At 73.4% G+C, this 45,224-nt stretch carries 19 protein-coding genes; 9 read left to right on the top strand and 10 right to left on the bottom strand.

Annotated elements, in window-relative coordinates; genetic code table 11:
- The 7 genes from cofH to DI005_RS23555 all read left to right on the top strand — a co-directional run.
- Positions 1–933 (top strand): 5-amino-6-(D-ribitylamino)uracil--L-tyrosine 4-hydroxyphenyl transferase CofH (cofH, locus tag DI005_RS23585; RefSeq protein ID WP_113643574.1); only part of this gene is annotated, 933 nt, incomplete at its 5' end.
- On the top strand, positions 930–1,568 hold the full coding sequence (gene cofC / locus DI005_RS23580; RefSeq protein WP_233520289.1) for a 2-phospho-L-lactate guanylyltransferase: 639 nt from the start codon (positions 930–932) through the stop codon (positions 1,566–1,568). The genes cofH and cofC, both read left to right, overlap by 4 nt.
- Entirely contained in the window at positions 1,565–2,704 is a 1,140-nt protein-coding gene (locus tag DI005_RS23575) for a CaiB/BaiF CoA-transferase family protein (RefSeq protein WP_112269724.1), read from the top strand. The genes cofC and DI005_RS23575 overlap by 4 nt, the downstream gene beginning before the upstream one ends.
- A gap of 3 nt (positions 2,705–2,707) precedes the next feature.
- Positions 2,708–3,700 (top strand): LLM class flavin-dependent oxidoreductase, encoded by a 993-nt coding sequence (locus tag DI005_RS23570; RefSeq protein WP_112269722.1) that lies wholly within the window; start codon positions 2,708–2,710, stop codon positions 3,698–3,700.
- Positions 3,700–4,575: an enoyl-CoA hydratase gene (locus DI005_RS23565; RefSeq protein WP_199543151.1), complete on the top strand. Its 876-nt coding sequence runs from the start codon at positions 3,700–3,702 to the stop codon at positions 4,573–4,575. The genes DI005_RS23570 and DI005_RS23565 overlap by 1 nt, the downstream gene beginning before the upstream one ends.
- A complete protein-coding gene (locus DI005_RS23560; protein ID WP_113643559.1) occupies positions 4,572–6,131 on the top strand; it encodes a class I adenylate-forming enzyme family protein in 1,560 nt (519 codons plus the stop codon). The genes DI005_RS23565 and DI005_RS23560 overlap by 4 nt, the downstream gene beginning before the upstream one ends.
- 26 nt (positions 6,132–6,157) lie before the next feature.
- Positions 6,158–7,297, top strand: coding sequence for an acyl-CoA dehydrogenase family protein (locus DI005_RS23555; RefSeq protein WP_113643558.1), 1,140 nt, complete (start codon positions 6,158–6,160; stop codon positions 7,295–7,297).
- Between the two features lie 21 nt (positions 7,298–7,318).
- Here the strand turns inward: DI005_RS23555 and DI005_RS23550 are convergent, their stop codons facing one another.
- From DI005_RS23550 to DI005_RS23535, 5 genes are all read right to left on the bottom strand, one after another.
- Positions 7,319–7,648, bottom strand: coding sequence for a hypothetical protein (locus tag DI005_RS23550; protein WP_113643557.1), 330 nt, complete (start codon positions 7,646–7,648; stop codon positions 7,319–7,321).
- Between the two features lie 121 nt (positions 7,649–7,769).
- On the bottom strand, positions 7,770–10,907 hold the full coding sequence (locus DI005_RS23545) for a tetratricopeptide repeat protein (protein WP_137093543.1): 3,138 nt from the start codon (positions 10,905–10,907) through the stop codon (positions 7,770–7,772).
- 317 nt (positions 10,908–11,224) lie between these two features.
- Positions 11,225–11,374: a hypothetical protein gene (locus DI005_RS38720; RefSeq protein ID WP_170200513.1), complete on the bottom strand. Its 150-nt coding sequence runs from the start codon at positions 11,372–11,374 to the stop codon at positions 11,225–11,227.
- 149 nt (positions 11,375–11,523) lie between these two features.
- Positions 11,524–13,278, bottom strand: coding sequence for a bacterial transcriptional activator domain-containing protein (locus tag DI005_RS23540; protein WP_113643555.1), 1,755 nt, complete (start codon positions 13,276–13,278; stop codon positions 11,524–11,526).
- The gene (locus DI005_RS23535; RefSeq protein ID WP_158559893.1) at positions 13,275–14,162 is read right to left on the bottom strand and encodes an SseB family protein; all 888 of its coding nucleotides are present in this window, start codon (positions 14,160–14,162) and stop codon (positions 13,275–13,277) included. Before DI005_RS23535 ends, DI005_RS23540 begins: the two co-directional genes overlap by 4 nt.
- Positions 14,163–14,230: 68 nt before the next feature.
- Here DI005_RS23535 and DI005_RS23530 point away from each other — a divergent pair, with 68 nt between their 5' ends.
- The gene (locus DI005_RS23530; protein WP_113643553.1) at positions 14,231–15,913 is read left to right on the top strand and encodes a right-handed parallel beta-helix repeat-containing protein; all 1,683 of its coding nucleotides are present in this window, start codon (positions 14,231–14,233) and stop codon (positions 15,911–15,913) included.
- Between the two features lie 10 nt (positions 15,914–15,923).
- Here the strand turns inward: DI005_RS23530 and DI005_RS23525 are convergent, their stop codons facing one another.
- The 3 genes from DI005_RS23525 to DI005_RS23515 are packed head-to-tail and all read right to left on the bottom strand — an operon-like array spanning position 15,924 to position 43,083.
- Positions 15,924–42,323: a hypothetical protein gene (locus DI005_RS23525; RefSeq protein ID WP_113643552.1), complete on the bottom strand. Its 26,400-nt coding sequence runs from the start codon at positions 42,321–42,323 to the stop codon at positions 15,924–15,926.
- A 30-nt stretch (positions 42,324–42,353) separates the two neighbouring features.
- Entirely contained in the window at positions 42,354–42,677 is a 324-nt protein-coding gene (locus tag DI005_RS23520; protein ID WP_112269700.1) for a hypothetical protein, read from the bottom strand.
- The gene (locus DI005_RS23515) at positions 42,670–43,083 is read right to left on the bottom strand and encodes a YbaB/EbfC family nucleoid-associated protein (RefSeq protein WP_113643573.1); all 414 of its coding nucleotides are present in this window, start codon (positions 43,081–43,083) and stop codon (positions 42,670–42,672) included. The genes DI005_RS23520 and DI005_RS23515 overlap by 8 nt, the downstream gene beginning before the upstream one ends.
- A gap of 42 nt (positions 43,084–43,125) precedes the next feature.
- On the opposite strand from DI005_RS23515, the gene DI005_RS23510 reads away from it, so the two are divergent.
- Positions 43,126–44,397 carry a S8 family serine peptidase gene (locus DI005_RS23510; RefSeq protein WP_158559892.1) on the top strand — a complete coding sequence of 424 codons (1,272 nt, stop codon included), beginning with the start codon at positions 43,126–43,128 and terminating at the stop codon, positions 44,395–44,397.
- An 83-nt stretch (positions 44,398–44,480) separates the two neighbouring features.
- Here DI005_RS23510 and DI005_RS23505 read toward each other — a convergent pair whose 3' ends face one another.
- Both DI005_RS23505 and DI005_RS23500 read right to left on the bottom strand, forming a co-directional pair.
- On the bottom strand, positions 44,481–44,774 hold the full coding sequence (locus DI005_RS23505; RefSeq protein ID WP_112269696.1) for a hypothetical protein: 294 nt from the start codon (positions 44,772–44,774) through the stop codon (positions 44,481–44,483).
- 27 nt (positions 44,775–44,801) lie between these two features.
- Positions 44,802–45,119, bottom strand: coding sequence for a WXG100 family type VII secretion target (locus tag DI005_RS23500; RefSeq protein ID WP_158303053.1), 318 nt, complete (start codon positions 45,117–45,119; stop codon positions 44,802–44,804).
- Positions 45,120–45,224: the final 105 nt, after the last annotated feature.

Raw genomic sequence — 45,224 nt, 5'->3', positions numbered from 1 at the left:
AACTTCTCCAACGTCTGCTACGTGGGCTGCCGGTTCTGCGCCTTCGCCCAGCGCGAGCGCGACCCGGACGCCTACCGGCTCTCACTGGACGAGGTCGCCGCGCGGGCGGTGGAGGCCGCCGAGGCCGGGGCCACGGAGGTGTGCCTGCAGGGCGGTATCGACCCCCGGCTCCCCACGTCGTTCTACCCCGATCTGGTCAGAGCGGTGAAGGCCGCGGCGCCCGTGCTGCACGTCCACGCGTTCAGCCCGATGGAGATCACCGCAGCGGCGGCCAGGGCAGGCGTGCCGGTGGCGGACTGGCTGGGCGAGCTGCACGAGGCAGGGCTCGGCTCCATTCCGGGCACGGCAGCCGAGATCCTCGACGACGACGTCCGCTGGCTCCTCACCAAGGGCAAGCTGCCCGCCGCGCAATGGGTCGACGTGGTGACGACCGCGCACCGGCTCGGCATCCCGTCCTCGTCGACGATGATGTACGGCCACGTCGACGCCCCGCGGCACTGGCTCGCCCACCTCCGCACGATCGCACGCGTGCAGGACGAGACCGGCGGGTTCACCGAGTTCGTGCTGCTGCCGTTCGTGCACCACAACGCTCCGATCTACCTCGCGGGCATCGCGCGGCCAGGGCCGACGGTGCGGGACAACCGCGCGCTGCACGCCGTCGCGCGGCTGGCCCTGCACGGCCGGATCGACCACATCCAGTGCTCGTGGGTGAAGCTCGGCGACGAGCTGTCCGCGCGGATCCTGCGCGGCGGGGCCGACGATCTCGGCGGCACGCTCATGGAGGAGACCATCAGCAGGATGGCCGGCTCGGTGCACGGCTCGCGGCGCACCGTCGCCCAGCTCGAGGCGATCGCCACCGCCGCTGGGCAGCCGTTGCGGCAGCGCGACACCGTCTACTCCGGACGCACCGTGGCCGAAGGAGCGCGACCGTGACCGCCCCGCCACTGTGGCTGCTGATGCCGGTGAAGCCACCGCATCGCGCCAAGTCCCGCCTGCGCGGCCTCACGGGCCTGCGCGGCTCGCACGAGGAGCTCGTGCTCGCCATGGCGGCCGACACGCTCGCCGCCGCGCTCGACGCACCCGGAGTCGCCGGGGTGGTCGCGGTGACCGGCGACCCGGTGGCGGCTCGGACGCTGGCCGCGCTCGGCGCGCGGACCTTCTGCACCGAGCGGCACGGATCCGGGCTCAACGCCGCCCTCGACGCCGCGGCGGCACGGTTGCGCGACCGCGACGCCGAGGTCTCGCTCGGCGTGCTCCCGGCCGACCTGCCCGCACTGCGTTCGGCCGAGCTCGGCGCCGCGATCGCCCACGCCGGGGGACGCCGCGGGTTCTGCACCGACATCGCGGGCACGGGAACCACGCTCCTGCTCGCGGGCAGGGGCCCGCTGGAACCCTCCTACGGCCCGGACTCGGCCCGCAGGCACGCCCGGTCGGCGACCGAGCTGCGTGGACCGTGGCCGAGCGTGCGAGCCGATGTGGACACCCCGGCGAGCTGGCTGCTGGCGGCCGGGCTCGGCCTCGGCCCCCGCAGCGCGGCCCTCGCACGGCACGGGCTGGTGAGCACATGAGCACGTCCTCGGGACCCCTCGCCGGCGTGAAGGTGGTGGAGCTCGCCGCGATCGGGCCAGCCCCGTTCGCCGCGATGCTCCTCGCCGACATGGGCGCGCAGGTGATCCGGCTCCAGCGCCCCGACGACGACGGCGTCGGCGCGGGCGCGTGGAACCACCTGCACCGGGGCCGTCCCTCGGTGGCATGCGACCTCACCACCCCCGCAGGGCGGGAGCTCGTCCTGCGCCTCGCGGAGAGGGCGGACATCCTCGTCGAGGGCTTCCGGCCCGGCGTGCTGGAGCGCCTCGGGCTCGGCCCCGACGAGATGCTGGCACGCAATCCGGCCCTCGTGTACGGCCGCGCCACCGGGTACGGCCAGGACGGCCCGCTGGCCACCGTCCCCGGACACGACATCAACTACATCGCGCTGGCCGGAGCACTCGGCGCCATCCGCCGCCACGGGGAACGCCCGCTGGCCCCGCTGAGCCTCGTCGGCGACTTCGGCGGTGGCGGGATGCTGCTCGCCTTCGGTGTGCTGTGCGGGTTCATCGAGGCCCGCACCTCCGGAAAGGGTCAGGTGGTGGACGCCGCGATGGTCGACGGCGCCGCGTTGCTCACCACCGTGTTCCACGCGCTGCGCAACGCGGGCGACTGGACCGACGAGCCCGGCACCAACGTCCTCGACAGCGGCGCGCACTTCTACGAGGTCTACGACACCGCCGACGGCCACGTCGCCGTCGGCGCGCTCGAACCGCGGTTCTACAGCGAGCTGCTCCGGCTGCTGGAGCTCGATCCCGCCGAGTTCCCCCAGTGGGATCGGTCTCGCTGGACGGAGCTGAAGCACCGGTTCGCGCAGATCTTCCGCTCCCGCCCGACGGCGCACTGGGCGAAGCTGTTCGAGCACGAGCAGGCCTGCGTGACCGCCGTATACGGGCTCGCCGACGCACCCGACCATCCCCACAACCGGGCCCGCGGCACGTTCGTCGAGGTCGACGGCGCGCTGCAGCCCGCACCCGCTCCCCGGTTCAGCCGGACCCCTCCCCCGGTCCCGACTCCCGCCGCCGAGCCAGGCTCGGGCGACGGGACCGCCCTCGCCGCGTGGGGACTCAGCGCGGCCGACATCGCCACCCTCACCCGATCGCACGAAAGGACCTGACACATGCGCACGCCGAAGCTCTCCTGCGCGTTCTACACCGGACCGCACACCCCCGACCACATCGCACTCGCCGAACGGCTCGGCTACCACCGCGCGTGGGTGTACGACTCCCCGGCGCTGTGCCTGGACTCGTGGAGCGCGCTCGCCCGCGCGGCCGACCGCACCGAGCGGATCGGCCTCGCCACCGGCGTTGCCGTGCCAAAGCTGCGGCACCTCGTGGTGACCGCCTCGGCCATCGCGACCATCGAGTCGATCGCTCCCGGCCGCTTCACCCTCGGCGTGGGCACCGGATTCACCGGCCTGCGCGCACTTGGGCACAAACCGATGAAATGGGCCGAGGTCGCCGAGTACGTCACCGCGCTGAAGACCCTGCTGCGCGGCGAGCCCGTGCAGTGGGAGGGCAAGACGATGCGCCTCATGCACGCGAGCGGGTACCTGCCACAGCTGCCCGTCGAGTTCGACGTCTACATGGCCACCGAGGGTCCCAAGGGCTTCGCCGTGGCGAGGGAGCACGCCGACGGCGTCCTCACCGTCAACACCGAGCCCGGCGAGGGCTGGGAGAACTCCGCCCGCTGGGCGATGGGCACCGTGCTCGACGACGGCGAGTCCCCCACCTCCGACCGCGTGTGGGCCGCCGCCGGCCACGCCGCCGTGGTGATCTACCACCTCTACTACGAGGCGGGCTTCGACCTGAACGCGCTCCCCAACGGCGCGGCCTGGGGCGAGATGATCTCTTCGCTGTCCGAGGAGGAGCGTCACCTGTCCCTCCACAAGGGACACCTGATGGAGGTTTCGGAGCACGACGACCGGCTCATCCCGCGCGAGACGGTGTCGGCGCTGACCTTCACCGGCACCGTCGACGAGCTGCGGGCCCGCCTGGAGGAGATGGTGGCCAAGGGCATCACCGAGGTCGTCTACCAGCCCGCGGGCCCGGACATCCCGCGTGAGCTGGAGGCGTTCGCGCGCCTGGTGCCCTCGGAAGCCGTGGCGCGCTGATGGCGGCGAGCACGATCCGGTACGAGCAGCCGGAGCCCGCCATCGCCCGGATCGTGCTCGCACGACCGGAGAAGCGCAACGCGCAGGACCGTGACCTGCTGTACGCGCTCGACGACGCCTACACGCGCGCGGTGCGCGACGAGCGCGTCCGGGTGGTCATCCTGGCCGCCGACGGACCCGACTTCTCCGCCGGCCATGACCTCGAGACCGACTGGGCGATGGGCGACGCGCGGCCGAGGACGCTGACCGGCGGCTTCGACGCGCCCGGCGCGGAGGGCTGGTTCGCCACCGAGGAGGAGCTGTTCACCGGACTGTGCCTGCGCTGGCGCGACCTGCCGCGGCCCACCATCGCGGAGGTCCGGGGCCGCGTGATCGGCGGCGGGCTGATGCTCGTGTGGCCGTGTGATCTCGTCGTCGCGGCCGAGTCGGCGACGTTCGTCGACCCGGTCTCCGCGTTCGACATGAACGGCATGGAGTACTTCACGCACCTGTGGGAGCTCGGTGCGCGGCGGGCGAAGGAGATGCTGTTCACCGGTGAGCCGATCGGCGCCCGCGACGCGCTGGCGATGGGCATGGTCAACCGCGTCGTCGCCGACGCGGACCTGGAGTCCGCGACACTGGAGCTGGCCACCCGGATCGCCGGCCGCCCACCGTTCGGGCTGCGCCTGGCCAAGCGCGCGGTGAACCACGGGCTCGATCTGCAGGGCCAGCGCGCCGCCGTCGAGGCCGCCTTCGGTCTGCACCAGCTCGGCCACAACCACAACCTCCGGCTGCACGGCAGCATCGTCGACCCCGAAGGCCGTGCGGTCATCCGACGGAACGCCCGGCGGAGCCATCCGGATCGCCGGGACAACCCCACCCAGGAGCCACGATGAATCCCATCAGCCTGCTCGACAAGAGCGCCCGGATCTACGGTGACCGCGTCGCGTTCGCCTGCGGCGACCGGCGGCAGACCTTCACCGGGCTGCGCGACCGCGCGGCCCGGCTCGCCAACGCCCTTCGCGCCGAGGGAATCCGGCCCGGCGAGCGCGTGGCCGTGCTGAGCGACAACGCGTTCGAGGCGCTGGAGCAGGTCGCCGGCCTCGCCGTCGGCGGCTACGTCCGGTGCGCGCTCTACGCCCACGAACCCGCCGAGAAGAACCTGTACCTGCTCCAGCTGACCGGCGCGGCCGCGCTCTTGGTGCAGGACAAGCACTACGCCGCGATCGCGCCCGTCCTCGCGCAGGCCCCCGACGTGCGGGTGGTGTTCGTCGCGGGCGAGGCGCCCGAGGGCACGCGCGGCTACGAACAGGCGCTCGCCGAGGCGTCGGCTGAGCTGCCGGACGTGGTGCTGCGACCCGAGGACCCGCACGTCATCCGGTTCTCCTCGGGCACGACGGGCAAGCCGAAGGGCATCCTGCACACGGTGCGCGGCTGGATGGACATGGGCAACGAGTTCGCGCTCGTGCTCGGCGGGTTCACCGCCGACGACCGCTACCTCGCCGCGACGCCGTTCAGCCACGCCGCGGGACTGCTGGCGTGGCCGCTGATCGCCGTCGGCGCCACGAGCGTCGTGATGCCGTCGTTCGACCCGGACGCGTGGCTCGACCTGGTGGAGCGCGAGCGCATCACGTTCGGGATGCTCGCGCCCACCATGATCCAGCTGGTGGTGAACCATCCCGGCGCGGGTGAGCGCGACGTGTCCAGCCTGCGCAAGATGCTCTACGGCAGCGCCCCGATCTCGGAGACCACGCTCGTCGCGGCGCTGCGGCTCTGGGGCGACATCATGTACCAGACCTACGGGCAGAGCGAGGCCATGCCCATCACCTGCCTCACGTCCGGCTACCACGTTCCGGACGGCACCGACGAAGAACGGGCGTGGCTGCGCTCTGCGGGCCGTCCGACCCCGAACTCGGTGGTCCGGATCGTCGACGACGAGGGCAACGACCTGCCACCCGGCGAGGTCGGCGAGGTGGTCGCGCTGTGCCCTGGCACGATGCACGGCATCTGGGGCGATCCCGAGGCCACGAAGCAGCGCCTGCTGCCCGGTGGCTGGATCCGCACGCGCGACATGGGATCGCTGTCGGCGGACGGGTTCCTGTTCCTGGCTGACCGCAAGGAGGACACGATCATCTCCGGCGGGTTCAACATCTGGCCGATGGAGCTGGAGAACGCTCTCGCCGCGCATCCCGCCGTGGCCGAGGTGTCGGTGGTGGGCGTGCCCCACCCCAAGTGGGGCGAGACACCGCACGCCGCCGTGGTCCTGCGCGAGGGCGCGAGCGTCACGGAGCAGGAGCTGATCGAGTGGAGCAGGGAGAAGGTCGGCTCCGTCAAGAAGATCACCGGCGTGACGTACACGGACTCACTGCCGCGCACGCCGATCGGCAAAGTGCTGCGCAGGGTCGTCCGGGAGCAGTACGTGGGTGACGCCCCGCGCATCGCCGGCGCGTGAGCGGGTTCGAGGGAAAGGAGACCACGGTGCCACTGGACGAAGCGGCACGCCGGGACTTCGCGGCGGCCGTCCGCGAGTTCGCCGAGCGCGAGTGCGGGACAAGGGAGAAACGCGTCGCGCTCACCGGTGGGGAGACCGAAGCCCACAGCCCCGAGCTGTACGCCAAACTGGCCGACCTCGGCTGGATCGGCGTGGCGATGCCCGAGGAGTACGGGGGCGGCGGCGGAGGTCTCACCGACGCCTGCGTGCTGCTGGAGGAACTGGCGTACGGCCAGGTTCCGGTGTTCGCGCTCGGGATCTCGATGATCGCCGCGAAGGCGGTGGAGAAGTTCGGCACGCGGCAGCAGCGCGAGAACCTGATCGGCGACTTCTGCCGAGGGGAGATCTCGTCGGTCGCGATGAGCGAGCCCGAGTCCGGTTCGGACGTGGGATCGCTGCGGTGCCGGGCCGAGCGCCACGGCGACGAGTTCGTGCTCAACGGACAGAAGACGTGGATCTCGTGCGCGCACTATGCCGACCGCATGCTGCTCGTGTGCCGCACCGACTCCTCCGGCTCCAAACACGACGGCATCACGATGCTGACCGTGCCGCTGCCCACCGAGGGCGTCACCGTCCGCGGGATCGACACGCTCGGTGGCCGCGAGGTCAACGACGTCTACTTCACCGATGCCGTGGTGCCGGCCGCCAACGTGATCGGCACCGAGGGCGGCGCGTGGGCGCAGCTGATGGCGGGGCTCAACTTCGAGCGGATCACCTGCGCGGCGATCTTCCTCGGCAAGGCAAGGCGCGCCTTCGACGACACGCTCGCCTACGTGAGGGAACGAAAGCAGTTCGGCAGGCCCATCGGCAGCTTCCAGGTGCTGCGGCACCGCCTCGCCGACCTCGCGACCGAGCTGGAGTGCTGCCGGGCACTCGTGTACGACCTCGCGGGCAGGGTCGACGCCGACCCCGGCACCCAGCGCGCCAGGGAGGCCTCGATGGCCAAGCTGAAAGTCACCGAGACCGCCAAACGCATCAGCATCGAGGGCATGCAGATGTTCGGCGGGGCCGGTTACACCACCGAGTACGACATCGAACGGCACCTGCGCGGCAACATCATCTCCACGGTCTTCGCGGGAACCAGCGAGATCCAGCGCGAGATCATCGCGGGCTCCTACGGTCTGTGACGCTCCGTCGCAGAGCCCGCCTCAGCCGCCCGGGCTCGCGGCCTCCCACTCCGCCCGCCAGTCCGGGTGGGCCGCGTACACCGAGGCGATGAGGCGGGCCGTGTCGGCGTCGGCGTGCTCGCGGATCTCTCGTCGGAGATGGGCCGCCTTCTCCGGGAACGGCACGGGCACCCGCTCCTCCGCGGCCTGCACGGGACCGGGCAGGAGCACCAGGCCCTCACCGTCGTCGCTGCGCACGATGCGCAGGCGGCCACGCCGCTCGGCTTCGTCCAGAGCAGGCAGAACGCCGTTGCCGTAGCGCCGTTCGTCGTCGTCCAGTCGGGCAAGCACGAAACTCGTCAACTCGGTCATGGGCCCGGGGTAGCCCGTGCGGCCCGGTTCAACACGCGGCCCGGTCCACGTCGTGAGCGGTGTGGCGACCGGCGTCCCCGGGTGGACCATCAGTGGCCGACCCTCGCGCACGGTCGCGCCCTCACGACGTGGCGGCCTGATCGCCTGAGTCGCCGACGAGGGCCTTCAGCACCGCGCGGACGTTCTCGACGTGGGGATGCCCGAGGTCGTCGAGGATCGCGATCGCCTCCTCGAGGCATTCGACGGCGCGACCGTGCTCCCCCGCCTTCCAGTAGGTGTCGCCCAGGGTTTCCAGCGCCTCGGCCTGCGCCGAGCGGAAGCGGTTGCGCCGGTCGATGTCGAGCGCGCGGCGCAGCGCCGGTACGGCCTCGTCGTACCGGCCCAGCCTGGCGAGGCCCGCACCGAAGCTGTGCAGCACCGTCGCGTAGTTACGCGGATCCTCGGCCTCGTCCGCGAGGTCGAGCGCCTCCCGGAAGTACCGCAGGGCCGTGTCGTGTTCGCCGAGGCGCGCGTGAGCATGGCCCAGGTTGTTCCTGACCCGCCCGCCCAGGACGCTCAGGCCGGCTCGCCGGTCGAGTTCGAGCGCCTCCCGCAAATGCGTGATCGCGGCGTGCTGGTCGCCGCGCATGGCCACTGCCACGCCGAGGTTGTTCAGGCTCCGGGCGGCAAAGAAAGGGTCGCCGACCCGCCTGCTGATCTCCAGTGACCGCGTGAGGTGGTCCACCGACTCCTCGAGGTTGCCGCACTGTCCGTGAGCGACCCCCAGGTCACTGAGCATCCACGCCTCGCCGCGGAGGTCTCCGTCCCTGCGTGCGGCCATCAAGCCCTTGTGGCTGGTGGCGATCCACAGTGGCCAGTCGCTCCTGCGCTCGAGATAGGCCCGCAGCACGGCGGTCTGCCGCCAGGCCACGCCCCACAGCTCGTGCTCGATCGCGACGTCCACAGCCGCGATGAGCGTCGCGTGTTCCGCCTCCAGCCAGCTCAGCGCGGCGCCGGTGTCCCCGAACCGCGGGATCCGGCCCGGCTCGCTCTCCTGCTCGGCCGGTACCTCGTCGAGTGGGTTGAGGACCCGGCGTGCGGCCCTGCTCGCGTGCAGGCACCACCGCAACAGCCGGGCGACCGCCTCGGCGCGTTCCCCGGGCTCGTCCTCCTCCACCAGGTCCCGGGCGTAGTCCCGGAGCAGATCGTGCAGGCGGTACCGGTCGCCCGTCACCGCGCTCACCAGATGCTCGTCGACGAGGCCTTCCAGCACCCGTTGCGCGGCCGCCTGCTCGATTCCCGCGAGAGCCGCCACCGACCACGCCGTGAAGTCGTCACCGGGATGCAGGCCCAGCAACCGGAACACGCGCTGGGATTCCGCGCTCAGCGCACGGTAGGACAGGTCGAAGGCGGCCCGCACGCGGCGCGTGCCGGCCGCGAGCTCGCTCGTGCGGTGCTCGGCGTCGCGCAGGCGCACGGCCAGGTCCTCGATGCTCCACGTCGGCCGCGCCTGCAGCCGGTGCGCCATCAACGCGACGGCGAGCGGCAACCGCCCGCACAGGTCGATCACCGTGCGCGCCGCGGTCTCCTCCTTCGCGACGCGCCGATCGCCGATGAAGTGCGCGAGCAGCGCCCTCGCCTCGTCCGGGGTGGGAACGTCGAGCGGCAGGAGCTGGGCGCCGTCAAGGGCCAGCGCGCGCCTGCTGGTCACCAGTACGAGGTGCGTCGGGCCCGCGGGGAGCAGCGGCAGCACCTGATCCTCGCTGGCGGCGTTGTCGAGCAGCACCAGTGCCCGCTTGCCGTGGAGGCGGTCACGGTAGAGCGCCGCGCGCGAGGTGGTCTCCCTCGGCACCTGCTCGCCGGGAACCCCGAGCAGGTGCAGGAACGAGGCGAGCACGGCGCCCGGATCGGCCGCGGGCTGGTCGGCGTGGCCGTTCAGGTCCACGTAGAGCTGCTGGTCGCCGTACTGCCCCGAGGCCAGCAGGCGGTGCGCGAGGTGCACGGCGAGGCGGGTCTTGCCCACCCCGGCCATGCCGACGATGCTCAGGACGGCGGTCGCCGTGCTGTTCTCGTGCGCCTCCACCAGGTTGTCGTGGAGTGTCCGCAGTTCGGCCGCGCGGCCGGTGAACTCGGCGATGTCGCGGGGCAGCTGCCTGTGCGCGCGCGTCACGGTGCCCACCTGTGCGGGCCGGTCCACCTCCTGGCGCAACACGCGCTGGTGCGCCTCCACGAGCTCAGCGCCCGGAGCCACCCCGAGCTCGTCGTCCAGTCGCTTTCGCAGCTCGGAGAAGACGGTCAGCGCCGCGGCCTGCCTGCCGCTGCCGGCCAGCGCGATCATCAGCGCGGCGTGTGCCGCCTCGTGCAACGGATCGGACTCCACCACCTCACGCAGCGCGGGCACGGCGTCCCCGTGGCGGCCCGCCTGTGCGGTGACCGCCGCGTACTCCAGCACGACGGCGTTGCGTTCGGCTCCGAGCGCCACCGCGGCGGGGTGAAGGCGCAGCACCGGAAGGTCGGCCGCGGGGTCGCCCTCCCACAGCTCGACGGCCTTGCGCAGCGCCTCGCACGCGCCGACCAGGTCTCCCCGCTGCCGCGCCTGCCGTCCCTCCGCGGCGAGGTGCCGGAACAGCAGCACGTCGAGCTGCTGCTGCGTGCACGAGAGCTGGTAGCCGGTCTGGGTGGCGGTCAGCACCCGCCCCGCCTGCGCGTCGCCCTGCCGTGAGGCCAGCCGCCTGCGCAGCCGCGACACGTTGGTCTGCAACAACTCCACGGCCGTCGGCGGCGGCTTTCCCTCCCACACGACCTCGATCAGCTCGTCCCTGCTCACCGGGGTGTTCGGGGAAAGGGCCAGCATGCCGAGCAGCAGCCGCTGCCGCACCGAGCCGAGCTCGACCGCGCGATTGTCCACCCGTACCGCCAGCGGGCCGAGCACCCGCAACCACAGGTCGTAGCCCACGCTCTCACTGTGCTGGACCACTCGTTCGAGCTCGGCCGTCTCCTCGGGAGCCAGTCCCAGCGCCAGCGCCAGCCTGCGCAGGGTCGCCAGCCGGGGCTTGGCCACCCGGCCCTGCTCGAGATCCCGCAACCAGGCGACGCTCATCCCGGCGAGGTCGGCGGCCTGCTGCTGGGTCAGCCCGGAGCGCGCGCGGTACTCACGGATCGACTGGTCGAGCCTCCGACTCTGGTGGCTGGACATCGCGGTCATGCGGGGCGCGCCGCGCACGAGAAGGGGGAACGTAACGCCGAAGTCATGTCGGAGGCCCATCCGATCCTGAATCACGGAGATGTCCTTGTACGGCCTCGGATGAAGGGAAAGCGGCGATGGTTCCCTGCGCCTCGGCCAAACCCCCAGAAATTCACCCGCCACGCCGTCTCGGGATCGATTGTCCCGGCAAGAAAGCGCCTTCCTCCTTCCCCGGACGAGGCGTGTGTTGGGCCCGACTCTACCGGCCGGGTGGGTGGCATGCCCAGTGGGCTGGGACAGCGCGGCACGACCGGTTGCGCCGGCCGGCGCAACCGGTCGTGCCGGGTGCCGTGATGGATGGGCGACGGTCAGGGCAGACCGAAGTGTGTGGACCAGCTGGTGCGGCGCGCCGGCTAGGAAGCGAACTCGCTGAGTGCGGGAACACCCCAGCACGCGCAGGGAACCTCGCGGGAGTCGACCTCCCTGGTGTACTCGTCGACGACGGTCTGCAGGATCCAGCCGCTGCCGCCACAGGTGCGGCAGGCGTTGTCGTCGGTGCTCATGTCGGCCTCCGTTCCGCATTCGGCTAGGACTACCCCAGCATCGCGGGCGGCGCTGGCAGACCACGGACACCGCGCCTGGTAAGCGGGAACCGGGAAAAACGCTGCGTACGGCGCATCCGCCGCGGTGCTACGGAGCCGCTACGACCCGACTACGGATAGGAGCGGTTCAGGATTTCGCCGTGGCCGAGCCTGGCGAGCAACCGCGTGGTGGCGGCGTCCGGCTCGGTGCGCGAGCCGTCGCCCCCGAGCGCCGCGCGCAGCTCGCCGGCCGTTCTGCCGACCCCCTCCGGCTGGTGCTCGGACTGGAAGAGCAGCAGCGTCCGCCACAGGCCCTCCATCCGGGGCAGCAGCGTCAAGCCCTTGCGCAGCGCCCATTCGACGCCCGCGAGGTCTCCCGCGGCCATCGCGAGCTCCGCCGCGCGCCGCACACAGCGAACGGTGCGGGCTCGGAAGTCTCCCGTCGCGTCCTGCAACGCGCGCCGCACCGGTTCGGCGAAGTCGGCGGGGGCGAACAGCTCGCCCCGGACCAGCCCGAGTGCGTTGGTGAGCCTCGCCCGCTCGGTGCTGGGCTCGGTACCGCTCACCAGATCGTGGAAGAGCTGCCAGTCCACCCGCACCTCCGGCGACAGCGTCCAGCCTTCCCCGGAGCCCCGCAGCCTCGGCTGCCCGGACGCGTCGACGCCGAGCCACTCGTGCAGCAGCCGCACGAACTCCGGGGCCGCCGGGCCCGCGACCTCGTTCAGCAGTGCGATGGAGACACCGCCGGGCAGGACCGCGGCGGCGGCGACCAGCTGCGCCAGCGCGGACTTGCGCTCCTGCGGAACCTGGCCCGGCGCCTCCACTTCCACGCGCCCCAGCACGCGGACCTCCGCCCTGGCAGGCGCGCGCAGCACCACGGTGCGCTCGAGCCCGCCACCGCACTGGCCTTCGCGGAACCACACGGGTTCGCCGGGGGCCGGCGAGTCCGGCCCGTACGCCGACGGCACCGCGGAACCGCCCCTGGCGAGCAGAAGCTCCCGGCGCAGCCCGGCCATGGTGGGCGCGATCGACCCGAACCGGAGGCCGAACGGGTTCAGCTGCGCGTGCCCCTCCGCGGCGACCCCCACGAGCCACCGGGCAGACGGACAGTTGCCCGCACAGAGGACGAGCACAACGCGTCTCGGATCCTCGGCGAGCCTGCGCAGCCGGTCGAGATCGGGAGCGGGCGGCGTCCGCGCGGTGATGACGACCAGCAGGCCGTGTGGCCGCTGCGCGAAGCTCTCCGCCATCGTCACCGCCTCGGCCACGGTGCGGGTGCGGCGGACCCGTCCCGGAGCCGGCAGTACGACGTCGGCGGGGAACTCGGCCAGCACCACCGTCGCCTCCCGCGACCACGGATTGGTGACCAGCTCGAACGCGATCGCCTCCAGCAGCCGCAGCGGCTGCTCGCCGGCGCCCTCCACGGCCACGAGGCCACGCGCCTGGCGCAGGTCGACGAGCACGTCGCTCTCGTCGGCCCGGCCGATCGTCACCACGGCCGGAAAGCCCGCGGGCAGCCGGCGGCCGGCGTTCAGGTCCGCCGCGGACAGGGACCACGACTCTCCCGGCGGTCCGCCGGGATGCGGACGCCAGCGGCCTGGCAGCGGCGCCGCGGCGGGCCGGACGAGGCGCAGCACCACGTGGTCGCGCCCGACGAGAAGAGCCCGCACGGCGGGTGGTTCGCCCTGACCCGCGCCCAGCTCGCCGAGCGCGGCGGCGGTCAGCGCCGCCGCGCGCACGTCGCGCATCACCCACGAGCCGGGCAGCAGCTCGGCGCGCGGACGCGGATGCCGCCACCGCCGCCACGCCTCGGGGCCCGCGGCGACGGCGAGGCCAAGTACGGCACCACCCGCCATGAGGCAGCCGAACAGCACGCCCGCGATCATGGCTCCTCCGGCCGCGACAGGCCCGCGAACAGGTCGAGCAGCACGTCGCCGGGCAGGATCAGCTCGGTCCTCGCGCCGGGGTCGAAGCACAGGGTGTGGTCGGGGCCGGGCCAGTTGGCCAGCAGCTCGACGAAAGGGACACCGATGTGGTGCTGCGCGGACCCGCCGGTGACCTCGAGCCCCGCGACCGAGCTGAACACCGGCACCAGCGGCGAGTCCTCGGGGCCCACGGTCCGCCACGGGAACCCGGTCTCGCGGATGCGCTCCGGGCCGGCGACCTGCCCCTCGGTCGGCAGGATCACCGTGGAGCCGAGCAGCCGCAACAGGAAGGCGTCGGCGTCCTGCCGGTCGGCGGCGTCCCACAGATCCGCCTGCAACGCGCCCGCCGGGACGTCGGAGCCCGGGGTTCCCCCGGCGCCGAGTTCCTCCAGACAGTCACGCCGCAGCAGCCCGACGCACCGCTGCGCCACCGCTTCCGCGAGGAGCGCCGCCGGCACGATCTCCTCCCGTCCGTCCCTCAGGGCGGTCACGGAATCCACGGGAAGCGACACGGCGATCGGCGAGCCGGGATTGACGGCGAGGTGGTACGCCGGTTCCCGCCACACCTCGCGCAGCGAAGCGAGGTCGGTCGTCCGGTGCCCGAGCGCGAGCCCGCCGAGACACCAGGACAGGCTCTCCTCGGAGGTGTAGACCACGATGTGCTCGTGGCTCAACGGGATCCGCCGCGTCAGCTCCGCCCACTCCGGGCTGTCGTGCGCGGGCAGGACGGGCAGCAGCAACGGCGCGCGCAGCAGCAGTTCCGCGTACCGCGCGCCGTCGCCGGTGTCGAGCGCGGCGGCCATCGCCCGCTCGGCGTCGTTCCCCGGCCTCCACTCGTTCTCCACCGAGCCATCACCGTCCTCTTCCATCAATACAAGCCCGGCGACGCAAGGGCGGGGTATGGTCACTGACGATGGCAAGGACATTTCTCGTCGCACCGGGACAACCCGGCGCGCACGCCTCGATCGCGGAAGCACTCGACGCCGCAGACGAAGGCGCGATCATCTCGGTGAGTGCCGGGGAGTACGCGGAGACGCTGTCGATCCGCGGCCGCGACGTGACGATCGCGGCCAGCGAACTCGGCACGGTGACGATCACGCCGTCGTCGCACGACGAGCCACTGGTGTCGGCCACCGGATCCCGGCTGCGGCTGACCGGGCTCACCCTGCGTGCGGGCGACCGGGCCGCCGTCGAGGTGCGCGGCGGCACGGTGCACGTCACCGACTGCGAGGTGTCGGCGGGCTTCGCGGCCGCGCTGAGCGTCGCGGGGGGAGCCGAGGCGGAGATCACCGGCACGCGGATCACCGGAGCGCAGGTCGGTCTCGTGATCGAGGAGTCCGACGGCCTCGTCGACCGTTGCGAGGTGCGCGACATCGTGGACGACGCGGTGATCGTGCGCCTCGGCGCGCAGGCCACCATCCGGCATTCCACAGTGGCCGGTTGCGGCTTCCGCGGCGTCTACATGTACCAGGCGGGCGGCTCGCGGATCGAGCGCTGCGACATCTCGCGGGCGGGCGACGCCGGTATCGCCGTCGCCGACCAGAGCTTCCCGACCATCGACGAGTGCTGGGTGCACGACACACAGGGGCCTGGCATCACCGTGGGCCGGGGGTGCGGCGGGGTGGTGCGCAACTGCCGGGTGGAGAACACCGCGGAGCCCGGAATCCACCTCGCCGAGGACGCGAGGACGGAGATCACGCAGGACTCCGATGGCCCGGCCACCCCGCAGGTCGGCGCGGCGAAGGCCACCGGAGGGCGGCAGGACGCCGAGCAGGTGGAGAAGCTGCTGGGCGAACTCGACGGCATGATCGGGCTCGCCGGGGTCAAGCGCGAGGTGCGCGCGCTCATCGACGAGCTGCAGGTGAACGAGTGGCGGCGCAGCGAGGGACTCAGCGTGGGCGCGGTGAGCCACCACCTCGTGTTCGCGGGCGCTCCCGGCACCGGCAAGACCACCGTGGCGCGCATCTACGGGCAGCTGCTCAAGGCGCTGGGCATCCTGCCCAACGGCAACTTCCGCGAGGTCTCCCGGCGCGACCTGGTCGGGCAGTACATCGGGCACACCGCGGAGAAGGCCGCCTCGGTGTTCGACGAGGCGCGCGGCGGCGTCCTGTTCATCGACGAGGCCTACACGCTGTCCCGCTCCGGCGGCAGCGGCGCCGACTTCGGCCAGGAGGCCATCGACACCCTCGTGAAGCTGATGGAGGACCACCGCGACGAGGTGGCCGTGATCGTGGCCGGCTACACCGGGGAGATGCGGGAGTTCCTCGACGCCAACCCCGGTCTGGCGTCGCGCTTCGCCAAGAACATCGAGTTCGAGAACTACAGCCCGGAGCAGCTGGTGCGGATCAGCGCCCGCATCGCCGGGGGCGACGACTACCGGCTGACGGAGGACCTGGATTCCGCGCTGCTCGAATGGTTCGCGCACGTGGAGCGCGACGACAACTTCGGCAACGCACGCGAGGCACGCAAGCTCCTGGAGCGGATGCGCAAGTCGCAGTCCACCCGCCTGCGCGCGCTCGGTCGCAGGCCGACGAGGGACGACCTGTTGACGCTGACCCTGGACGACCTGCTGGACGCCGTCCGGCAGAACGGCTGATCCGGCCGGGTCAGCCGTCGGCGTCGTACCGGCCGGTGGCCACGTCGGCCAGCTCCTGGTGCACCAGCACCCATTGGCCCTCCGTCCACGCCGACGGACAGAACACGTGGTCGGCGAGCAGGCCGAGCATCGCCCGCTCGTCCGGATGGCCGGCGAGCGCGTCGCGGAACCGCAGCTCGGCGTCGGCCGCGCTCGCGCCGGGAACCTTCACGCCGCGCATCGCGCCGGGCTGGAACGGGAAGAGGTCCACCAGGCCCGTGCGCATGTTCCGGCGCAGTCCCCTGGCACGGACGAACTCCGCCACCACGGGTGAGGTCTGGCGCAGGCGGGCGAGGATCTCGTCGGTCACGGTCACGACGTGGGTGTCCGCCGACGGGTCGAGGTCAGGATCCGCACCCCCACCGGGCACCGTCTCGTCCCGCAGGGCGGTGGCACCCGGTCCGGTACCGATCAGGGAGCCGAGCTCGGCATCCCATTGCTCGCGCAACCCGTCGGAGAGCGCGAGCCCGCGCGCCTCGGCACGTTCCCTGGTGAGCCGCAGTGACCGCCGCAGCAGGACCGACGTGTCGCCCGGGGCGGAGGCGGCGTAGTGACGCAGGGCCAGTAGCTGGCTTCTGGCGCGTGGATCGTCCAACTGCCGGAAGACCTGGTCGAACTCACCCGTGAGCCGGCCGGGATCGCCGCGCACTCCGTCGGCCCAGAAGGACAGCGCCTGCTGGACGATCGCGAACCGTGCCCCGCCATCGAGCAGCTCGAGGTACCGCGCCGTGGGTGGCCGCGCGTTCACCACGCTGACGGGGTACGCCCGGGTGCCGTTCGTCGCGTCGAGCACGATCGGCCGTCCCCCACCGTCCACTACACCCACGACGATCTCGTACCGCCGGCCATCCGGAGGCTTGGCCAGCGACACGAGGTCCGCGGATCTCACGATCCCGCCGCGCTGGTTGTGCAGGGTCACGAAATCGGCGCCGTCGCCGGCCGCCACGATGGCTCGCGCGCCTTCTCCGGCACGCGACAGGATCGAGCCGAGTTCCTTGTCCAGCCGGTGCAGGGACATCTCCAGCAAGCGTCCCGTTTCCGGGTCGGCGTGGCGTGTCTCGACGGTGACCGCAGCCTGGAAGCGCACGCCACTCACCTGTGCCATCCGCCCGAAGACTCCGGCCTCGACGCCGATCGGACGGTCGAGGTCGCCGTCGGCGAAGTAATCCATGGTGGGCGCCAGGCTGGTGCGCACATCCAGAATGCCGGGACCCGCCAGGAAGAGTTCGGGCTCGTACACCCATGTGCGGTCAGGATCGCTCACCGGAACGACCCCGCCCGGTTCGGCCAGCGGTGCGCCGATCGTCACGTCCACCCCGTCCGCGCCGGCAGCACCGGTACCCCACTGCCGATCCAGTACCGGGAACGAATTGGCCCGGGCCCAAGTCACCGGGCTGTTCTCCACCAGGCTCGCCCGAGCGCGTGGGCCGAGTTCGTCGAGCCGGGCGACGAGATCCTCGGTCCCGTGCCGGAAGGCGGCGATCGCCTCGTCGATTCCGCCCGCGAAGTACCGGTGATGGGGCGTGGTCGCCAGACTGGTGAACAGCGCGCTCGCGGACTCCGCGCTCAGGGTCTCCGGCCACCGCCGGAGCAACCACGGCTCCGGCTCCATCCCGTCCCGCTCGGCGGCCACCTCCACCCCGGACAGGGCGTGCTTCAATCCGTCCAGATCGCCCCGCGCCGCTTCGGCCAACGCCCGCAGCCACGAGCGGGCTGCGGGCTGGGCCAGAGCCTGCGCGAACGTGACGACCGGTTCCACGGCGGCCGCCAGTCGTGCGACGGGAGCGTTCGCCCGCCACTGGTCGGCGAGAGCCTGTTCCAGGTTGCTCCCGCGTGCCTCGGCTCTCACCTCCGTCAGCCGCAGCGCTCGCTCCAGCAGGCGCACGGGTGCCACTCCCTCGGCCTCGCCGGCCCGAACGGTGTGCTCGGCCAGTGCCACGAGCTGGCTGCGCGCGTTCTCATCGCCCAGAGAGGCGAACAGGCCGGCGAACTCCGACGGCACGCCGAAAGGCCAGCCGAGCGCGCCCGCGAGCATCGGCCCGGCGAACTGCGCCACGGCCTCCGCGGACGAGTGGTGATGCCGCGTTGGGGGTCGCGCGTTCACCGGGCTCAACGGATGGTCGGGCAGTACGAGCGGCGCGCCGTCGCCGTCCACGGCCAACGCGACGAGCTGCGACGGGTGCGGGGCGTCGTCGGGCAGGGCGGCGAGCGCGCGGGAACCGGGCTCGATGCGGGTCCCCTTCACCACGCCGCGGTCGTTGGACCACATGACGAACTCATACGGCGCGGTCCGGCCGCGGCGCAGCGCGGAGTCCGTGGCGGCCGGGCTGGTTCCCTGCGGCAGCCGCGCGATGAGCATCCTCGCTCCGTGCCCCGCCTTCGCCAGGAAGGCGGCAAGATCGTCACGTACGCGCATTCGCGCCACCACGGCGCTCCCGTACCCGGCCGCCCGGCCTTCCTCCTTGAGCAGGCTGTGGAAGCGAGCTCCGGTGAGGTCCGCGATCCTGCCGAACACGCCGATCTCCCTGCGGTAGGGCAGTTCCCGGTTCCCGGCGTGGTAGCCGTCGTCGGTGGGAACCAGGCCGAACGGCGGTTCCTGGCCGGGCTTTCCCGGTCCGCCGAGGAAACGTTCGACGACGTACTCGCCGAACCCGCCACGAACGGGCCGCAGACCGCCGGGCTCCATGACCGGGGCGCCCGCGTTGATGTCGACTCCGTCGGCTCCGGCGACGCCCGCGGACGCATGTCGCTCGTGCGGCAGCAGGTAGATCCTGGCGTTTCGCTGCCGCCACAGTTCCGGGTAGCCGGTGTCGACAGACTGCCGTTCCTCGTCGGTGAGCGACGCGATGGCGGAGGCGGCCCGGCGCTCGAGTCGCTGGTTGAGCAGGTCGACGTCCTTGGAGGTCGCCGTCAGGTCCGGCCGGAGGTGGTCGGCGGTCTCCGCCGGGACGGCCGGGTCGGCGCGTACCGCGGCGGCCGCGGCCCACGCCTGCCCCCGGCGAGCCAGCACCGCCTCCAGTGACCCACCATCGCGCTCGGCGAGCGCGCGAACGCTCTCGAGCGCCTGGCCCAGTCTGACCGGATCGCCGCCGACGGCCACCGCCATCGCACGCAGCTGCAACCTGGCGTCTCGATTGCGCAGGCCGTGATACAGGGACGTGGTCTCCGCCGCACGCAGCGCCGCCTCGCCCCGGTCCGGTGCGCGCAGGCGCTCCACCAGGTCGACCTCCGACGACTCGTCGCGCTGGACCCGGCGCAGCGCCTCCCACCAGCGAGCCCGTTCGGCCGCGGGCAGTGACTCCAGTGCCTCGGGGCTCGGCGGTCGGGCGCTGAGGTTGCTCAGGGCCGCGCTGGGCAACGGGACCGAGCGACCCGTGGGGCCGACGACCAGGACGTCGACGCCGGTCACCTCGCCGTCGGCGCCGAGTTCTCGCCGCGGAAGGGCGGTACTCGCGGTCTGGGCCACCGGGTCGACGAACATCAGACGTCGATCGGCGTGCACGGCGCCGACCACGTACGGCTCCCGGCCGTGGCGCCTCAGTGCCACCACCGCGAACGAGCGCTCTCCGCCACGTTCCAGTGCGGCGCGGATCCGCTCGGGCACGGACGCCACCGCCTCGCGGTGGCCACCGCCCGGCGGTGCCGGCTCCAGCGACTGCCAAAGCCCGTCGAACTCGTCCTCGACCCTGCCGAACCGGTCCGCGTCGACCCGCGCGACCACGGTGCCGTCGCTGCCTGGTTCGTCGAGGACCGGCGGGGGCGCCACCATCGGTTCTCCGCGCATCGTCCGCAGCAAGGCCAAGGTGGCCGGAAGGGTCAGCTCGTCCGACGTGCGAAGCGCGTCGGGCCACAAAGCGGTCACCAGCCCGAACGCCTCAGCCGCGGGCAGCGCGAACCCGCGCCTGGTGTTCCGTTGGCGCCTGGCGACGCGCTCCGCGAGAATGTCGAGAGCCAGCCGCTCAACCGCTGCCTGGTCGTCCGCAAGGCGCAGCTGTTCCAGCAGGTCCAGTTCTCGCAGGAAACCCCGCAGCGGGGAGTCGTTCCCGGCGGCCGAGCCGAACATCCCGCGCACATTCCCGCCCGTGGACTGGACCCTGGCCCGCAGCGCCCGCGTGAGAGCAGGGTTCCCGGCCCGCACCTCCCGGAACAGGGTGTCGGCTTCCGCCCGCAGCGCCGTGCCCGAATCCGTCGGAGCCAGGCGGGCGAGCTCGCGGGCGATCAACTCCAGCTGCGCCATCCTGCCCTCGACAGCGGGAGCGTTGCGCGACAGTCCGGACAACAAGCTCGTCGCGCCGAAGCCCGCGCCGGCGATACCGTGCGCCAGCGCGAGTCCCAGCCGCCTGCGCTCCAGCCCTGCCGCGATCTCGACCACGAGGGTGTCCCGGTCCGAGCGGTCCAGCGAGCCCGCCGACGGCTCGTTGTCCGGCAACGCGTTCGCGGGAACGAACGACACCCTGATCCGGTCGAAGCGGACCCGGCCGACGCGGGACCCCCGGATGTCGACGACGTAGTGCCTTGGTCCGGCGTGCCGGACCCGGAGATCATCGCGGTGGGGCCCGCGTTCAACGAGCCACAGGACCTCCCGGACGGCGTTGCTGACGTCGGCCGTGGTGATCCGATGCGTGCCGAAGCCGTTGTCCCATCGCTCGGCCGGGTCCCGTTCGGCGGAGCGCACGAGGCCCGTCTCCGGGAGGACGGCCTGTTCCGTGGACGCCGCCGGCCTCGTGGACGCCGCCGACCTTGTGGACGCACTCTCGCGGACGGGCGTCCCGGTTGCGTCCCGGGCTTCTGCCCACGTGCTCTCCCCCACGGCGTGCACGACGAACCCCGCGCGCCCGGCGATCGTCGTCCTGCGCACGTCCCGCACGATCAGCGGCTCGTCGGGGGCCAGCAGATGCTCCCGCAGCTCGGCGCTGTCGGGCCGGACGGCGGCCAGCGAGACGCCCCGGCGGGTGTCGATCCGCCACACCACCGGAACGCCCGCGCCACGTTCGCCGCCGGGAGGGTTGCGCAGAGCGAACTGCTTGGCCCAGCGAAGCTCGTAGGACGCGAAGTCCACGGGACCGCTGGCGCCGCCCGGGTGCCCCCGGGTGAGCACGGAACCGGGTCGCAACGCGTCGACATACGCCTCGTCCCGCACTGCGATCCCCCGGTAGACGGTGACCGGCCGCGGGAGCCTGCCCGCGCCGTCGACGATGCGGGCGAACGACAGCGCCGCCTCGTCGGCCTCGGCGTCGCGCACGGGCGGGTCGTCGTTCCAGTACGCGAGGTAGGCCAGGTACCGGTTGTACCGGTCGCTGGCGAACCCGGCGCCCTTGCCGCGCGCGAGAAACGCGTGGACCCGCTCCCGGTCGCTCTCCGGCAGGCCCTCCCACCAGAGCCGGGAGGCCTCCTGCGTTGCCGCGATGTCCGTCGCGGCGGGACCCCCGAAGCGGGCCAGGTCGAGCTCGCCGACGCTGGGCTCCGTCTCGTGCCATGGCGTCTCCGCCGGTGCGGCCAGCGCCTGCACCGCCTGCGCCCGTGCGTGCACCTGCTCCAGACTCGTCCGCAGATAGCCGTCGTCACCGATCAGGTCCCACAGCGAACCGGCCCCCACGAGGTCGGTCTCGGTCGCCTGTGGCCGGAAGTACCGGTAGATCGACAGCGCCGTCCAGCCGGTGTCCCCCTGGCCCGTCGGCGCGGCCGTCACCCGGCGCAGGTACGCGGGACTCAGCGGGTCGGGCAGGCGCGGGCCGTCGAAGGGCACCTCCTGCTCACGGAGCACCCGGTCGAAGGCGTTGACGTAGTCGCTCAGCCCGGTGACGAACGTGAGACCGTCGGCCAGTGCGCGCCTGCCGGAAAGCCCATGGACGGGGGCCGAGGCCCGTCCGGCCAGCATCGTCGCGTACCGGTCGACGCCGTCGAGCAGCCGGTGCAGCTCACCGGCCCGGTGGAATGCGGGCTGCTCCGCCGCGCTGTCCACAAGGGACCTCAGCCGGGCGGAGACACGGCGCAGTTCCTCCGGCAAGCGCGCGGCGGGCACGAGCCGAGGGCGTCCGCCCCAGTCGCCTCCGGTCGCGTGCGGCGTGGCCTGGTCCCGGATCATTTTCGTGAGAGACGGCCGGGCACCGGTCCCATCGAGATCATCGAGATCATCGAGTCTCGGCCGGGGACCGCCGCCCTGGCCACGCCTGCCGCCGTCACCGGCCAGCGGTGGCGGGGTGGCGGGCCGCGGCAACGGTTCCGGTTCGCCGAACGACCACGGCGTGGTGTCCGGCGAGCGCCGCAGGCCGAGCGCCTCGGTCAGCCTGGTGGTGTCGGCGTCGATCTCCCCGGCCACCTCTGTGAGCGTGCGGGCGTAGAAGAGCGCGATCTGGTCGCGCAGCGGCGACAGCGGCCCGCCATCCCAGTTGATCAGGAACCTCAACAGCTCGCCGGAGAGGAACTCGCCCCGGCCGTGCCAGGCCTGCGCGGTGACGCCGACCGCGGCGGCGCCGATCGAGATGGACAGCTGCAGGGCGGCGCCCGCCACGTCGAACGCCCCTGGCCGCATCGCCTCGTCCGACGTCCGGCGGACCATCCCGCTGGCGGCACCGGGACCCGCCTCGGAGAAGGCGAGCGTCGCCCGGCCCGGCACGCCGACCGGCCCATCGTGATAGACGTCCACTAGCCTGCGCAACTGCTCGATGACCTGCGGGTATCCATTGACGGCATCGGTGGGACTGACCAGGGCGAGCGCGTGGGTGTCCGCCCCGTTGGGCAGGAGCAGCGATGGCAGCCCCGGGATCCAGGGCAGCACCCGGACCACCATCTCCTGACGGTGCCTGCCGCGAACCTTGGAGCCGAGCTCGTAGACACCGGCATGCTTGACCTTGTCGATGAACAGCCGGAGCTCGCCGCGCCCGATCGTCCTGACCTCGGCCAGGTGCGGGATGCCGTCGGCCAGCGCACCGGTCGCGGCGAGCTCCAGGAAACCGTCGACGTACTCGCGCGGCGACGCCGCGGTCAGGTCCCTGGTCTCCCGGTACCAGGCCGACCGCGTCGGCGGCAACGCCGCGGGCGCCTGCTCCGCGAACCGGGCGGCGGCATTGATCGCACCGTGCAGCTCGCGCAGGCCTAGCTCCGCCCAGTCGTCCATGGTCGCGGGCACCGCGGTCTGCTCGCCGATGGCCTTGAGTGCGCCTTCCGCCTGGCGGGTCGCCCCGGCACGAACCGTGCGGGCGGTCGCGGCCCCGTCGATGGCCGACTGCAGCACCCCGACACCGTCGCGAACGGCCGACGCGTCGTTACCCGTCGCCGCGGAGTAGACGGCGTTGGGCCCGCCGCTGCTGATCCCGACCACACCCGTCCGCACCGCGAGCTGGCCGATGGTGCGCGCCCACAGGTGGACCTCGCGGTCGAGGATGTCGGCGACCTTGCGGTCGACCTCGTCCCGCAGTGCGCCCATGCTGGAGTACCGGGGCACCAGCATGGTCACCGTGCGCCGCGGAAGCTCGAACTTCGAGTGCACGACGCGAGGCGGAAAGTCCTGCCGCATGGTGGGCGAGGCGCCGACGACGATCCGCAGCTCCACGGTGCGCAGCCGCTCCGGCAGTCTCCCGGGCCGTACGAGGGAGACCACGACCGTCCTCGTGTCACCATCGGTCTCCTCGTCGCTCACCGAGCTCACGTTCGCGTGTCCGGCGGCCGTCGCCTTCACCCGCTGGGCGGCCCGCTCTGTCAGGCCGAACCGGTCGGAAGGCACCGGCGCGTCACGTTCCGGGTCCGCGGGTGTGCCGGGCTCGGGCGCGTGCGCCTCGAGCTCCCTGCGGAGCCTGCTGACGATCTCGGTGGCCGAGGCCAGCACGCCCTGTGCGGTGTAGGCCAGGCTGTTGATGGTCAGCGCCCCGTCCGGCTTGTCGTAGCCGAGCCGCGCCCGGCGGCCGTCCGTCCACAGTGCCGCGATGACCTTGTACGCGCGCGTCGACGCCAGCGCGGCGGCGACCGCGGCGCCGCGCTTGCCGATGCTGCCGACGAGGATCTGCGCGATCGTGTCCAGCCTGCTCATCGCCAGGCCGAAGGCGATCGAAGCCGGCGCTTCGAGCAGGAGGGTCGCGTAGTTCTGCCAGATGTAGTCTTTCAAGCTCGGCATTTTCCACAGCCTCGAGGCCTTGTAGAGGGCGCTGAGCAGTTCCCGGGAAAGGGTCTGCCACAGCAGTTCGTCGCTCGCGCCCGCGAGCCCCGTGGAGTAGATGACCTCATAGGACAGCTCCCGGGTGCGCCAGCTGCCGTCGACGAGCCGCTGGGTGGAGAAGTCCCGGCTGTGCGGGACGAACGCGATGTCGACCTTCTCGCCGGTGCCCAGCTCCACCCGCAGCCGCTCGGCGTCGGCGTCCCAGGACACCGCGCGAAGCTCGTCGAGCAGTTCCTGGTAGTCGCCCTCGGCCAGGAGGTCGGAGGGAATCCGCCTGGGTCCCTCGCCGCGCAGGGCATCCGCCAGCTGTCGCGCCGTGCCCCCGACCCTGGCCGTCAGTTGCGCCTGCGCAGAGCTGGAGCCAGCGAGATCCTGGGAGGGCGGCGCCACCTCCGGCAGTTCCACGCCGTAACGGCGGGCGAGCGGTGTCATGGACTCGACCGTCGCGCGCAGCTCGCTGGTCAGCCTGCGCAGCCCCGGCCCTCCGAGGCCGCCCCGCCAGGCCGCCATGAGCCTGCGCATCTCGTCCGCCGCGATCGCCCGCTTGCCCCCGACGGTGTAATAGAGGGGAACCTGGGTCAACCCGCCATAGACGAACCCGAACAGCGCGGACAGCAGGCCGACGCCGTCGGCGCCGAGTCCGGTGGCCGAGCCGAGGAGGTAGCCCGCGGTGTTGCCGCCGATGTTGCCACCCTGGTCGTAGACGGCGAACCGCATGTACGCCTGGATCTCGTTGATCGGCGCGACGTACTCGTTGATCTCCTCGATCAGCAACTCCCGCAGCGCGGAGTCCACTTCGGACATCGATGCGTCGCGGTCGACCAGGATCACCCTGCGCCCGCCCTCCACCCAGGCCTCGTCCCGATCCACCGGGCCGAGCACCTGGCCCTCCGGCAGGTCGGCCGCCTCCAGCTGCACGGTGAAGCCTGGGCGCAGCAGGGCCGCGCGCCCGGTGCCCGACCACCAGGTGACGAGGAACGAGTTGTGCCCGCGCGGATACTCCGGCAGCTCGTAGCCGTCGACACCGTGGTCACGGGCGGAGATGGGCAGCTCGGTGGTCGGCGAGACGACCACGCGGTGGATGTTGTCTCCCAGCACACCCTGTTCGAGTGGGTCGGCGTAGTGGTTGTGCTTGAGCACGAGCGCCATGCGCGACACCTTGTGCTTGAACAGCCACCGGGCCCTGGCAAGGCCCGGCGCCGGGTGCTCGTCGACCTGCCGGAAATGGTCGACGATCGCCAGCCCGTGCTCGGTCAGCCGCCCTTCGAGACGCGGGTGCCGCACGGCCTTCGGCAGCCACTTCCGGCGGCGGTCACTGCCGTGCACCGCCTCGCTGAGGCCCGCCCCGTTGTCCCTGCCCGCGTCGTCGCCGTTGATCAGCCGCCGCAGCAGCTCCTCGACGTGGCGCAGCTCGTCGAGCTCGGGCTCGGCCACCGCGAACTCGTCGGCGCGGGAACCGGCATGGCCCTGCTCCCGCAGCCCGGTGACCAGCTCCTCGTGCCGAGTGAGGAGCGTGAGCATGCGGTCGAGCAGCGCCAGGTCGCCCTTGCTCAGCCGCATCCGCCTTGGCGGGCGGGGGTCGCCCGTGAACGCGCTCGGGCGCTCGTCCTCGGACTCGACCCGCGTCGTGCGCGCGGGGTCGGCCAGCTCGAGGTATCGCTCGAGCACCCGGCCGGCATGCGCCCGGCCGCGCAGCAACTCGCCCGCGGTCCGGGCGAGCTCGGCGTCCAGCGTCGCGGCGAGGTACAGGCCATCCGCTCCATCCTCTTCGGACACCAGGCTCCGGTATCGCAGGGTGTCGGCGAGGCCGGACAGCACGGGCACGTGCTGGCGGTAACTCTCGGCGAGCCGCAGCTCGGCTCTGGCCAGTCCGGTACCGGACTCCGGCTCGGCGTGCCGGTCGGCCAGCTCGGCGAACTCGGCGGCCAGCACCTCGGCCCGCTCGGCGAGCGCTGCCGGATCGGCATCCTGCCGCGCCCACAGCAGCGACTCGGTGAGTGCCGCCAGCTCCTCGTCGGCACGTTCGTCGGCGGCCAGCAGCTCCGCGGCGCGCGCGGCCGCCGACGCCTGCGGGGCTGCCCCCGGTGGCTCGCCGGGCTCGGGTGTTGACTCGGCCGCCGGTGCGGCGGCGTGCAGGTCCCGCACCCGGCCGGGCAGCTCAGCCAGCGCGGCCCGCAGCGGAACGCCCAGCAGCGGCACGAGCCCGGGCCCGGCGTCCGGCAGCGGCGGCAGCACGATCGTGGCGGGGCCGTCGGGCCGGCCGCCGTCGAGCGTCATCCGCAGGCCGGGCAGTACCAGCGACGCCTCGGTGGCATCCGGATCCGCGCGCACCTGCAGCTCCACTTCCAGCCCATCCGGCCAGCGCAGTCGCCAGCGGTTCTCACCCGCGGGTTCGGCCGCGACCTCGGAGCGGTCGAGCAGGGTGGCGACCGTGTCGGCCAAACCCTCTGGGACCGTTGAACCCGCCCTGACCGGCAGGGTCGGCAGCGCCACGCGCTCCCCGGGCACCACCACGGCGGGAGCGGCCGGGGCCGCGCCCGCCGGAGACTCCGGCTGCGCCGGCGGCTCGGCCCGCTGCGCGGGAACGGCACCGGGGTCGTCGTCCGGATCGAACACGGGCATGTGCTGGCCAGCCGTGCGCAGCAGCGTGGCGGAGCCGTGCCGCACCAGCGGCCGGTGCTCGGTGGCGAGGCCGGCGGCGTCGACCTCGGTGATCGCGAGCCCGTAGCGCTCGGCGAGCAGGGCAGGCAGCCTGCCCTCGAATAGACCGTCCACAGCGGACGATCCGGTGCGCAGGGCGTCGAGCGCGGCGGCCTGGTCGCCGTCGGTCACCAGCTCCGGGGCGGACGACCACAGTGGCCTGCTGTCGACCGGCAGATCCAGCTCGACCTCCAGCGCGGCGATCAGGCCGTCCCGCAGGCCGGCGGGTGACGCCACCCCGTGCAGCTCGGCGAGCCGGGCGCGGTCCGCGGCGGGCAATGCGCGGTACAGCGCCTGGAACGTCGCTTCCGCCCCGAACTCGGTCCACTCCGTACGCGCGCCGATCCGGTCCAGATACCGGAGCTGCGCGGCCGTGAGCGCGTTCGGATCGCCCACCACGCGCGGGAAGTCCTCGGCGGTGAGGTCGCCGGTGAACCGCGAGCCCGGTGCCTGGGTCGCGACCCAGGCACCGTAGGAAACGCCCCAGCGTTCGATCGCGGCCGCCAGCTGGTCCGTGAGCGGGCCGAGCGGGTCGGGACCGCGGTGGGTCTGGCCAAGGGGCAGACCGTGGTAGTAGCGGTCGGCGACGAGCCGCACGGTCTCGTCGAACCGCGTCTGCGCGGCGGTGGTGCGGGCCGAGGCCGGCGCAGGCGGATCCAGCACCTCCAGCGGCGGTATCCGGGCGGGCCGGGTGGCGACCGCGCCGGAGAGCCAGTCCCGTTCGACGATCGCGCGTCGCTCGGCCGCGGTGAAGGCCCCGTGCCGCAGCGCCAGCTCCCCGGCGAGGCCGCGCAGCAGCAGGGCGTCGCGGCCGTCGACCGGCAGCCCGACCCCGGCCCGCCGCAGCACGTCGCGGAACGCGGCCAGCTCGTGCTCGGTGGAGTCGAAACCGAACAGCGTGGCGAGCGCGGGCTCGGTGCGCGGCGCCGGCCCGGACGGAGCACCGGCCAGCGCGGCCCGCAGGACGGGGCCGAACTCCCGCCCCTCGGCCACCGCCTGCCTGTGCAGCGCGCGCAGGTCGACGTCGTGCGCCAGCACGCGGGCGAGCTCGGCCGCTGAGAACTCCGCGGCACGCAACGCCTCGTGCAGCGCCGCACGCTCGGCGGGCCAGGCGTCGTCGGCAGGCGGGACGATCTGGGGCGCGGCCGGGCGGCCGGGTTCCTGGCCGCTCTCGCCGGGCACGGCGCCGTCGGGGGTGACCCGGTACCGGTGCCGCGTACCGTCGAGCGCGGTGACCTCCAGTGCGATCTCGGCGTCGAGCGCGGTGGCAAGATCGTGGGCGGCCCGCACCGGATCCGGAGGCACGCCGGGTGGTGGCCGCACCGCCGACGCGGGGCCGAGGACCAGCCGCCGCGCCGCCTCGGCGTCGGCGAGCATCCGCTCCGTACCGGCGGCCGCCGCCAGCCACTCCCGGTGCGCCTCGGCCGGATCGCCCTCCGCGCGGGCGCGCAGCAGCGCCTGGCCACGCTCACGCAGTAGCGCCGCGGCGGTCTCCGCGCGCCGCAGGTGGGTCAGCGCCGACACCACGGAGCGCCGCGCCGCCCCGGACTGAGGATCGACTGGGAGCGCGCGGCGGACGTCGGCGGTGACGCGGCCGGCCCATCGGGCCGCCTCGTCGTGCGCCGCGATGGCCGCCGCGGTCTCGTCGAGCGACAGCCGCAGCAGCGAGCCCGGTGGCAGCCCGCCCGGCACGGCACGGACGGCGGCGCCGGCAGGGTCGTCGTGCCGCAGCAGGTCGGCCAGGTCGAGCCGGGGCGCGTTGCGGTCCCGTGCCGCGAGCAGCACCCGCACGTCCCGCTCGTCGTAGCCGGTGAGCCCGGCCGCGGTAGCCGGGTCCCAGGGAGTGAGGCGCGCGTCGCCGAGGGACTGCGTCCTCGGCGCGGACGCGGGCGCGGGGCTCGCGGGCTCGAGCGCCGCCCGGTAGGGCTCCAGCTCGGCGGGAACCGTGCGCAGCGCGGCGTCGGCCGGGACGTACACCTCGGCGCTGCCGGGCCGGGTGACGAGGCTGCCGCCCACGGTCTGGCCGTCGTGGTCCAGCAGCTCGACGCGGACGGTGTGCGGCACCCGGAACACCGCGGTCCGGCCGCGGTAGCCGGTGGCACGCACGCCGTCCTCCCCGCGCGCGAGCTGCCCCGCGGCATGGTCGAGGTAGCCGAGGAACTCCGCCGCCCCCGGATCCTGGTCGAGCCGGACCACGAGCTTCACCTGCTCTGTCCGGCGTGGCCATGGCCTCGGCCGGTCGAGCCGCAGGCGCAGGCCCTCGGTGGCGAGCCGCTGGTAGGCGGCCTCCAGCCCGGCCTGGCTCAGCGACGCGTCGACGCGGAGCATCGTGTCGAGCTGCCGCGCGCGCACGCGCCGGTTGCGGCTGACCGGGGCGTTGTCCCCCGCCGCCGGGTCGCCGTCCGGTACGTAGCCCGCGCTGGGCACGACCCCGTGCCGGGCCAGTACGCCGTGCACCAGTTCCCGCAGTGGCCCGGCACCGTCGTCGTGCGCGGTGGAGCCGAGGGGACGCCCGGTACGCAGCTCCCGCGCGATGACGGGGACGTCGTTCTCCGCGGCCCTCGTGAGATGGTCGGCGGGATAGGACGGCGCGGGCTCGGCCGGGTCGGCGACCGGGACACCGCGTACGAGGCGGCCGTCGGCCACGGCGTCGGCGGCGACGGGCAGCCCGTAGCGGTAGGCGTCGGCCTCGGCCATGCGCGTGAGGAGCGTGCCGCCCACCTTGACGCTGTCCAGCTCCACGCCGGTCTCGGTGAAGAGGGTCAGCTCGTGCACGACGCCGGGCGTCCCGGAGGAATCGCCCCATTGGTGCACCTGCGTTGGCCCGGTGCGTGCCTCGACGGTCACCCGGCCGCCGTCGTCGAGATCCACCCGGTCGGTCCGTACGCCGGCGCTCGGCCCGCCCACCATGGTGACGTCGCCTCGACGGACGGTCGCCGTGTGCCGCACGACGAACCGGCCGCCGACCTCGGCGCGACCGGTGAACACGTGCCCCTCGGCTCCCGCCGCGGCGCTGGGCAGCACCTCCTCCAGCCTGCCGGCGTAGGCGGTGACCTGCCTGCGGACCTCGGCGTCGAGCGAGTACCCGGACTCGCTGAGCAGGCGGCGCAGCGCCTCGGCGAACTCCTCGCGTCCGCCGAGATCGAGCACCCGCAGATGGGGCAGCGGGTGTCCGGCCGCCTCGTCCCGGCGCACGCTCTCCGCGGCTTGCTCGGCGGGAGTCTCGCCCGCGGCCAGCAGCAGCGTGCCGCCCGTGCCGGGCCCGTCGGAGGTGAAGACGACGGACTCGGTGAACTCGCCGGTCGCGGGGTCCCGTTCGGACACCTCGACCGCCACCGTCACCTCGGTCGGCTCCCCCGGTTTCCCGGTTTCCACGGCGATGCCGGCGGTGCCGGGCCGCCGGTCGAGCGCGCCACGCAGTGGCGCGGAGGCGTCGGGCTGGGCCTCGATGCGCACCGGGCGGGGCTCGTCAAGCCGCAGCCGGACCCGGAAGTCGCGGGGCTGCGTGGTGCCCAGCGACCACACCTCGCCCTCGGCCGAGACAAGTCGTGAGAACCGTTCGGCCAGTCGCGCCCGCAGCCACGACGTGGTGATCCCGTCGTCCGCCGCCCGGTCGGCGAGGTGGGCGGCCAGCTCGGGCGCGAACGGCACCGGCTCCAGCGGCACCGCGGTGACCAGCGAGAGCTGCCGCGCGGGGTCACCCTCGACCCGATTCTCCACAATGGACGCCGCGGACTCCTCGGCTGTTTCCCCGGGTAGAGCGGGCAGTGCGGCGAACGGGTCCAGGTCGGGATCCCGCGCCTGGAACGCCCGGCCGAGCCAGTCGGTGTGCGTCTCGGCGAGGGCACGGCGGGAGGCCGCCGAGTAGCGTCCGTGCAGGTAGGCGTCACCGGCGAGCGCGCGAAGGCGCTCAAGCCCGCCACGGTCGAGCCCCTCCGGGACGCGGGCCGCCGCGAGCAGGCCCGTGAACCGGCTGACGTCCTCCGCGTCGGCCGGGTCGAAGCCGAAGAGCCCCGCCACGGCCGGGAGGTCCACAACGGACGGCTCCCGCTCGTCGCCGTCCCGGTCCCGCTCGGCTTCGAGCTTCACGTCGGCGGGCAGATCCAGGACCTTCGCCGTGCCGCGCTTGGCCGCCAGCTCGGCGGCGAGCCGCAGGTCGGAACCGAAGCGAGCGTGCAACGCGCGCAGGTCGACCTCGGCGGCCAGCAGCCGGTCGAGGTCGATTCCGGCCAGGTCACGCAGCGCCCGCTGGAACGGCAGGTCGTCCTCGTCCTCCCGCGCACCGCCCCCGAGCCGCCCGGCGGCCAGCTCGCGCAGCGCGTCCGGCAGCGCATTGGCCGACACCGACCGCACCGCCATGCTCGTGAGCAGCATCCGGTGCGCCGGGTCCTCGGGCAGGGGAGGGAGCACGACCTCGGCCACGTCGCCCACGACAGTGACGAGCACCCCGCCCTCGCCGGGTCCGATCCGGAACCGGACCGGCCCCGCGGCGCCTCCACCGAGGTCGAACCGCCAGCCCTCGCCGTCCCGCTCCGCGTCGACGGGCTGCCGGGCGAGCACCTGTTCCAGTGTCGCGTCGAGCAGCTCCGCGTCGGTGGTGGTGGGGCCCTCGTAGCGCACGAACGGGCCGTCCAGCCGCAGCGGCTCGGGCCCGGATGCCCCGGGCGCCCTCCCCGGACCGTTCGCAACGTCCGCAACGTCCGCCGTGTCCACGGTGTCTACCTTTTCCACCGTGTCTGCGGAGGACGGTGTTGCGGGAAAGATCGTCGCGACGTCCACGAGCGGGCCTGGCTCGCTCGGAGGAGGTCCCGGAGAAGCGGCGCGCAGTCGCTCCAGCTCCAGTGGTGGCCGGGGAATGCGGGCGGCAAGCCGCCCGGGCCGCCCCACACCCGGATCCACCGGCGACGACCCCGAAGCAGCCAGCTCCATCGGCGGCCGGGGAATCCGGCCGGCTAACCGCCCCGGCCGCCCCACACCCGGATCCACCGGCGAGCCCGGCGTCTCCGGCGGGGACGGCACGGCAGCGGAACCCAGGAACGTGTCGGAGAACGGCACACCGTCCCGCGCGATCCAGCGCCGGCGCTCCCGCCCGCCCTCGACACTGTCGAACCTGCCGGTGATCCCCAGCTCGGCCAGCACACCGCGGACCGTGTCGGCGAGGTCGTAGCGCAGGAACCCCGTCCGCGCGACGAGATCGGGCACCACGTCGAGTGTCGTGCCGGTCCGCGCACCGACCGCCGCCTGCGCGCGGACGAGCGCGTCATGGAGCCTGCCGAGCCGGGGCCGCCAGTTCGCCCAGTCCGCCGAGGCCGCGTCGTGCCGCCTGACCGCGGCGGAACGTTCCTCCGGCGTGCTCGCGGTCGACAGCTCGTCGCGGGCCGCGTGGAGCGCCAGCAGCGACTCCCGCAGCTGACCGACCAGGGATCGCGCCTGCTCCAGCTCCCCGGGGCGGAACTGCGGCGCCGTCGCGTCGCGGAGCGTGTCCAGCGCGTCGTCGGCGCGCAGCAAGAGCTCGCCGACGGTGGCGAGCTCGGCGCGGCCCCGATCGCCGGTGAACACCGCGAGCGGGTGTTCTCCGACGAGCTCCCGCACCAGGTCGGCGACCGTCGCATAAGGACGGTCGGCCGAGAAGTCCTCCCGCTGGGAAGCCTGCCGGAGGAGGTCGGCGATGTCGAACCTTGGCGCGTTCCGCACGGTGCGGCGCAACGCTCTCGGCGCCGCGCCCTGGTCGGCGAGGGGATCGGCGAGCACCGCCCGTTCCTCGGGAGACCGGGGCAGCCGCACCCGCTGCTCGAGGATGTCCGGCACGCGCGCGGACGGGGTCTTGAAGTAGACACCGCCGACCACCTCCGCCCGGCGGGTCTCCGGCGGACGCAGCCAGGGCTTCCAGGTCACCGTGAGCGCGTGCTCAGCCCGTCCCGACCAGAGCGCCGACCCCATGCGGGTCATCATGTGGTGGTCGACGCGGGTGCCACGGGTGAACGTGTTCTGCTGCCCGCCCGACACGCTGCCCCTGACCGTCCCCGCGGGGTCGGCCTCACCCCGGAGCCCGGGGGCCGCGCCATCCAGCTCGTACGGCGACTCGGCGTCTCCGCCGACGAGACCGGTCAGCGCCGAGCGCGCGCCCATCGTGCGGCCAGTCGCCTCGACCACGCGGGTCTGCGCGCTGAATCCGCGGTCCGCCTCGGGATCGTCACCGTCCTCCCAGCGCTCCACCCGCACGTCGAACAGCCGTGTCCGCAGGCTCACGGTGAGCGTGCCACCCGGGATCGAGTCGAGCAGCATCGTCGTGGCCTCGCCGCCGCCGTTCAGCGTGGCGAAGTAGGCCTGCAGCACCGCGGGCCCCAGTGCGTCGCTGATGCGGTCGCGGTACTGGTGCACCCGGTGGCCGAGCACGTCGGGCGCGGAGAGCAGGTGCAGCGCCTGCTCGACGAGCCGCTCTCGCTCGACGAAGATCGCCCGCACGTCCTGGTCGGCGAGCGCTCCGGGGCGCAGGCGGCGGAAGTCGAGGGGACCGGGCTCGGCGGGAACCCCGTCGGCGACCGAACGCGCCGGGTACTCGAGTGTCAGCTCACCCCGGACCGTGGCCTCGAACCGCGAGGCGGACTCTCCCCGGCCCAGCAGCCGTCCCGGCTGGGTGAGGAGCTGCTTCGCCGCACCGACCGGCCCGCTGAGCCCCGCGCCGTACAGGGGTTCCGCCCAGACCCCGGCTGTGATGTCGAGCCTGGCCCGGAGCCGGTTCACGGCGACCCAGTCGAACTCACCGGCGAGTGTGTGCTCCTGAGCGGAGGTGACCGCCTGGTCGGCGTGCTGGCGGCCGGCGAGTGGACCGCCGGTGGGATCGACGCCGATCTCGTCGCCGGGCCCGGTCTCGTCCTTGCCGCGGGCGGGGAGGTCGAACCCGCCTTCTCGGCGGTGCCCGCCCTGGCCGGATCTGGTCGCGTGCAGGAACCGTTCCTGGCCGACCCTCTCCTGCCGTCCCGTCACCTCTGGCGTGCCGAGCTCGGCCGTCAACCGGACCACGAGGTTCTGCGTCCACAGCCTGGTCCGCACCGGCAGCCTCAGCTCGAGCCCGGTCGAGAGCATCGTGTCTATCGCGGCGGCGGAGCCGAGGGCCGACACGTGTGTCTCGAGCGCGTCGAGCACCCTCGGCTGACGGTCGAGCAGGCCGGGCATCACCCGGTCGACCAGGTTCCGGAGGACGTCGACGGGGTCGGTGTCGTGCGTGAGCCGGACTCCCGCGTTCGCCCCGAGTCCCTTCTCCCCCGGCCTCGTCAGCTGTGGAGGCGGAGCCGCCTCGCCGATCTCCTCTGGCGGTTCCGGATGTTCGGTGACGAGCCGTTCCAGCACCACCCGGTACTCGAGTGCCGTGACGACGGGGTCCTGGGCTTGCGCGGTGCGCTCGTCGGGCAGCAGGCGCGGGTCTGCCCCGGGATAGGCGCGTGCGATGTCGGTGAGCACCGGCCAGAGGTGCTGCGCCGCCACCTCGTCGCGATGCTCGGTGACCAGCCGGAGCGCGGCCTTCGCCACGACGGCGCGGTCGAGCTGCTGCTCGCCACCGCTCCAGGCGCGGAGCACGTCCGCCACCTCGCTCGCGGGCAGCGGGACGCGGCCGTCGCCGTAGAGCTCCAGCGCGTCGACCTTCGCCAGCGCGTACACCACCGACAGCGGCGTGGTGTCGCCCGGCTCCCCCGGGGTGACGGTGACGGTTCCCTCGGCCGTGAAGAGGTAGACGTCGTTCGTGAGGACCACCCGGCCGGTCTCCGACGTCGCTCCCGTGGCGCCCGCGGTCGACGACCCTCTACCGACCAGGCCGGACTCGCCCGTCCCCGGCGATCCGCCGAGTTTGTCCGCCGTGGAGGCCAGGCCGACGCTGACCCCGGCCCCGATGTCGTGGGTGGCACCGAGCAACGTCTCCGACAGCACGGCGGTGCCCGACGCCACCCAGTCGGCCTTGCCGACCCACGTCGAGCCCTCCAGCTCCCCGCGGAGCGTGATCCTCCGCCTGCCCGTCAGGAACGGCGCGGTCGTGCCGTAGCCGGCGCCGAAGATCCTCGGCAGGTGGGAGAGCAGGTCGCCGTAGTCGCCGAACTGGCGGATCGCGCGCTCGCTGACGACGGGCAGCAACGCTCCGGCGAGAAGCGAGCCCGGCCGGGATCGCAGCCGGTCCCGCAGCGGGCGGCGGCGCTGGGGCACGGCTCCCTCGGGGCTCCTCGCGGCCTTGCCGATGGCGCGCTGGACATCGGCCGCGTTCGACACGTGCAGCGGCTTCGCCCGGTCTAGCACCTCGGTCGAGGTGGGAGTCGCGGAGCGGACCGACTCGCCGGCGGTGAACGCCCGGTGCAGGAGTACGTCGACCCGCTGGCCGTCCACCGCCCCGAGGAGCGTTTCCCGCTCGCCGTCCCGCACGGTGATCTCGTAGGACACCGGCACGCTGAACGCGGCGTCGGTGCCCCGGTCGTTCATCGACGCGACCCTGCTGCCGCTGCGGCGCGCCGTCACCCCGGGCTCCACCGTGCCGCTGGCTCCGGCCGCCGGGGCGAGCGCCAGCAAGCGCAGCAGTCCGCTGGCGCCGACCTCACCGCGGCCGCCGCCCGTGAACGAGCTCGACCGGCTCAGCGCCTCCGTGCCGAAGACCAGGTTGATCAGGTGGTACTCGTCGCTCGTTCCGCGGTACACCGCGTTCGCCGTGTCCACTTTGGCGCGCACGTTCAGTGTGACGCTGCGCCATCCGGTCACCGCGGTCCGGTCCCGCTTCCACAGGGTGAGCGGCAGCCCGGTCTGTGCCGCCTCGTTGAGCTGCGCGGCGATGATGGCGTCGGACAGCTGGTCCTCGATGTACAGCCTCGTCTCGTGCCGCGCTTCGGTGGGGCTCCGGGTGGCCAGCGGTACCAGGCTGCCGTCATGGGCAAGGACACCCCTGTTGTCGAGCTTCACCGCGCCGGTGCGCGGGTCACGCCTGGTGACGTACCCGTTGTCGACCGCCCAGTCCAGCACCGCCGACCGGATGCCCTCGCCGTCGAGTGTGCCGGGCAGCACGTGCGCGGGGCCCACACCGTCCCGGATGTAGGACGGGAAACGCACCTCGCCGTCCGCCTCGGTCGGCGGGGTGCGGAGGTTGCGGACCCGCTCGACGAGCACAGGGCCGTCGCGAGTCTCGACCTGCTCGGTCAGCCGGTTGCCGGCGGCGTCGACCAGGAACGCCTCCTCGGGCACCGGCAGACCCCAGTGCGCGGCCTGCTCCTCCGGCATCCGGAGGTAGACCTCCCCGTCGAAGCGCTTCGGTTGCGTACGCGCCGACTCCTCGATCGGGCGCACGATGACCGAGGCACGGTACGACACCTTGTGGACGATGGTGTTCCCGGTGAACCGCAGGTCGCGCATCTGCAGCGTGTCCCTGTCCACCCCGTACCGGTGCAGGCTGCTGCGGGTGCCGTACGCCGTGGCACTGGCCTCGAGCGCCGGGGTCAGCCGCGGCCCGGCGCCGAGGCCGAGCGTGCCGTTGTCGGCGACGGCCGTCGCCCCGCCGTAGCCGGAGCCGGACCGGCTGTCGAAGCTCAGGTAGGGGTCGCGCATCGGCGCGGTCAGGAGTTCCGCGGTGTCCTTGCGGATCTCGACATCGATCTCGACGACGTGACTGAGCCTGCCATTGGTGCGGACCGGGAGCTCCAGTCTGTCTCCCTGGGCGGCCGCCTTCCGGAGGCGCGACTGCAGACCGCGCACGTCGATGCGCACGGCCTCGTACTCGGCGTTGTCCGGGGTCCGCTCGCCGTCCGACAGCAACAGGTCGTCCACCACGGCCTCCGCGATGGCGTCGAGCCCGCTCATGCCGTAGGCGTGCCAGTGCGGCACCCGCGGGTCCAGCCGGTCGGCGGGGCTGCTGGCCACCGCCTCCGGCGGCGGGCGCAGGAAGCCGTTGCCGGACCACACGGTGATCTCCGCGGCATCCCCGGTGGGCGGCACGCGCCTGGGTGATTCCCATGAACCGGTGTCGTCCCGGACCGACACCTCCCACGTCACCGCGACGCCGACGAGCGTGGCCGAGTCGTGGTGGAACTGGTTGTAGTCGACGGAGCTGCCCGCCGCTGCGGCGAAGCGTCCGGTCGCCGTCCGGATCTCCGACTGCCCTCCCTGTGCCGTGAACCCGGCCGTGACCGGGATCAGCAGGCGCGAGACGGGGTCGATCAGGCGGGCCACGTCGGCCTTGAGCTGCACCTGCCTGCCGCGCTGGCGGTCCCGCCCCACCCCGGCGCCGCTCTGCACGATGCGCTTCTGGGCCAGCTCGACGACGTCGGTCTTGGTCGGGACGATCCGCGGACGGCCCTCCGGCACGGCGCGGACCCGGACGTCCCTGCCGCCGAACGCGGCGACCGCACCGTCCGGCCCCACGAGGCGGTCGAACCGCGCCAGCAGCGTGCGGTTCAGGCTCTCCGCCGTGGCGCCGTCGACTCCCAGTCCGGCGAGCTCGGCGGCGAGCTCGGCCATTCCAGGCAGCGGCCCTCGGGGAAGGCCGGTCAGCAGCACCAGCCCGGGTGGGCGGGCGGCCACCTCCTCGGCCGTGGGCGGCGTCGGTTCCGGGGGAGCCGGCGGGCCGGGTGTGCTCTCGGGCTCGTGGCCGGTGTGGAACTCCACACCGGCGTGGCCGAGCGGGCCCCTGCCCGGCCGGGAACCATGGCTGTCGTCGCCGGGAGAGAACCGTTCCCGGCGGTGCCGTTGCAGCGCGATGTCGGTCTCGACATCGGTCCGCGACGGCAACCGCACCGCACCGGCACCCTCCGGTGGCGGCAGCTTGTCCACAGTGGATTCGCCTGCTCCGTGGCGGGCGAGCAGGGACTCCGCGGTCTCCAGCCGCAGCGGGAACGTTTCCCTGCCCAGACCGACGTGCCGCCACCGCGTCGTCAGTCCCGGATCGCCGTCGGCCCACCCGTCGCGGATCGTGCCGACCGAGCCGTACCCGCGCCGCGCCAGCAGGTCCAGCACCGCCTGCGCGTCGCGCGCGTACGTCGCGTGATCCGGCAGCCCGACGGCGTACCCGTCTCCCTCCGGGAGCACGATCGCGTCACCCGCCACCTGCCTGACCGTGTCGGCGAAGTGCAGGGCGTGCGCGTCGCCGTCGGTGCCGCGACCGTCCGGAGCCGGCAGGTGCGGCGGCGCGTCACCGAGGTCGAAAAGCTTGCGAACGAACCCCTCGTAGCGCGGGGAATGGGTGACATAACCGCCCTCGCCCGCACGTTCAGGCGCGTACGTCGGGCTCTGTGCGGCGTTCTGGACCTTCGCCTGCACGTACAGATAGGACAGTGTGCCGTCCTGCCACGCCTGGTGTAGCCGGATCGCCAGCGCCGCCTCCGCCCCACCACGTCGCAGCATCGCCACGAGCACGGACTGCACGTACCGGGGATGCCCCTGCTCGTACCGGTTCGGATCGGCGCCGAGGCCGTCGCGGGCGCCCAGGCTCGCCGTCGGTCCCTTCACCTCGACGACCCGGTAGCCGACCGCGTTGCCGTCGGCGTCGCGCTCCTCGTACACGCTGTCGAACCGGCCGGCCCCGGCGAGCGGGACCGGCACGGGCACCAGGGTGTGCCCCACCGGCAGCTCCTGCCGAGCGAGGTGCATCGCGTGTGCGCCGGCGACGTTGCCGAGCTGCTCGCCGATGTCGCGCCGGACCCGGTTGAACCCGCCGCGGTCGTGCTCGTCCTGGTGGGCGTTGCCGAACGGCCGCCGCGCGGGCCGTCGCTTGCCCGACGAGAGGGCGGCCGCGTCGGCGACGGCGTCCTGGATGCGGGGGCGGTTGGCGGCGAGCCAGTCGGCGTCCTCGATCCCGAAGTGCGTGCCCTCGGCCACGACACCGTTCGCCGGGAACGAGGCGCGGTCGCCGAACACGGGGCCGCCGAGGTACTCGGCGGGGATCGCCGGGACGTCGGTGCCCTTGACGCGGTAGAGGCCGTCGGAGCCGCGCTCGATCATCGGCACCTCGTGGCCGAGGTAGGCCGGCCGTCCGCCACGCCGCTGGATGATGTGCGGTGGGTTCTGGTTGGGCTTCTTGTAGTAGCGCGCGTACAGCTCGTCGGCCGCGTCGCGGTCGGCGCCGTTGAGCACCGAGAGCAGCGCCTCGTGCGCCTCCTCCTCCGGCATCTCCCGCGGCGCGGGCGGCTGGTCCGGCCGCGTCGGGTGCCCGGTGTAGAACTCGACGCCGGGGTTGTCGCCGAGCGGGCCCCTTCCACGCCGGGGACCGAAGTCCTCAGTGGACCGTCGCTCGTGCAGCCACCGCTGCCTGGCGATCTCCGTCCGCGCGTCCGTCCCCGGCGGTGGCGTGCGTGACCCGGGGGTTTCCAGCCGGAGGGTGAAGTCGTTGCCCGGCTCGGGACGCCGCCACGTCGTGGAGCGGCCGGGACCGTCGTCGGTCCAGTCCGCCGGCAGCGGTTCCCCGGCGCGGTAGCCGCGCTCCACCAGCCCGTCCGCCAGTGCCTGGGCGTCCTCGGCGAAGGTGCCGTCGTCCGGCAGCCGCACCACGTACCCGTCGCCATCGGGCAGCACGAGCGCGTCGGAGACGGCCGCGCGCACGGTCTCGACGAGGTGCCGCGCGCCAGGGTCGTGGGCGAGGCGGACCGCACCGTCGGCGAGGTCGCCCTTCCCGGCGACCGACTCGCGCAGGTCGGTCAGCGCCGCGCGCAGCGCCTCCTCCGTTCCAGTTGACGACACCTCGACCACGGCCAGCTCGCTCTGCCGCGTGGCCCCGTCGAGCACGCGGGTGCGCGGCGGGTGCGCGCGGCCCGTTCCCGGGGCCAGTGCGTCCTGCACGGCGACGGCGGCATCCACCACCGCGTCGGGGAAGTGCAGGCGGACCGAGCCGTCGGCCGGCTCGACCCGCACGCCGTCCCGCTCGGGGGTGAGCGACTCCAGCAGGTCCGCGACCCGCTCCGCCGCGGTTGCGGCCTCCCCTGGCTGCCCGACGGGATCGCCGTCGACGGCCTCGGGGACCACCCCCGGGGTGCTTTCGGCGAGGTGAGTGAGCACCTGGTCGAGCACGCCGCCGGTGACGTCGGGGTAGGCGGAGAGCACCACGCCGGCAGGCCGCACCTGGGTCCACTCACCACCGCTCCGGGCGAAATCGCCCGCGTGCACCATGGCCTCGCCGCGTTCCAGCCCGTTGTCCGCGGAGGTGTCGACCGAGAACTCGACCGTGGTGCGGGTCCCGGCTCCGAAATCGAAGGTGACGGTGCCGCTGCCGCGGTCCACCGTGGCGAACCCGCCCTCGGTGAGCCCGCTGAGCTGTGCCGCCAGCACACGCCTGGCCGACGTGGCGTCCCGCTCGACGTGCTCGGAGGGCTCCGCGGCCTCCAGGCGGATCTGCTCTCCCGTCCGGAGCTCGTCCGGGGTGTGCCCACGGACGGGTCCCTCGGGAGATCCCCGGACGGGTTCCTCGGGAGGTGCGGTGTCCCGAGGCGCCGCATCGGGCGGCGTCCCTTCCCCGGCCGTGGCCGGCTCCGTGACGGACGCGTCGCCACCGGGGTCAAGGGGTGTGCCCTCTCCGTCCGGAACGGACTCCCCGGGCGCGGCCGGCTCGTCCCGCGGCGCCGGCCGCTCCCCACCGCCGTCCTCCGCCGCCCGCGCGGGTCCGTCAGCGGGCTCCGCCGGCTCGGCCGGAGTCGTCGCGCGCTGCTCGCCGAGCACCGCGCCCTCCGGTTGCCGCTCGACGGCCGTGTCCGCGGTGGGCCGGGACGCCGGTGAGGTCAGCTGGCCCCTGCCTCCGGCCGGCGCGCCGCCGGGTTTCGCGGTGCCGCCGGGTTTCCCCGTGGCGGTTTCGGCCCCGCCGGTCGTCGAGCCCCCGGCCGCCGGGGCGGGCGCCGCCGAGCCTGCCGGGGCCTGGGCAGCCGGGGCAGCCGCGGTCGCGGCGGCGTGGGCAGCGGCGGCCGCCTCCACGGCGGCGGCGTGCCCCGCCACGTCGGTCTCCCCGATGACGGTGAGCGGGTCGGCGGGCGGGCGCCAACCGAGATAGGCACGCTCCTCGAAGTTGAGCCGCACGGTGGAGAGCTCACCGTGCGTCTCGATCACCCGCTCCCAGGCGCCCCCGATCGCGCCGCCGAGCGCAGCCTTCGCCGCGTCCTTCCACGTCCACTCCGCGTTCGGGTCGGCGCGGGTCGAGCGCACGGACTGCTGGTAGTCCTGTGCGGGGTCCAATGCGGCGGTGAGGGCCTTCGTACTCGCGTCGCCGAGGACACCGCCGAGCGCGCCGGTCGCCATGTACCCACCGGTCCGGCTGGCCAGGCCCATGGGCGCCGCGCTCAGCGCGCCACCGACGCCCGCGACGAACGTGGAGCCCGGGCGGTACTCGTACCCGTCGATGCCCCACAGTCCCACCGGCAGACCGCTCTGGGCGGCGACGTCCCCTCCCGCCGCGATGGCACCGCTGAAGAGCGCGTACCCGGCCACGCGGCGGCCGAGCAGCGCGGCGGGGTTCACCCCGTTGCGCACGGCCCGCTCGACCGCGTCGTCCACAAGGGACCGCACAGCGGGCGACAGCACCTGGGTCGCGCCGCCCCGCGCGCCGGCGTTGACGGCGAACTGCCGGGCCAGCTCCCGCCGGACCGCAGCTCCCCGCAGTTCCCGCACCACGCTGCGCTGGGCCCCCTCCCTGATGGCCTCCCTGCGCAGCGCCCGCTGAGCGTCGAGCGCCCAGATGCGCGAGCCCGGCCCGGACAGCGCGCGCTGCGCCCACCCGGCCAGCCCGGTGGCGCCGTCCCGCGCCGCCGCACCGGCCCCGAGACCCGCGGCAGTGAGGCCGGCGTGCTGCGCGGCCCGCTGTGCCGCGGCGTTGCGGCCGGCGGTCAGGCCAAGGCGCGCCGCGGTCGGCAAGGTCGTCCGCAGCTGCGACAGCGCGACCTTGAACCCCACCTGGCGCAACGCCTCCAGCACCGCTTTCATCGCCACCCGGATGCCCACGCTGCTGGCGGTGATCGCGGGACCGATCGCTGCCAGGGTGGCGCCGAACGACGGGATCGCGCCGACGACGAGAACGATCACCTCGACCATCATGATGATCACGTTGACCAGGAACATTCCCTTGGCCAGCACGACCTGGTGGTAGAACTCCTGGACGCCCTGAGACAGCTCGCGCTGCGTCGCGAGCAGGTCGAAGGCCGCCCTGGAAAACTCGGACATCCGCATGGCCAGCGCGACGGGCGCGCCGGTGCCCTCCCACGTGAGCTGGATGCCCGAGGTGATGGCGCCCGCACTCTCCATCAGCTCGTGCGTGGCCTCCGCCTCGGCCGCCCAGGCCTCGTAGAGCTGCCGCAGGTTGTCCTCGTCGACCCTCGGGTACTCGCCGAGAATGAGGTCGAACAGGGTCGAGGCGTTGACCGGGATGGGGAAGCCCACCCCGAGCGCCTCGGCCCCCACCGCACCGTAGGTTCCGAGCAGGTGCGCGTTCTCCGCGAACCAGTTGTTGAACTCCTCGATGTAGCCGTCGACCTCACGAAAGAAGTCCTGTGCCGCCCATACCGCGTCGTCGCTCCACGCCATCGGCTCCCCCTGCCGGTCTTTCGGACCCGCTCAGCCCAGGCGGGGGTCGATGCTGCTGATGTTGGCGGCGTTCTGGCCTTCCTGCTGCTCGTAGAGGTCCATGGCGGTCATGCAGTCCTGTCCGGTGTCCACAAGCGACTGGCCGACCGACATCTTGTTGTCCCAGATGGGCCAGGTGCTGGCGGGATACTGTTCCCGCATCGCGGCGCCGAACTTGTCGTCGCCGAACTCCTCGAGAGCGCCGATGTCGGCCCAGCTGCCCGCGTCCCGGAAACCGCTGCCGAGGTCGGTGAGCCGCCCGCCCGCGGACCGGATCGCGGCGGGACTGGTGTTGATGCTGACGTAGCTAGCCACGGTCGGCCTCCCGCTCGGCGACGATGTCGGCGTCACTCCGGAAGGCACGGGCCACCGGATCCGGCCTCCCGGGCTGGAACCGTTCCCTCAGCTCGGCGACCTCGGGCGGAAGCTGCTCGTACATGAGCTCCTGGGACTTCTCCACGACCTGGCTCACCGCCTGCGCCGAGGCGGCGAGGATGGCCGAGCGCAGGGCGTGCGCGTCCGGCCTGCGGAACACGCGCGGATCGATCTCGAGGTCCACCAGCTGCCCCCTCGGCCCTACGACCACCTTCACGGTCCGGTCCGCCGACCACGCCGTGCCGGAAAGCTCCATCAGGCGCTGCTGGGTGTCCGGAATGGACGCCATCGCCTTCCGGAGCTCGCCCATGATGCTCTCCAACGCGGTCCTGCTCGGCATCTCCATGACGCCTCCTCCCGGGTTGCCTCGTGTGGCTACCGTTCTCCTGTGTACGTAACACGCCGGGCGCAAGCCCTGTCCTGTGCCGCCCTCGCGCTCGCGGCGGTCACAGCCGTGCCCGCGCCGGCGCTGGCGCAGCAGTGCCTGCCCTCGGGTGAGCAGATCACGCCGGTGCCGTGGGCGCAGGACCTGCTCGCGCCGGACCTCGCCTGGCAGGCCAGCACCGGGCAGGGGCAGCGCGTGGCCGTGATCTCCACCGGGGTGGACGACTCGCCGTTCCTGGCCGGCAAGGTCGTGGGCAGCGCCGACGTCGCCCCCGCCGACCCGTACGGGCGCGACAGCGGCAAGGCCGACTGCCTCGGCACCGGTACCGGCGCTGCCGGCATCATCGCGGGCGCCGAGCTTCCGGGCATCGGGTTCCGCGGTGTCGCACCGGGCGCGCGGATCCTGTCCGCCAAGGTGGTGGGCGACAGCCATCCCACGGGATCCCAGCCCGCCGACGCGGTTTCGCCCGACACGCTCGCCGACGCCATCGACTGGGCGGCCGGGCAGGACGCGTCGGTGATCGCCGTCTCCTCGGTGTCCTACCGCGACAGTGCCCGGCTGCGTGACGCGGTCCGCCGCGCGCTCGCCGGCGACGCGGTGGTGGTGGCGGCGGTCGGCGACGCGAGCCAGAACGATCCTCCCGGCACGACGCCCTATCCGGCCGCCCATCCGGGGGTGCTCGGCGTCGGTGCGATCACGCGGACCACCGAGATCACCCGGTTCTCCCGGCCCGGCGAGGTCGACCTCGTCGCTCCGGGAGAGGACGTGGTGGTGCCGCGCCCCGGCGGCGGGCTCGGCACGGCGGCAGGCACCGCCTACGCCACCGCCTACGTCGCGGGCGCCGCCGCGCTCGTGCGCGCGTACCGGCCTCAGCTGTCCACTGAGGATGTGGCGCGGCGGCTGCTCGCCACCGCGACCCCGGCGAGCGAGGGCACCGGCAGCGCCGCGTACGGGCACGGCATCGTCAACCCGCACCAGGCCGTGCTCGCCGGGACCGCCGCCGGGGCACCCGTCGCGCTGCCCCCCATGACCACCGAGGCCGCCACGGCCGAGGAGCTCGCCAGGCAGCGGGAGACCGCCCGCAGCACCACGCTGGCGTTCGGGCTCACCGCGGCCGGGGTCGCACTGGCGGCGTTGCTCGCCGCCGTGGCGGTGTTCGGCCCGAGGGGACGCCGCCGCCGCTGGCGCAGCGGCCGGGCAGCCGCTCCCATGGCACACCGGGAGCCGGAGACGCCCGGCCCGCTGGGCGGCCTGTTCGGCGACCGCGGCCGCTGATCCGGTGGCCCGGCCGGGATTCCTTGTCCTGGCAGCGGAAAGTCCCGTGGAGCCGACCCCTGGACCGGCTCCACGGGACCCGCTCAGCCGAACAGTCCCGCGCACCGGTTGTCGATACCGAGCATGTCCGTGCCGGCCTGCTGCGTCGCACAGCCGCTCTGGCGTTCCTTCTCCGCGAACTCGTCGAGCAGGGTGTTGCACTTCGTCTGCGCCGTCGCGTACATCTCCGACGCGCCGCCGTTCCAGTCCTCGGCGCACGTGTTCCGCATCTTCACGCCGAGCTCGGCCACCGCGGCCTTGCATTGCGCCGCGGCCTGGATCAGCAGCGCACCGGTCTCGTCGATGCTGCCGAACTCGTACCTGATCTGTTCTGCCATCGGGCTTCCTCCTTCGTCAGAGTTCCGTCACAGCCGGGAGAAGTGCATACCACCACCGCCGCTGAAGTCGATGCTCCGCGCCGCCGCGGCGCTCTCCTCGTCGCCGCGGGTGACTTCCTGCCGGGTCTGCGTCACGCCTTCCCGGAGCTGCAGCAGCACGGCACGCAACTGCGAGACCGTCTCCTGCGCGGTGGTCTGCTGCTGGGAGAAGGCGGTGTAGCCGTCACCCTTCCAGCCCCCGGACACGGCGGCCACCTGGTTCATGACGCCGTTCATGATTCCCTGGATCTTCGCGTTGGTGTCGTCGATGTGGTTCTCGAGCGCGAGCACCTGCGCCTCGGTCAAGTTGAGAGTCAACGCATGTCACCCCATGAGTCGTCCTGACTGTCCATGGCAAGCTTGCTGGCGGCCGCTGACAGGCCACCGACACCCCGGATTCCCCGGTCCGCC

The sequence above is a fragment of the Prauserella sp. PE36 genome (genome assembly GCF_003311655.1).
Classification (GTDB): Bacteria; Actinomycetota; Actinomycetes; order Mycobacteriales; family Pseudonocardiaceae; genus Prauserella_A; species Prauserella_A endophytica.
This window is presented reverse-complemented; position numbering and strand designations above follow the sequence as displayed.

Coding starts and splice junctions, on each gene's coding strand:
- DI005_RS23575 (WP_112269724.1), top strand. CDS start 1,565: ATGAGCACGTCCTCGGGACCCCTCGCCGGCGTGAAGGTGGTGGAGCTC.
- DI005_RS23570 (WP_112269722.1), top strand. CDS start 2,708: ATGCGCACGCCGAAGCTCTCCTGCGCGTTCTACACCGGACCGCACACC.
- DI005_RS23565 (WP_199543151.1), top strand. CDS start 3,700: ATGGCGGCGAGCACGATCCGGTACGAGCAGCCGGAGCCCGCCATCGCC.
- DI005_RS23560 (WP_113643559.1), top strand. CDS start 4,572: ATGAATCCCATCAGCCTGCTCGACAAGAGCGCCCGGATCTACGGTGAC.
- DI005_RS23550 (WP_113643557.1), bottom strand. CDS start 7,648: ATGACCGAGTTGACGAGTTTCGTGCTTGCCCGACTGGACGACGACGAA.
- DI005_RS38720 (WP_170200513.1), bottom strand. CDS start 11,374: ATGAGCACCGACGACAACGCCTGCCGCACCTGTGGCGGCAGCGGCTGG.
- DI005_RS23540 (WP_113643555.1), bottom strand. CDS start 13,278: ATGATCGCGGGCGTGCTGTTCGGCTGCCTCATGGCGGGTGGTGCCGTA.
- DI005_RS23530 (WP_113643553.1), top strand. CDS start 14,231: ATGGCAAGGACATTTCTCGTCGCACCGGGACAACCCGGCGCGCACGCC.
- DI005_RS23525 (WP_113643552.1), bottom strand. CDS start 42,323: ATGGCGTGGAGCGACGACGCGGTATGGGCGGCACAGGACTTCTTTCGT.
- DI005_RS23515 (WP_113643573.1), bottom strand. CDS start 43,083: ATGGAGATGCCGAGCAGGACCGCGTTGGAGAGCATCATGGGCGAGCTC.
- DI005_RS23505 (WP_112269696.1), bottom strand. CDS start 44,774: ATGGCAGAACAGATCAGGTACGAGTTCGGCAGCATCGACGAGACCGGT.